We start from the raw sequence: 57,671 nt of genomic DNA, 5'->3' as shown, positions 1-57,671 counted from the left end.
GTCATTTAACGCTGATGATAATAACGGGTTTATTCACAGAAAGTGGTCAGCTTTCCCTACTATCAGGTACAATCCCCGTCAATTTCACTTTATTTAATCGTTATTGCTTCTGTTTCTGTAGCTTAGCCAATCAGATTCAAGCCATCACGATAATTGTTACACCATTTACATGAGGTTTCCCTTTGTCTGAGTTGTCTAACAAGCGCATTGAAAATGCCATTCTTGACTGGAACGAGTCCGGTACCCCGGTATCCAATGACTTTGACGATGTTTATTTCTCCAATACCAACGGCTTAGAAGAAACACGCTATGTTTTTCTCAAGCAAAATGGCTTACCCGAACGTTGGGAAACCTTCAATCGCCGCCGCTTTGTCGTCGCTGAGACCGGATTTGGCACCGGGCTCAACTTCCTGGCTGTCTGGCAGTGGTTTAAAGCCTTTCGCGAGGCTCACCCAAATGCCGCAACCAAAGAGCTTCACTTCATCAGCTTCGAAAAGTTTCCGGTCACCAAAACCGATCTGATCAAAGCCCACCAGACCTGGCCTGAGCTGGCCGAACTGGCAGAGCAGCTTCATACTCATTACCCGCCAGCCGTTGCAGACTGCCAACGTATCGTGCTGGAAGACGGCATGATCACCCTCGACTTGTGGTTTGGCGATATCAAAGAGTGTATGCCTCAAGTATGGACCAATGATGACGGTATCGTGGATGCCTGGTTCCTTGACGGCTTCGCACCGAGCAAAAACCCTGAGATGTGGAATCAAACCCTGTTCGACGGTATGGCCAAGCTGGCGCGACAAGACTGTAGCACAGCAACATTTACAGCCGCAGGTTTTGTTCGCCGAGGTTTAATTGAGGCCGGTTTTGAGATGAGCAAGGTAAAAGGCTTTGGCACCAAGCGTGAGATGCTGGCGGGTACACTCGCTCAACGCCATAGCAAGGCTAACTTCAAGCCATGGTTTACACGAACTGCCGCAGATGATACTCAAAACATTGCGATCATTGGCGGCGGGGTCGGCTCGGCAACAACCGCCTTATCACTGGTACGCCGCGGAATAGATGTCACCTTATACTGCGCCGATCCCCTTCCTGCTGAAGGGGCTTCAGGGAATCGCCAGGGAGCTGTCTACCCCTTACTCAACGGCTCTAACGATGCGCTTTCCCGCTTCTTTGCGCCGGCCTTTGTCTATGCTCGCCAATTTGTCGAGCAAGCTGCAGAGAAGACATCATTTGCTCATGACTGGTGTGGTGTTACCCAGCTAGCCTGGAATGAAAGTGCAGAGAGAAAACTTGGCAAAATGTTAGACGGCGGCTTTCCAGAAACCCTCATCAGAAGTCTGGATACAGAACAAACAGCACAAACTACCGGTGTTGCGTCAGGCCATAGCAGCGTGAACTATCCGCTTGGCGGCTGGTTATGCCCGCAAGAGTTAACCCGTGCGCTAATACAACAGGCACAGGAAAGCGGCCGCCTTACACTCAAAAGCAATGCCGACATTTGCGAGCTTACTGAACTCGATGACAATTCAGGCTGGATGCTCACCGACACAAAGAAAAACCGATGCCAGCATTCAACGGTTATCGTCGCCAACGGCCACCGTTTTGCAGAATTTGAACAGACCCAAGCCATTCCCGCCTACTCGGTGCGTGGGCAGGTCAGCCATATTCCAACCAATACCTCGTTATCCCCGCTAAAAACAGTACTCTGCTATGACGGCTACCTGACACCAGTAAACCCGGCGACACAAAGCCACTGTGTTGGTGCCAGCTACCGCCGCGGCTGTACTGATCTCGCTTTCTCTGATGAAGAGCATACAGATAACAAGCAACGTTTAGTCGACTGTCTTCCAGATGCTGACTGGCCGACAGAGATTGATATGACTGACAAGCAGGCACGTGTTGGCGTTCGCTGCGCCAGCCGAGATCACCTTCCGTTTGTCGGTGATGTCTGCCGCTACGACACATTAATCGAACAATATGCCGATTTGAGAGAGAAGCAAGACAACGCAGACAATGTGCCAACTTATCCGAATCTGTATTCAATGATAGGCTTGGGCTCGCGCGGACTAAGTTCGGCTCCCCTGCTGGGTGAATTACTGGCCTCCCAAATTTGCGGCGATCCACTACCATTGCCAAACGACGTGCTCGATGCCCTCCATCCGGGACGAATGTGGGTACGGCGATTGGTTAAGGGGAAAATGTTGTAAGGGATTGAGTTTCGAGGGGTGAGTTTAGAGTAACGAGAAAAAGCAAAAGGGAGTTCTTTTGCTTTTTCTAGACACTCGTCTCTAGACTCTCGAAACTGATCGTTATTCCGCCTGAACCGTTACCGGTGGTGCCGGATCGTCACCGCCGCCGGTATCTGACACCGCAACACCAATGACTATCGCAGCCACACCAACAGCAAGTACCGTTGCTGTTAAGCCACCAGCAGAAGCCGCCAATGCCGTATCAATCCCAGCCGCTGTTCCCGTCGCTTCAGCCGTTGCTTGTGACGCAGCATTAACCGAAGTAGCCGTCGAGGTATTGGTCGATGCCCGTGTAGCTGACGGGGCCGCTGATTGAGTAACTGAGCCGTCTGCAGCGCATGCAGACATGCTTATCATCCCGGCACAAAAAAGTGCAATTGTTAATTTGTTCATATCATCCCCGAATACATAAGCGAGTTTATTGATATGTGTGTAAGTATAGGAGAGATCCAAGAATTTAGAGGCAAGTTTATCAGGGGATTTTAGAGGTCTCAAAGATGAGAAAAGTGATGAGAGCAGAGCAGAAAGAAGCAAGATGAAAGTATCGAGAGGCGAGGCAATCTGCGACTAAACCGGTAAATTGGCAAAGTCCTGTGGTCAACCTCTCCGAGCCTCAAAATGAAGTCAAGCTTTGGCTTTTTCTCGAAACTCGAACCTAGGGACTCGACACGGCTTCTCCATAGGGCCTTAGGGCCACAGCACCGCTCTTAATCAATCTTCCCCGAACAAATCGCGGGTATAAATTTTATCGGCAACATCTTCGAGCTCTGCAGCCATGCGATTTGAAACAATCACGTCAGACATTAGCTTGAACTGTTCAAGATCGGTGATCACCTGGGAGTTAAAGAACTCTTCTTCTTGCAATACAGGTTCATAGACAACCACTTCAATACCTTTGGCCTTGATGCGTTTCATAATGCCCTGAATGGATGAGGCACGGAAATTATCGGAACCACTCTTCATGATCAGACGAAATATCCCCACCACTTTAGGTCGCTTGCGGATAATGGAATCAGCAATAAAATCCTTGCGGGTTCTATTGGCTTCGACAATCGCACCAATAATGTTGTTCGGCACTTCTTGGTAGTTCGCCAGTAATTGCTTGGTATCCTTAGGCAAGCAATACCCACCATAACCAAATGACGGGTTGTTGTAATAGGTACCGATCCGAGGGTCCAAACCAACACCTTCGATAATTTGTCGACTATCAAGACCGTGTTTTTCAGCGTAAGAGTCTAACTCATTAAAATAAGCCACCCGCATGGCTAGATAAGTATTTGAAAAGAGCTTCACCGCTTCGGCTTCGGTTGAGTCTGTAAACAAAACGGTAATATCGTCCTTAGCCGCAGCCTGAACTAACAACTCGGCAAACAGCTTCGCCCGCTCGGAGCGTTCTCCTACAATAATTCGGGAAGGAAAAAGGTTATCGAAAAGTGCTTTCCCCTCGCGGAGGAATTCAGGAGAAAAGATAAGGTTCTCGCAGCCTAATTCTTCTTTAATTCGCTCGGTATAACCAACAGGAACTGTTGATTTGATGATCATTACCGCATCCGGATTAATAGCCATCACATCTTTGATCACTGCTTCGACCGAAGAGGTATCGAAATGATTAGTAAACTGATCATAATCCGTGGGTGTTGCGATGATCACATACTCTGCATTTTCATAAGCACACTGCTTGTCAATCATTGCAACTAGGTTTAGGTCACGGCTTGTCAGATACTCACTGATTTCTTGATCCTCAATAGGAGAAAGTTGCTGGTTGATCAGGCTAACTTTATCTTCAAGAATATCGAGTGCGATCACATCATTATGCTGTGCCAGTAACACCGCATTTGAAAGACCGACATACCCAGTTCCTACAACAGTAATCTTCATTACTTGACCTCAAATTATTCAATTATCAGCTTTCAGAAAAAAAGCGCACATTGTAACAACACTGAGAAGCACTGTATCAAGTCACTATTGAAGATTAGTCGGTTTAAAGCTTTATGGCATAAATTTATCATTTTCTCATAAAGTCACCTCATAAGATGACCACAAAAATGACCGACTCTTATCGGGTCAATTTTTCTCATTCGCTGCAATAACGATTTCGCAGTCCGGCTTAATGGAAGCTAGCTTTCGCGCCAACGCTTCCTGAGCCTTAACATCGCCATGCACAATCCGAATTTGTTGCGGTCCATGCTTAATGTTGGCAACAAACTTCATCAAGTCATCCTGATCAGCATGAGCCGAATATCCAGACATCGAATGAACCGTTGCATTCACCGCTACCCTGCTATTTCTTATATCAACCTGCCTTGGCTGACCAAGCAGCTGCCGGCCCAATGTTCCTCTCGCCTGATAGCCAACCATAACCACATCCGTTCGCGGATCGGGCAACAAGGCGTCGAGATAATTCAAAATCCGGCCACCGGCACACATACCGCTAGCGGCAACAATAATGGCCGGCTCACCTGTCGCCTTAATTCTATTCACAAGCGCGATGTGGTCGGAATGCTGATTGATGGTAATACACTGCTCAAAGGAAAGAGGATGCCGACCGGTAATTATCCGCTGCTTCGCTTCTTTGGCCCAAAGCCGCTGAAAGCTAACGTACTGTTGAGTGACCCCCATTGCCAGCGGGGAATCCAAAATCACAGGCAACTGGTACCACTTTGCCAATGAACTGTTCTGTTTAGAGAAACCAGACATCGTTCGTGTAATAAGATTCTCGATATCAAACAGCAATTCCTGGGTACGACCGACACTAAATGCAGGGATCAATATTGCTCCGCCGTCATTCAGAGAGCGGTCAATGATCGTAGCCAATTGCTGCTCACGAAGCCTAACAGGCTGGTGCTGTTTATCACCATAGGTACTTTCGATCACCAATGTGTCAACTTGTTCAGGTGATTGAGGGTCAACAAGCAAAGGGGTATCACAGGGGCCGAGATCACCAGAAAAAACCACTTTTTGCTCTCCTGACCTTTCTCCTGGTAGAGACAGTTCAATATAGGCAGAGCCAAGTATGTGGCCAGCAGGCCTGAAGCAAATACTAACCAGCTCACCACTTGGCAAAATCAGCTCTACCCTGCAGTCAAAAGGAATTGGTTTGAGCAACCCCTGAACCAGACCAGTAAATTTTTCGCACTGCGCTTTATTTAAACCCAGGTGAATTTTCAGGCCGTCTTCCAGCATTAAAGGCAATAGAGCAGCCGTGGCTTCTGTGGCATAAATAGGCCCCCGAAAGCCAGCAGCCAATAACCAGGGCAATCGACCAATATGATCGATGTGGCAATGTGTCAGTAATAAAGCCCGGATATGATCAATAGGGAATTCAATATCTAAAGAACGCCCCTTCTCCTCTCCCTGAAAGAGCCCACAATCAACTAGTAATCCATGTGTACCAACCCGTATTTCATGGCACGATCCTGTCACGCCAGTACGAGCACCATGATGAATGATGTTCACGTTTTTGCCCTATGTCCAATGAGACTGACAAGATGATGGCAAATACATAACGAAGGGTAAGAGAACAACAGATATTGCTAGAGACATGTCACGGAAAAAATACTATTGATACGAGTAATATATAGTGAAGTGGAAGATCAAAAGGAGAAGCGAAGCGATATAGTCTCAAAAAGAAGACAACTACCTTTTTGACATACCTATCATTGATACATAATATTTTACTAATAACGGTACAACAAAATAGTGCTGCGCCAAAAAAATAACATTAGCAAAAAATATCCAATAGACATTATAGATGCTTCTAAAACGTTACCTTAGTCGCTTTAATAGACCAAACAGACTGCATGTTGCATATGTAACTTTAATGTCATCCGCAATAGATATAACATATGTCAGTTTTTTGCTTATATCTAAAAGGTCATAGCTATGGACAGTGGACTTGCACTCATTTTTATCTTTTCTTTTACCAGCCTGTTTGCACTGCGAAAGGTCGCGAAGAAAGTTCAGCTAGTCGACATTCCATCCGGCAGAAAACAACACCAAGGAGCGATCCCTCTTATCGGTGGTATAGCCATCTTTTTCACCGTTACACTCGCTCTTCTTGTGACACCTGACCTCGCCCGTAATTCCAACCTATACCTTTTTTGCGCCTCTGTTCTTGTCGTCACAGGTGCCATTGATGACAAGTACGATATTAGCTTCAAAGCACGGCTGATCATTCAGGTTCTGATGTCCATCATCATGATTAAATTCGGTAGCCTGTACCTCGCAAGCCTAGGGGACTTATTTGGTTTTGGTAACTTAACCCTGAATACACCGTTGAGCTACATAATAACGACATTGGCAGTACTAGGCGCCATTAATGCCTTTAACATGGTCGATGGTATAGATGGACTCCTAGGAGGTTTAGCTACCGTAACCTTTTCATCACTTGGCTACCTGTTTTGGTTAGACCATCAGCTAGACCTCTATAACTTCTGCTTTGTGATAGTGATCGCAACTGTCCCCTACGTAATGCTCAACCTCGGCTTTCCGCTTGGTCAACGCTTTAAGGTCTTTATGGGGGATGCTGGCAGTGTTTTTATTGGATTTACCGTCATTTGGCTGCTGGTCAACGGTACTCAAGGTGAAAACACACCGCTTCGTCCCGTTACAGCATTATGGCTAATTGCTCTTCCACTTATGGATATGGCTACAATCATGATCCGCCGTGTACGAAAGGGCCAGTCACCGTTTAAGCCCGACCGTGAACACCTGCACCATATCTGCCAACGCATAGGTCTGTCACAGAGAATGACTCTGCTTGCGATCTGTGGTTTGGCTTCCTTGCTAGCTTATATCGGAATACTGGGTGAACAGGCAGAAATTAGCGAGTCAATTATGTTTGGCGCCTTTCTCATGTTGTTTGTGACTTACTACCTGTCCATCACCTATATTTGGCGGATCACGGCATTTCTTCGCAAGTTCAATAACAGCTTAACGGCACTAAATATCAAAAAAGAGAAAAGTAATAATTCAGCCCCATAAAAGGTGCTAATTAACGCACAGGGAGAAACAATAGACAACACTAGCTCAATATTTCAAAAAGATCAGAGTCAAGCACTTTCATCATACCTTGCAATTTCAGATATACTTTTTAGTCATCGGCCTCTTTAAACATGTTTCATTATGTGTCTCATTAATAATACTTACATACCACCAAGTTATCACTACACTGAAAATATGCTCCGCTTAGGCATATAAGTATTGTTAACCTGATTGATATAGGTTTCTGAACTCTTGAGATTATATAAATAATGGTAACGGTGGACTAATAGAATAGGTGCAACAAGCTAAGCTTGGTTATCTATTGCAAGGAGGGATGTATGCAGGGTGAAAGGATTATCAGATGGAAAGAGGGACTAACGTCGAACGCAATGATCCATCTTGGATTCGTTATATTGTTGAAGTTAACACTATTTTTTGAGCAGCTTGAAAAATACGACAGGATGTCGAAGGCGATGAGACGGGAAGATAGAAGGCAAGAGTATTGAAATAAACAGTATGAGCACTTTAATAAAGCACCCGCTTATAATATAGCCCCGTTGTATTGGAATAATCACAACAGGGCATCAACTCTAACTATTTTCAGCTACCACTTGTAAACCCACTTTCCAGTCAAAGCTTGCTGCAGGCCTTAACCTTGCCTCTGGTCATGACCTTGAGTTTCCATATTAAAGTCAATTGGCTTATTGGTACCAAATACTTTATGGATAAGTGTAATAATGCGCCAAATGTAGCTGATCACGAAAAAGTAAACCGCGAATACACCCAAGAAACTGGCAAACATCACTGATTCACTGATCTTCTCCATATCAGACCAAATACCAATACCCGCCATGATAATTGCCATAGTGCAAATCACGAACAACGACATACCTGAAGAGAGGCCAATTCGCTGGCAGATATGGTGCAAGTGCTCACGGTCAGGCTTAAACGGAGACTGACCTTTACGCACACGACGTACCATAATCGTCGCCATATCCATCAGCGGAACCGCTATAACCCAAAGTGCTGTTACCGGGCGTATATAAGTATTGTTTTCCCCTTGGGTTGCTTCAATTAGCAACCAAATAACAGTAAAGCCAATAAAGATACTCCCAGCGTCTCCCATAAAGACCTTAAATCGACGCCCTAAAGGAAAGCCAAGATTTAACAGGATATAAGGTACAATCGCAGTCACAATTAAGCCGCAAACCATAGCCAGCTCCATATTCCCATCAACGAGAAACATGAAACCCAGCGCACCAAAGGTCACAGATGCCAAACCACCTAGAAGACCATCAATACCATCGACCATATTAAAGGCATTAATCGCCCCAATAACGCCAAGAACAGTGATGAGATAACTGGCGGCTACTGATAACTCAATGGCTTCACTGCCCATCAAGTAACCAAGGTTATGCAAACTCTTGTCACCAATCAACATCATCGCAAACGACACACCAGCCTGAATGATAAGCCGAAGCTTAAAACTGATGTCATAGCGATCGTCAATAACCCCAGTAATGACCAAAATAGTGGCACAAACCAAAAATAAAATGGCATCAGGCGTTGTATCTGTAAACAGTAAGAAAGTGAAAGCTAGTGTAATAAAAATAGACACACCACCAACAAGAGGAATAACACCTTGGTGATGCTTACGGGCGTTCGGCTTATCAACCAAACCGACTCGCTTTGCGACTTTTCGGAATACGAAGAGACTACAAAACGAAGCAATAAAGACAAAAATAAATGCGGTAGGCATAAAGGTTACTTATTAGGTTCGAGGTTCGAGGTTCGAGGTTCGAGTGAATGATAACGGAAAACAGTGCTAACCAACAATACTGCTGGCTAGCCTTATATCTAACTAACTAATTTCAATGCTTTATTCTCATTCATTAAAACCTTCAGATAATCATTGAAACCTGCGCCTAAAGTATCGTGACGCAAGCCATACTCTACAAACGCTTTGAGGTAGCCTAACTTGTCACCACAATCATGGGATTTACCCGTCATGTGGAAGGCTTCAACGGTTTCTTCCGCCATTAGCATATCAATCGCATCGGTAAGCTGAATTTCATCGCCTGCACCAGGTAGGGTTATGGCTAATTTATCCCAAATATTGGCGGATAATACATAACGACCGACTACGGCTAAGTTAGACGGTGCCTCTTCCATCGCAGGCTTTTCTACCATACGAGTCATAGAGCAAGATTTACCACCCGAGAGCTCAGCACCACCACAATCTACTACCCCGTATTTCGATACATCGGCCATAGGCACAGGTTCCACCATAATCTGGCTAGCTCCCGCTAATTCAAAGCGTGACAACATAGCTGCTAGGTTTTCAGTGCGTTGATCTGCCGTGCATTTATCTAAAATGACATCTGGCAGCACAACAGCAAATGGCGCATCACCAATAAGCGGCTTAGCACACAATACCGCATGGCCTAAGCCTTTTGCATGGCCTTGGCGCACATGCATAATGGTGACATCTGACGGACAGATAGATTGCACTTCTTCAAGCAACTGGCGCTTCACGCGCTTTTCAAGCGTCGCTTCTAGCTCGTAAGAGGTATCAAAATGGTTTTCAATAGCATTTTTAGAAGAGTGTGTTACCAACACAATTTCTTTAATGCCCGCCGCTACACATTCATTCACTATGTATTGAATAAGTGGTTTATCAACGATTGGTAACATTTCTTTGGGAATCGCTTTGGTTGCAGGAAGCATCCGCGTACCTAGCCCTGCCACTGGAATGACAGCTTTTGTTATTTTGTTCATAATAAAACCTTAATAAAAGTAACAACCTTGTCGCTCTTATTAGAGAGTCAACGTATCGCAGTAAACATGAGAGTTGTTCATGCAAATACCAGTAAGCACCACCTTACAGGTAAAAGATAGCAAGCGAAGTTGACAATATAGAGACAACTAAATTTCCAATTTTAACGAGAGTGGAAATTTAGTTTCAGAAAAGATGTGTATCGTATTTTAAAGAATGGCCATGGAAGAAATCGACTGACCATTCTTTGATTTTAGCTTAGTCACTACCGAAAAGATCACGGGTGTAAACTTTGCTTGCGACGTCTTCAAGTTCAAGTGCCATACGGTTAGACACAATCACGTCAGACATGGCTTTGAACTCTGCAAAGTCTTCGATAACTGCCGAGTGGAAGAACTCTTTGTCTTTTAATACAGGCTCGTAAATCACGACTTCAATACCTTTGGCTTTCAAGCGCTTCATGATGCCTTGGATACTAGAGGCACGGAAATTATCCGAACCCGATTTCATGATCAAACGATAGATACCGACACGCTTAGGGTTACGTTTTAAAATACTATCAGCAACGAAATCTTTGCGTGTAGTATTGGCATCAACGATTGCACCAATAATGCTGTTTGGAACATCAGCGTAATTAGCACGAAGCTGTTTGGTATCTTTTGGTAAGCAGTAGCCACCGTAACCAAATGAAGGATTGTTGTAATGATTACCAATACGCGGATCTAAGCCAACACCTTCAATAATTTGACGTGCATCTAAACCATGCGCCTCGGCGTAAGAATCTAACTCGTTAAAATAGGCAACACGCATCGCAAGATAAGTGTTCGAGAACAGCTTCACCGCTTCAGCTTCTGTCGAATCAGTAAACAAGACTTCAATGTCTTGCTTAACCGCGCCTTCAACCAATAAATTAGCAAAAATTTCAGCACGTTCACTACGTTCACCAACGATAATACGCGATGGATGCAAGTTGTCGTATAGCGCACGGCCTTCACGTAAAAACTCAGGTGAGAATATTAGGTTTTCACAGCCTAATTCTTGTTTAATACGTGCTGTATAACCAACCGGCACGGTAGACTTAATCACCATTACCGCATTAGGATTAATCGCCATGACATCTTTAATAACCGCTTCAACTGAAGAGGTGTTAAAGTAATTATTCTTGATGTCATAATCTGTTGGTGTGGCAATAATAACGAACTCAGCGTCTTTATATGCTAACTCTTTGTCCAGCGTTGCAATAAAATTCAATGGCTTGTTAGCTAAAAAGTCTTCAATTTCAGCATCAACAATCGGTGATAGCTTGTCGTTTAAAAGCTTCACCTTCTCTTCGATAATATCAACAGCAATAACATCGTGATGCTGTGCCAAAAGCATCGAATTAGACAGACCTACATAGCCTGTACCAGCAATAGCAATTTTCATATATTATCCATGATATAAAATTGATAGGAATTAAGATGTAGGATGAAACGAAAGTAATGAAATCTAATACCCAAAATAGTTAAGATATAAGCCTATTGGGGACAATATCAATGGATAAAATCTGTCTCACTCGAGAGACAGAAAATCATAACTTATTATTTTTACTAGATGATGACAGGAAATTTTCAACTCTCCCAATCTGTGTACCCTATTGGAGTAATTTAAGAACTTAATTATCAAAGACACAATATTCTCTACTGAAGAAATCTGTCAAATACATGGGTGTCCTTTTATTTCCGAAATACGCAGTGTGTGCCATATTTCTTTTTATCCTGTCTTATCATCCTTTAGGTGGCGCTTCCTAGTATTTAGATATTTTCTTTTTAATCATGAGACAATGATGAAGCACCAGACTGACCACTCAATAACAGATGGGACCAAGTGGAAGAGCTCACAGTTTCTATGTCAATAGGGTTTGATGAACACTTACCTAATATTGCATATTGTAATTAGCAATTACTAATATACACTTTCATACTGCTTAGTTATTTTAAACCAAGTATAGTGCTTTTTTGCCAGAACCATCATGTTATTACCATTGTCTGCTTTTTCTGTATCCGTTGTCCTCGTGATAAGTTCAACAAGCGCATTAACATTTGTAAAATAATGAGCCTTATTATCAGTACTGTATCGATTAAAACTACAGTCAAAAGCAAAAATCGGACGCCCAAAATGCATCATCTCGACTAACGAAGGATTAGTACCGCCGGCAGAGTGACCATGCAAGTATAGAGCACAACCTTTACGTAGTTTGTAGAGTTCATCTAAATCATAAATGGGATCTAATAAATCAATATTTTTGAAATGGCCATACTTAACTTTTAGGCTTCTGCCAAACTCACTCCTGTTCCAATTCCCAACAAACTTCAATTGCATCTTTACCTTTGAAAATGATTCCAGAATCATCTCAATGTTATTTTCAGGTTCGATACGACACAGCGCAAAAGCATATTCCATTTGATTAGTAAAAGCTTGTGTTTTTCTCAAAGCATGATCGCCACCGTATGCAATTGTAGTGCTATCAACTCCATACTCTGCATGAACATAGTCAGTAATTGCTTGATTATCAGTAACCACAACGTCCGAAAATCTAACAGCCAGTCGTTCTGATAGCTTAAGAAAACGTTTAGTAAAATATCCCCACTTATCACGCTTCCACTCTAATCCATCAATATTTGTTACAATTTTAGATTGAGAGCATAATTTATATAAAGGTAAGAATAGACAGCCTGACACTCCTAATATAAGCACAACATCAGGCTTACGTTTAATGCAACTAATAAGGGAAAGTACATCATAAGGGATGCTCTGAACACCATTAGCTTTCAATGGTAAGTAAGTGAGCAAAGCACCATTAAAATACTTCTTGTGAGTTTTATAAGCAGGCTTTGAACAAAAAACTTGATACCTAATATTGCCAGATTGATTTAAGACCAAATTTTCGACTAAAGATTCAAAACCACCATAATTACCAGGAAGACCGACAGTACCAATAATACTAATTTTTTTCATAAATGTGATTCATCTTATGTATTATTATTACAAAAGCTAAAGTCTCATTATAACAACTAACACCAAACATTACGCTCTGAAATAATTATCATTCGCTCATAAGTTAATTAAAAGACGCCAAATGATAGTTTAAAGCATAAATATAACAAAGGTGGGCAAAAATTCATTTTTTAAATATTGCGCATTGCTTTTCTTAAATCAGAAAAGTGTAAACTATGCACCTAAACGAGAATTATAAATATACGAAGTTGGAAAACAAACCAAATTAATAAACAACAAACTTAAGTACTACTTTTTAATATCTTTTTCTATACAAAAGTTCATTATCAATATCCAACTTCCAATAACCACCCCATTCAAAATCAATTTTGGTAGGCTTAAAATCTTCCAAACCATTACCATGGGTTTGTGTCAATTCACCAATGTAAATCTTCCCATCAATATTAAAGAAATCAATTCTAATATAATCAAAGTCTTTAGACAATATTTCTGCTAATCTTATCATTTCTGAAAGGTTATCAGGCACGGCGCATTTATCAATTTTCGAATAGGACGAATTCAGTTTATAGTCCATTTCAACCCAATTTCGATCAAATATACTACGTTGGTGATTTTCGTACCTACCACGATCAACCTGAATTAACAACTCATCACCAAAACATTGAAATTTGAAGTCATCCGGCGTAAACATTCCTGATTCGAGGTAAGTTTCAGCTATGATCTTTCTTTGAATTTTCTGATAAAAGGGTTCATTAGTAAGTAGCCCAAAATCATCATTTAAAGCATTTCTAAACTTTTTTATAATCTCACCCGGATTTGCCTTATTTTTGTCTTTAACAATTTCTACATGGTCTGGGCCACTTCCATGGTTTGTTTTTAAGACAAAAGAATTCGGTAATTTATTCCAATCATCATAACTAAATGAATCGTATGTACCAAGTAAAGGTATCAAATAATCACTACCAATTCTTTGTTCTATATATTCCCTAACTCTATACTTATCCGCTATCATAGCCATTGTGTCAAAATTTCCATAACACTTTCTATAATATAACTTGTCATTAAAACTGACAGGTTTTTCAACATTAAGATGATAGCCATGCTTAGTAAAGAAAATACGGTCCCTCATTTTCTCATAATAAGCTTCTAATATAAAATCTGGAAGAATTGATTTAATTAAACGTCTAACTTTTAACATAATAACCTACAGTACCTTTAAAATAAGCCCCTAACTTTTGCTCATAAATTTCTTGGCTAAACTTCGCTTCAAATCTACCTAAGGCCACTAGAGACTGGGAGCTTAGGTAACTAAAATCAAAATATTTTTCAACTTTACTTGCTAAATCAAGAGAATCACCAGGAATAAACAAATCACCGCCTTGATTATTACCGATAATTTCAGTCAAACCACCATGATTACTTGCAACAACAGCACGTGCTGATGCCATTCCTTCAATTGCAACCCTTCCGAAAGGTTCAGGGTGTATGGATGGCACCAAAACCACATCACAATGATTATAAAACGCTTGAGGGTCACTAGAAAAACTATGGATTTTAACAAAATCAGATAAAGCTAATTTACTGATTCTCTTTTGCAACTCAAGCTTATAAAATTGTTGTCCCTTAGCTGTATCACCCACAATATCAAGATGAAGATTGTGCCCTTTATCAATTAAATACTTAACTGCATCAACCGCTGTTGATTGACCTTTCCAACCATTGATTCTTCCAATAACTAAAAGCCTTAATACATCATGCTCTACTATCGGATTGCTAACTGGTGCCTTTACACCATTATGAATGACATTTGTTTTATTTAATAAAAAAGGGAAGCTATTTTTTGTGTAATAAGAATTGAACACCAATAAGCTTCGGTTTAAAGCAAAAATTATTGAAAATACATATCCTTCTAATTTAGAAGAAGGAATTTCTCGCACATGGTTTATAATTTTACGCCCAAAAATAGAACCAATTAAATAGCCAAATATCACCATAGTATTAACATATACAAAATCATATTTATAAGTATTTATCATTGCTCTATAAGATGTCTTCGCTAATTTACCCAAAAACTTTATAGGCCTACGTATCTCCTTTCTAGCAAAGCTGCCCAAATTTTCATATCGAATTGAATTGACATGAGGTTCGAGTAATGAAATAAGAGGCCCATCATTGGGCAAAATAACATCAATAAGAGCCGTTGGGTAAGTCTGTCTCAAAACAACTATTGATTGAGCAAAACTACGGTCGGACCCATATAATTCAGCACTTTGGTGAACACATAAAATCTTCATTTAATATAACTTGATTCCAATATTGAAAATAAAATAAAATAAAACGCAGCTTAGAATTTTAACTTTTCTAATCATAAGAATTGTTGTAAAAATACTTAGTTGTGGAGAAAATAAACATTGAAAACCAAAGTAATGAGGTATTAATACCACTAAGCATAACCATTATAAACCATAATATTATTGTGACAGGTTCATTAAGTATGACCATTTTCTTGAAAGTAAGATAAAGAAAAAGCAAACACAGTGGCCAGCCGTATTCCAAAGCAAATGATAACATTCCTCCGCCAGTAAAATCATCCTTTACACCAGGGAATTCTAAAGACATAAACCCTTTTGTGAAATCGACACCGTTGCCAATAAAACCATTTAAACTGAATAGGCTAAGTTTATCAAAAGCGATTAGAAAAGGGACAACCCTTACTGACGCGCTATGATCCGCAATAATCATTTGCTGTTTATCCATAGTCAATGCCGATTTGAAAAATTCAAAAAACCTTTCAAAAGCTTGACTTTCATGACCAGAAACAGATATAGCACCTATTATTATTAACAATAAAAACACCACACTATTTCTTATACTTAAAAACCTAAAGATAAACAAAGATAATATTAAAAAGGCAGTCCCACTACCATTTGTAAGCAAAATCCACAGTAAGGCCACAGTTAATACTGAATCAGTCCTTAAATAAGTCATTAAAGTGAATTTTTTGCCTCTCATCTTTTCGGTTATAAACAAGTGACTGATCATAAGAATTCCTATGATCCTAGAGGCATGAGATGGTTCTACTGAAAGAGAGTTCAATTTCCATGGCGTATCAACCTGATAATTACTTACGTTTAAAATAGGAAGATCTATCAAAACACAAACTTGCTGAACCAGGAGCACAATAAAATAGGCGATAATTATACTGCGGATAAAAAATATATAGTTTTCAGAAGAAAACTTATTCAAAGCCAAACATTTCATATATGCTATGTAAGATATGACATATAGTGAAGTAAATAGAATTGTACTTACCCTAAAACTATCCTGGTTAGATATCAGAGAGAAACACCATAGTAAGCAAAGAAACAAATAAAATAAAACTTCTGTTTTGAAAAAACAAGACTTATTAAATATTGTACATGCTGAAAAAAATAGTGCACATATTAATAAGTAACTCATACCTGTTTCTTTATTACCCAAGTAGGTTATGTAAATACAGAATGAAAATAAAACAAAATAAATTGTAAAATTTGCCTTAACTGATTGCATCATTTTTTTCCAATGCATTCTTAACAGCTTTTAAGTAACCATACTTATACTTTTCATCGGGCTCAAGATAACCCCCTTCGGCCCATTCATTCCAAGCAAAAAGGAAAATCTTATCCGTGTTGTACTCATCTCTTGCTTTAATTATTAGTTTTGAAAGGTAGTTTTCGAATTTATCAGGAGTAGAACCTACATAACAAGAACCTCTGTGCCCCTTACGTGGAGTGTTATCCCAGTCAACAAAAGCACAAGGCAAATCTCCTTTTTTGCTGGGCTTTAATGACAAAATCTTTTCCCATGCATCATCATAAGATTTTATAGTTACTTTTTGGTTCTTTCGATTTTTTTTGAGGTGTAATCCAAAATTTTTCTGCACAATAGATGTAAGCTTAGGAATCCAGATATTCATTAACTGTCGAAAATGACTTTCGTTAATCATATTAATGTATTGTGGTTGGAATTGTATACCATAATTAAAAAGCGATTTATCCATAGTTTTATCCAAATAACTATTTACATGTTGGTGAATAAACTTCAGTCCATCAAAACCATTATCTATAGCTAAGCTGTTCCATAGTTCTAGCATAGCCTGCAGTTTGCTAATATGATGAGGTACATATATGGTTAAAATAGGTTTGTTATCTTCAATTATATAACGGGGGTCTTTGAAAAACTTAAGAAGATATTCAAAGTGATCTACCCAATCGTTTTCATCGTTGAAATCATGCCCAATCAAAATCTTATTGTCGGCTGATACCCAACCATTATTCCAGTTTTCGTTTGCCCAACAAACAGAATATTTGATATCGATATCAGGATTATTTAGCAATAATTCCATCGGTTTTTCTAACAGTTTATGTCCATTGAACCAATAATGATAAAAACAAAAACCATAGATTCCATGTTCTTTGGCAATTTTGCATTGCCACCTTAAGACTTCAACATCTGATAAATCATAATAATTATTATTCAAAGGAACTCTTGGTTGATAATGAGAATCAAAAAGTTTCGTTGCTTTTTTCATGTTGGTCCACTCTGTGAACCCTTTACCCCACCATTCGTCATTTTCAGGGATTTGGTGAAATTGTGGTAAATAAAAAGGGATTATTTTCATTTTCTTCCAATTAATTTTTGTTAGTTAATTTTTTTATAACCTTTGCTGGATTACCTACAGCTACTGAGTGTTTGGGAATATCTTTTGTTACGACTGAGTTTGAGCCAATTACTGTTCCCTCACCAATTCTAACACCGGGCAAAATAGTAACCTTATCACCTATCCAAACTCGTTCTTCAAGAACTACCTGTCCCACAGAAACAATATCCCTTTCAGATGGAGCTAAAAAGTTATCTGTAGCGTCTGAATAGCCATGACTATTATCTGTAATAGTTACATACTTACCTAATAATACGTCATCATTTATTTTTATAAGATTACTAGCTGTAATGTGAGCCCCTTCACCGATAGATACGTTATCGCCTATATGAATTAGTGGTCCTTTCTTACTATCGTTACTACGCCACGTAGTAAGAGTTACATTTCTACTTATTTCAGATAAGCTACCTATTGAAATATCATTAGGATTACGAAGAACAATATCAGAAGATATATAACAACCATCGCCTATGTGACGGAAGCAATTTTTATTTCTCATTACAAACGCAAATCCTAGAAAACGACGCTTCCAATAATTATATCTTTGAGATAATGAAATATAGTTTACAACGAGGAAAATTATCGTTATCAGTTTAAAAGTTAAAATTTTTATCATTAAATATTAAATTCCAATTATTTTCTCATAGACTGAATATAATTTTTCATGTTGAGTTTCTAATCTATACTTTTTCACAGCTTCACTGAAAGCATAATCTGTCATCGATGATAACTCCTCTTCTGTCATTTCAGAGGCTTCAACAAAGCACGAGGTAAGCTCTTTATTGCTTTCGAACAAAAGGCCATAATTTCCTCCGAAATTATTGGTCAAAATTTCTGAAGTACCTCCTGAGTTACGCCCAATAACTAAGCACCCATTGAACATAGCTTCGGCAGTGATTAATCCAAAACCTTCACATTTAGACCCTACAACGAGTGCCTTAGCACTACGCATCAATTCGTTGATGTCATTACGAAAGCCCAAGAACTTTATTTGGTTTTTAAAAGGGCTTTGTTCAACCTTATGTTTTAGATATTGTAGATAGGATACCTGGCCACTACCAGCAATCAGAAGTTCATAATTTAGGTTTCCCAACTCACAATAATCTATAAAACTATCCAAAACATCTTCAATACCTTTAGTTGGTTCAAGTCTTCCTACAAAAAGAAAGTACAGTTTTTTACTTTTGGAAATTTTAGATTCGTTCGGTTCTAAAACTCCATCATATATAACTTCTGAATTTAACGGTACTGAAAAGTGATTTGAAATTTTATTAGTAATGCAAATTACTTTATCAGTACTCCCAACAAGATCTGTAAAAACTTTTTTATTAGGGAAGAAACTCATACCAAAATCTAAATCCTGATATTCCCTTAGATGCCACACGTGCTTAATCTTAAGTAACTTGGCTACCCAATAACCAAGTGCAGTTGGCCCGATATTGGTGTGAATGATATCAGGCTTAATATGTAGGCAAATTACTATTAACTTTATTAGAGCTAAAAAGTTTACTACTCTAAACGCAAAAAATTTCGGAAGAAATAAAACTTTTTCCTTTGCTGTTTTTGCTCGGGGATATATTGATAACTTATGTCCTAGTGATTTAAATGGAACTTCCTTTTCAGATAGCCAATCGGAAAATTGTCCTTTTGTACTGCCTACAACGAAAGGTTCGTCGCCTTTTTTTATAACAAAGTCAATAATATCAATCAAGCATTTATTTGCTCCATATGGAGCGGGGCTTTCGACAATATATAATATTTTCATCGTAAACTAATTCTTTTGAAGAGAATTCTCTATAAATAAAATTGAATCATCTATCAGAGACTTAAGAATACTCCTAGAATTAGAATAATCAATACTACTAATTTCTGCGTTACCTAAGTCAACTAGACGCTCATTCAGTTCGAGAACTTCAAGTAAGCTAGCAACCCTAGCAACATGATTACCCATACCGCACGCGTAAAAATTCTTTTCGAATAAAATTGAGAAAACCACACCATGAAATGATGTTGAGACAATATATTCTGCGTCATAAATTAACTTCAAAAAGTCAAGAGGGCCTGCCGACTGAATCACTCCGCTCTTAAAATGGCCAGATAAAGTTTCGAAACCATTTATCTCGATTAGTTTCAGTCCTTTTTCTTCGCAAATTTTATTAGCTAATATTCTAGATTCATCTGAATTGATTAAGCTATAAAAAAGCAAATATGGCTTTTCGCAAATTCTTGGAATATCACGTATCATTTCTTCCCAATGAGTTTTAGGCACTAAAAACGTAGGATCTAAAACTTGTTGAACATTTAGAGAATTGATCTTTGAAATAGCTTGCATCAAAGATTTTTCGCGTACACCTAAAGAATCAAATCTCCTCAACAAATTATTGACACTTTCATCTTCTAGGGTTTGATTGTTAACTTGTCCCATACTTGCGGCATAGGCAATACGTTTTGCCGTTTCTGGGGTGTTTTTCCCTAGATATACTAGATCAGGTCTAGGATAGTCTGTCATGTCATAGACTCTCCAGATCTGATCACTTCCATATACATAAATATCAAAATCATTTGGAATGTCTTTTGGGTCAACTATTAATTTTCTATTACAGTTAACAAAATTATTGTTGATGAAATGTTTAAACTTACCATGTCTAGCTAACCGGATAGGAGCTATCAAAAGTCGTTTAATAGACGACTTTAAATATTTTACCCTTTGTAGAAATGAAATATCCTTATTTAGAAACCTCTTGTCTAGTAAGTCATAATCCGCTCCATGATAATCTGGCCAATAATCAATTAACTCAGTTTCACCATGCTTTGAATAGTTGTATTTCATTGCATAAGCTTGCAATACAGCCCCATAATTATGAGCACGATGAAATGTTAATATTCCAATCTTCATTTAATTTCCTATTAATACTTAAGAAGCTTTTTTAAAACACTTTTTGCCTTACGTTTTGCTTTTAACTTAGAATTTTTTTCAATGTTTAACATCATTTCTAAAGCATTACTTTCATCAGTGCTGTCTGTGAAAACTTCAAAAAGTATTGGTTTATTCCCAATTCCATTTGAAACAAACTTTAGATACTTACTATCAAATTCATGCTTGTTAATAGCAGAAATATACTCAAAGCCTAAACTTTCAGAGTAGCCTTTAACTAAAGTATCTGATTTGTTACCGAAATGACCTGCGGCTGCTATGTAATTATCAGCCTCCTCACCAAAATAGGAAGCATGGTGGTTGTATTGCCTAAATTCAGTTCCCTTACCATTATTAATAATTAAAATTCGGATATTTTTACCTAAATGCCTAGAACCTATAGAGTTAAGATCATAGAAAAAAGACAGGTCTCCTAAAACCATATAGTACAATCTATTGGGATCTGCTAATGATGCTCCTAAAAGCGATGATAGACTACCGTCAATACCAAAGCCACCAACATTACAATCAGATCTAACTGAATTTGGCAATTCAAAAAAATTCCAAGATCTTAGACTATTAAGAATACCAAAGTGTATGACTGCATTATCAGGAATTAATTTTGACAGTTTAGATGCAACCCATATGTTAGAAAATGGTACGTTTGGTAAATTATTATTTAGTGTCTTGAGGTACTCTGAACAAGTAGAGAAATATCCAGTTTTATTGGATACCTTTCCGTTTGTGTATTCCATAAAGAATTCAGATTCACTCATTTTAAATATGTTAGTTAACTTACGCCATGTATCCCTCATTTCTCCATCTAAATTAACTCTCCAAACTTCAGTATTTGAAGAAATGGCTAGATTAAAGTAATCTCCGGTAATCTCACCAATATGTATTAAAATATCTGGCCTTGATAAAGAAAAATCATGTACCTCTTGGCCAGAGGCCAAAGAATATAACAACCTATATTTTCCTCGGTAGCCACTTGTATGATCACAGAATACAACAGCATCATTTGATTCACAAAAAGCATCAAGGATTTCTATTTCGCTCTTATTCCATTGTTTATGAGCGCCAATAAAAACAGCTACTTTACCCGTTAAAGGTGGAAAGGAATCACGGTGCTCAATGGTTTTAATATGTCTAACCACTGGTAGCTTCTTTACGTCAAACGGCGTGATAAATTTTGTAGGAAGATTTATGTGAACCGGTCCCCCACCATTCATAGATAAAGCTGTAAGTGCTTTATTGATTTTTATTTCACAATCCCAAATATCATCGGGATCTTTAACTACAGGTAGAGAAACACTTATAGTTGCTACGTCATTTGGTATAACGCTACGATCTATAAACTGTGCTGACAAATGTCCATTTCGAGAAATTGGTTGAGATGATGTAATAGCTATTACTGGAAGCTTTCTATAGTAAGCTTCTGTTAATCCCGGCATATAATTTCTTGATGCTGTCGCACCAGTGCAACTTATTACTACGGGCTCACCCGATTCTGCTGATAGACCGCATGCCATGTAGGCTGCAGACCTTTCATCTACAGCTGAATAAACTGTAAAATATGAATCATTTTGTATGCTTCCCACAAATGCTGTATTAGTATTGCCTGGGGATGCTATAATACGTCTCACGCCATAAGCTTTGAGTAAAGCTATTAAGATTTGGGTGTTCTCTTCTCTTGTGTACATTATAGATCCCGTTTTAGAGTTAATCTATCAAACATATATTTTCCAACCAAAATTTAAACTATTTAAGAATAAATCCGCCATCGCATACAACTGTATGACCAACAATAAAATTTGATGAATCTGACATGAGAAAACCTGCTAGTTCTGCGATCTCTTCAGGTAAAGCATATCGTTTTAATGGATTCTCATTTATAAATGCATTGCTTTGATCAACTAAAGATGAATCTTGCATTTCAGTAGCTATAATACCGGGCGCAATACCATTTACTATGATTCCCTTTGGAGCAAGTTTTAGTGCTAGGCCTTGTGTCATTCCAACAACATCCCACTTTGTCAATCTATATGGATATGTTGCTCCGACAAAACCTCCTTGAGAAGATATATTAATGATTTTTCTATACTTTGATACCTTTCCAGACTGCAACCAACGCTTGACAATTTCTTGACTTAGAAAAAATACTGCTCTTGAGTTTACAGAATATATTTTGTCCCACTGTTTAGGGGCAACATTAGGGAAGTTTGTTCCATCAATAATTCCAGCGTTGTTTACCAATATATCAAATTCCCCCCCTAACAAGTTATTTAGTTCAGAGAGGTTCTTGGTTATGCTGTCGATATTGGAAACATCCCAAACTTTAGTTATCAACCTAGGGCTATTTATTTTAACAGAAGCATCTTTTAATTTTTCATCATTTCGACCTACAATTACAACCGTGGCCCCTTGAGCAATAGCTTTTTTTGCTATGCTTAAACCAATTCCAGAACCGCCGCCTGTAATTAGAACTCTTTTGCCCAACAAAGAAGCGTTATCATTAGTTTGTGTAACATAGATTTTAGATGCACCACCATTTTTTATGACCATTTTAATTGATCTCAATATTTGAGGCATTCTTTTGAATAGGGTGTAAACCTTTAACATCGTACCTTTCATCATTATTACCTAATAAATTTAGCTCTACGAGATATTTCATTGTTTACTCTCAGCCTCATATCTTTACTAAGGCCAATAAAATACATTAAAAGAGCTGTAAACAACATGATTATTAAGGTATTTATAAATACAAGTGTAAATTTACTTTCAATATCTCCTTTTAGATAATAAGCAAACACTGACGATAATATTACAACTATTGATAACGGATAGATTACTTCTTTAGTAAACTTCAAAGCACTTAGCCCAACGAGTTTCTCAACAAGGCGTAAGCGAATGAAAAACATAATAATATTAGCACCTATCGCGACTATAAACACAGATTCTGCACCATAGCCAAAAGAAAGCACAAGCCACGAAATAATGAAAATAAATATCTGGATAATACCCAACTTTAATTCATATTCTTTCATTTTACCTGGGGCTCTTGCAGCAGTTGCTATAGATAAGCTTAATGACATAACAAGCACTTCTACCAAACTAAGTCTACTAAAAAGAACTACACCTTCTGGAGGAGTTAGTAACCATAGCCTTAGTATTTCTTCCATAAAAACTATTAACGGTAGAGCAAAGATCCATATCAAAAAGAATGATAACTTTGAACCTTGGTAAACCACTTGGTGCATCAACTTGTAATTTTCAGCAGCATAGCTTTTGATGATAGTTGGATACAACCCAGTGTTAAAACTATTAGCAAAAACCATTGCCTGTGTAGATACAGTCATTGCAATGCCACGCGCAGCAACAACTACTGGGTTAAACATCTGATTTAATAATAATGTAACTGCTTGAGTTCTTATTACACTGGTAAAGGCACCAAAAAAAGTCCAACCGATGAACCCTATTAGCTCAAAAAATAACGTTTTATCGAAACTATTTGGAAATTTTCTTATTGCTTTGTATTTGATGAAGCTACACACTATATAAGTGGTCATATTTACTATTGACACAACCAATAATAAACAACCATATATTTCCAACTTATCCCAAGTCATTTTACTTAATAAATACACTGAGCCTAGTTTTAAAAAAGCTTCAAAAATTGACGCGTAAGCATATATTCTCATGTCTTCATGAGCAATTATTATTGAGATAAATGGTGATGTTAATAAGCTGAATATGAAAGATAAAACAGAGTAGTGATATAGTTTAATTGCAACTTCATATCTATCAGCAGGTATATTCAAATGCTCCATGACAAACCAAAGCCCAATACTTTCCAAGAGTAAAGCTATTGCCAAGGCCATTAACAGATATACTGTAAGATTTAAGAATAAAATTTTCGAAATACTTTCACTATCATCTTTACCAATAGCAAAAGCAAAAAATCGTTGACTCGCCGAACCTAATGCTCCAGGTATAAAAACACATAACGATACAATTCCTGTTATAACGGTATATATCCCATAATCTTCCACACCAAGTATTTTTAGTACATTTCTTATTACCAGTAGACTTACAATCGTTACTATTATTTGCCTAAAATATAATGCAATTGTATTTTTTATTACTTGCTTAGCCGCCACGACCACTCTCACTATTAATTATTTAAAATTATGCTGTTAAAATAACGTCATTATACAAGTGAATATTGAAAATGCTTAATTTTTAGCAGAAACACGATCATGCTACATAGTCATGAAAGTAACGCGATTTTCGCAAAAGAAACAAGAAGACAAATAGATGTTCGCTCTTAAGCTCAATTCTGCAGCAAAACCCAGTTCATAGGTAAAGTCTCAGTATGTCAACTCATAGGCATTAGTGATCCTTTGCCAAGTGTACTTCCGTTGAGCTACCTCTAGCATATTAGCGGCATTAACAATAAAAGCAGAGGAGTGATCTTTGTCAAGAAGTGAGACTAGTGAATCAGCAGAACTAAAATACATAGCCTTATCCTCTGTACTGTAACGATTAAAGCTACAATTAAAGGCAAGAATAGGCATTCCAAAATGCATAGCTTCAACCAATGAAGGATTGGTACCTCCTGCAGAATGTCCATGAAGATAGCCCTTGCAAGCTTTTCTTAACTTGTAGAGTTCTTCCAAGTCGTAGATGGGGTCAATAATATCTATATTAGAATAGTTACTATACTTAAGCTTTAATTTAGCACCAAAATCACTTGCATCCCAGTTACCCACAAATTTCAAGTTTTTATCCGTTTTAGAGAATGCCTTAAGTATCATTTCAACGTTATTCTCAGGTTCAATCCTACAAACAGAGAAATAGAAGTCTTCCCTATCAACAAATACATTACTCTTTGGAATAACATGGTCACCACCATAAGCAATAATGGTATTGATAGTGTCGTATTCGGAGGTCACATAGTCGCCTATTGCCTGATTATCACAGATAATTACATTTGAATATTTTACGGCAATTTTTTCAGAGAGCTTAAGAAATTTTTTAGCCAATGGATGCCATTTTTCTCTTTTCCACTCTAAACCATCAATATTGGTAATAATTTTCGACTTGGAGAACAGCCTAAAAACTGGGAGAAAAATACAACCTGAGACACCTAAAATTAAAGTGACGTCTGGTTTTAACCCCCAGCATTTAATTAGAGAAAAAATATCATACGGTATACTCTGAATACCATTTGCACTCAATGGCAAATAATCAAGTTTAGCTCCATTATGCTCTGCCTTTCTAATATCATAAGACTTACTAGAACAGAAAACGGAATAAGTTATATCATCTGATACATTACCAGTAAGGTTTTCAACAAGAGTCTCAAAGCCACCGTAGCATGCAGGCAAGCCGACTATTCCAACGACAGCAACTTTTTTCATTATAAACCCATCGTTTTTTCAATTAAATCACCCAACATATCTTTCTCAGAGAGCTGGACCGTTCCTTCTATTGGCCACTCAATTGCCAGATTCTTGTCATTCCATAGAATAGAGAGCTCCGCACCTGGGTTATAATAATCCGTGCACTTATAAACAAATTCAGCTTCTTCAGTGGTCACATAAAAGCCATGGGCAAAGCCTTCTGGAACCCATAACTGACGCTTATTCTCAGCTGAAAGGTATTCACCGACCCATTGACCAAACGTTGGCGACCCTCGTCGAATATCGACAGCAACATCAAACACCTCACCTAACACTACACGCACAAGCTTACCTTGCGTATTTTCTGTTTGGTAATGCAAACCGCGTAAAATCCCTTTCTTAGATTTTGAGTGGTTATCTTGTACAAATTGTGTCGGCTTACCTGTTACTAATTCTTCAAATCGCTTTTGGTTCCAGGTTTCCATAAAAAAACCACGTTCATCACCAAAAACACTGGGTTCAATAATTTTCACATCAGGAATACGTGTCTCAATTACTTTCATTTCTTATCCTACGTAAGCTTTAATATTGTTTAATGCCGCCTTCCAGTCGCAGGCTTCTACAGAGAACGTCTGCTTGATTTTATCCGTACTTAACCGCGAATTACTTGGGCGTTTCGCCGGCGTGGGGTATTGCTCGGTAGTAATACTGGTTAAGCTCGGTTTTTGTGAGATAACGTTTTGCTTAACAGCTGAATCAAAAATGACTTCTGCAAACTCGCACCAACTCACATGGGGTAAGCCTGCATAATGGTAAATACCGTAATCAACGCTATCACTTAGGCTAATGCACTTAGCTATTTGAATTAACGCTTTAGCAATATCGCCTGCGTACGTTGGACCACCAAACTGGTCACCAACAATACTTAATTCATCACGCGTTGCGCCTAGACGTAGCATGGTTTTGACAAAATTATTGCCGTTCTCACCAAACACCCATGCAGTACGAAGGATAATGTGTTTATCGCACGCTTTAGCAACAGCAATCTCACCCGCTAATTTGCTTTCACCATAAACCCCTTGCGGGCTGGTAGTATCTGTTTCTGCATACTCACCCACTTTGTTGCCTTCAAAGACATAATCCGTTGAGATATGCAAAATAGCAGCACCAACACTTTGTGCTGCGAAGGCTAAATGTTCAGGCCCATCACGATTAATCGCATAAGAAAGTTCTACTTCCTCTTCTGCTTTATCGACCGCTGTATGTGCAGCAGCATTGATGATAATATGCGGCTTGAATGCTTGAACAGTTTCAATAACCGCAAGCTCATTAGTAATATCTAGTTCATCCCGATCAATAGCGAGTAATTCAACTTTATCCTTTAACTGTTCAACTAAGCAGCATCCCACTTGACCTTTTGCCCCCGTAACTAATATTCTCATTAGTTCGCTCCCTTTCGTGACTCTGAAGCAATTCGGAGTAAATAGTGTCCGTAATCATTCTTTTTCATGGGTTCTGCTAAGCGAACTAAATCTTCAACGCTTAACCAACTATTGTTAAATGCAATTTCTTCCAAGCAAGAAACTTTCAGGCCTTGTACATTTTGAATAGTTTCGACAAAGGATGATGCTTCATGAAGGCTTTCATGCGTTCCGGTGTCTAACCATGCAAAGCCACGACCAAGTAACTCTACATTTAAAGTTTCGTCATTTAAGTACATCTCATTAAGTGTGGTAATTTCAAGTTCACCACGCTCAGAGGGCTTTACTTGCTTAGCCATGTTTACAACGCGGTTATCATAAAAATAAAGCCCAGTAACAGCATAGTTTGATTTGGGTTTCTCCGGCTTTTCTTCAATAGAGACAGCTTTCATCTCTTTATCAAATTCAACCACACCGAAACGTTCAGGGTCTTTAACTTGGTAACCAAATACTGTTGCTAGGCCTTGCGAAGTTAGTTCACCAGCACGTTTAAGCTGCTCACTAAAAGATTGACCGTAGTAGATGTTGTCACCAAGCACTAAGCATACCGAGTCGTCACCAATGAACTCTTCACCAATAATGAATGCTTGAGCTAATCCATCTGGACTTGGCTGCACTTTATATTCAAAGTTAATGCCGAAGTCTGAACCATCGCCTAACAATCGCTTAAAGCCAGCTTGATCTTCTGGTGTCGTAATAATTAAAATATCTCGAATACCGGCCAACATAAGCGTCGAAATTGGATAGAAAATCATGGGTTTGTCGTAAATAGGTAACATTTGCTTTGATGTGCCACGAGTCAGTGGGTAAAGACGTGTACCTGACCCACCAGCTAAAACAATCCCTTTCATTATTTGCTTCCCTTAATTTCTGTTGATTCGACGCCTAAACGCTCACGTTGATAGCTGCCATCTTGGACATGTTTGCACCATTCACTGTTATCCAAGTACCATTGAACCGTTTTCTTTAGTCCTGTTTCAAAAGTCTCTACTGGTGTCCAATCTAACTCACGTTGCATTTTGCTTGAGTCAATCGCATAGCGTCTGTCATGACCAGGACGGTCTTGCACGTATGTTATTTGCTGCGCATACCCCGTTTCTTTTGGTACTAACGTATCTAAAATTGAGCAAATAGTTTTTACCACTTCAAGGTTTTGCTTCTCATTGTGGCCACCGATATTGTAGGTCTCACCGACTTTACCTTCGGTTACTACTTTGTACAGTGCGCGGGCATGATCTTCGACAAACAACCAATCTCGAATTTGATCGCCTTTACCGTAAATCGGAAGTGCTTTACCTTCTAGCGCGTTCAAAATCACGAGTGGAATGAGCTTTTCAGGAAAGTGATATGGGCCGTAGTTGTTTGAGCAGTTTGTGACCATCGTTGGCAAACCGTACGTGCGTAGCCATGCGCGTACTAAATGGTCACTTGATGCTTTTGACGCAGAATATGGGCTCGATGGCTCATATGAAGTAGTCTCCAAAAACATCGGTAACTCTGTACCTTCAGGTACTTCATCAGGATGTGGCAAGTCACCATACACCTCATCGGTTGAGATATGGTGGAAACGGAACGCTTGTTTGGCAGAATCATCCAACTGATTCCAATAGTCACGCGTGGCTTCAAGTAAGGTGTATGTGCCTACAATATTGGTTTCAATGAACGCAGCTGGCCCCGTGATAGATCGGTCTACATGGCTTTCTGCCGCCAAATGCATGACCGCATCAGGTTGATGCTGAGCAAACACGCGATCAAGCGCCGCTCGGTCACAAATGTTGACTAGCTTAAACGCATAACGATCGCTTGTTTCTACAGAATAAAGTGACTCTAAGTTACCTGCGTATGTCAGGCAATCCACATTCACAACACTGTCTGTTGTGTTCTCAATAATATGACGCACGACTGCAGAGCCGATAAAACCTGCGCCACCGGTAACTAGAATTTTCACTAATTTAAGCCTACTTTGAAATGATAATATCCATGATGCAAAAGCATATTTTGCAATGAAGGGGATTTTTCATTGTATTTATTGAAAGGTTGCTCTCAGTTATTCATTCAATACTGAGACAGATTTATTTCATTTTGAGACAGCCCATTGCGGGCTAGCCCTTGTAAACCTTGGGTTTTGCTACCTTTTGAGAAAGGGTCCCAATAGGTTGCGCTATTAAAGTAATTTAGCATTGAAACCTAAGAGAAAGCGACAAACAAGGCGCTGATATCAGCGCCTTTATATTGCGTCCTCGAGAACGAACAAGGCGTTACCCTATTTTTTCGACTCATAACTATAGTTATAGTAACCATAGTTTCCGCCATAATAGCTACTAGCTTTACGCACAACTGCATTTAAAATAAAGCCTTTAACTTCGATGCCGTTTTGTTCGAAACGCTGCTTGGCTACGTCAATTTCTTTGACAGAGTTTTGTCCAAAACGTCCTACAAGTAACGTTGTTCCGGCATGAGCTCCGACAATTGCCGGATCAGTCACTGCCAAAATAGGTGGAGTATCGACAATCACCATATCATAATTTTCCGCTGCCCAATCCATTAGCGCTTTGAAACGAGGATGCATTAATAGTTCAGAAGGATTAGGTGGTACATTACCGCGGCCGATATAGTCCAACCCTTCAACTCCAGGCTGTTTAAGGAGTAATTCGATCTGAGCTTGGCCACTTAGATATTCAGATAGCCCCGGTTTATGTCCTACTGCCATCTGGCGTTCCATCTGACCTTTTCGCATATCAGCATCTATGACTAGTACCTTGGAGCCTGATTTTGCGATTACCGCCGCCATATTTGCTGATACAAAAGATTTACCAATACCAGGACTCGGACCAGAAATCATCAGAATATTGTTCTTTGCTTCCATCATCGCAAAATGAAGGCTTGTACGTAGGCTTCGCAATGCTTCGATGGACAAATCTGCTGGATTGGATGCTGTTAGCAACGTATCTTCAACCGTTAGTTTCTTCTTACCCTTTTGCTTCTTCTCCAACTCTATCTGCCAGTCCGACATCGGGACACTGGCATAAACAGGTAAACCGATCGCTTCAATTTCATCGGGGTTTTCCACACCGCGGTGGAAAGCCGCACGAAGCAGCGCAAAGGCCACCGCCAACATGCCACCAAGTAACGTTGCCAACACCACAATCAGCGGTTTCTTCGGTTTCACCGCGCGGGTATAGGATTGCGCAGCATCAAGAATTCTCACATTACCCACAGTGCTAGCTTTTACAATATTAAGCTCTTGCACTTTGTTCAGTAACTGTACATAGATTTGTTGATTAACTTCGACATCGCGCCTTAGACGCAGAACCTCTCTCTGGGTTTTCGGCAACTTTTGGATCTGAGCGTTCAAACCTTCACGCTTATCCAATAGCGTCTTTCGCTTGTCTAACAGCGATAAATACGCCGGGTGCTCTTTGGTAAATCGCTGGGAAATTTCACTTTCTTTAAACGTCAGTTCATTGAGCTGGGCTTCTAGTCTAACCATCACATCCAGCGTTGATTTCGCTTCTAATCCTAAATCAACCGACTCATTGGCCTGACGGAATTGATTCAGCTTATCTTCAGAGGCGGTTAACTCTGTTTTAATATCAGGCAAATGATCACGCAAGAACTCAAGGCTATTTTGCGCTTCCGCTGAATTACGTTCAACATTTTGGAGAAAGTAATTCTGGCTGATATCATTGAGGATTTGTTCGATATCGCGACGGTTTTCACCGATATACGACAGCTGCAGGATACCGGTTTGTTTACCGCGTTCACTCACGGCCAGGTTCTGTTGCAGTGCTTGTATAGCATCTAAACGTGATACTTTCGCAACCGTAAACGACGTCCCATCTTCAGATGATATTTGTGTAACAAACAGGCGGAAGTCACCTTGCTGGGCTAACACACCAACTTGACCAGTTAACACGGAACGATCGTTACTATCAAGCAATTCAAACTCCCCCGCAGCACTGTCGGTCACTCGTAAGGTAAAGACAGGAATGTCGATATAATCTGGGACTTCAAAACGGCTGATCTCAACATCGTTCTCCTTACCCTGAATGCGCGCCAAGCCTTTACCAATAACTGGTAAATAATTAGGTGAAATAACCGTGGCCAGGTTCAGCTTATCAACAGTGCTGCCTAGGATCATGCGTGACTTAATGATCTCAATTTCGGTAGTTGCAGATGATTCGGAGGCGAACAACTCCCCCATATCACCCAGCGCCGGCACTCCAGAACTTTTGGTTTCAACCTGAATTAATGCATCGGCTTTATAAATAGGTGTCGCCAACAAGGCATAAGCAACGCCGAATATGGCAAAAATGAAGGTAATAGCAATAATATTCCAGCGATTATCTAACAAAATACCAAACAACTTACCCACATCGATCTCATCGGAGTCGATCTGCTTGACTTGTACGTTTTGCGTAACGCTCATAGTTATTTCCAGTAATGAGTGTTGATTTTCGTGGGACGAGTGGCAAGTGCAATACAGTCACTCGTTACTTAAATCTCGTCCCTAGATTTTTTACAATTTCTTTGCCCATGCGCTTGCGGCTTCATCAATCAAGCTATAAGCGTGATCAAAAGCTTCGCGGCTTTGGCGGTAGGGATCAGGAATATCCTTCTGGCCAATCCATTGTCCGAACAACATCGTCTTTCCTCGGGCTTCAGGAGCAATCTTTGTTACGGCTTCTATATGGCCTTTTTCCATCACAAGGATAAGGTCATAGTCGCGACACAGTTCGCTAGATAGCTGTTGCGCCACGTGATCTTCTAGGCTAACACCATGTTCCAAAGCTACTTCAGCCGCCATTTTATCAGCAGGTTTGCCAACAAGCGCACCAACACCAGCTGATGCGATATGCTTGTTAGGCAATAATTTTTTTAGTAAATATTCGCCTGATGGTGAGCGGCAAATGTTGCCGACACAGACGACAAGGATTTTGTTAAACATAAGTTTTTCCTAAGAGCGGTCCTGTGGTCCTGTGGTCCTGCAGACAGATTTCATAGGCTCTAAAGTCCTATAAAACTTTTCCGCTCAGACCTTTTACCGTTCTTGCCACTACCGAACCGTTCCTTTTCTAAGTTTGATCATTTTGGCTAGCATTACAGAAATATGCTTTGCATCTTTAATAAAGCCCATCCCTTGCTCTTTGGGAATGTAACCCAGCTCTATTCCAATATAAAGCTGAGTTATCACTTCGCCGCATGAGCCTTTTGAGAAATAAAGAAAACGTGCTGATTCCTTAACCGTTTCTCTCTCCTCACCTTCAGAAATATTTGAAGGTATTGACAAAGAGCTTCTTGTTAACTGATCAACAAAGCCATAGTTTCTACAACCCTTTAATGCTTTAACTATCTCAACTGATAGTCTGGAGCTTTTTTTCCAAACATCCAGCTTTTCAAACCCTAGGCTTCTCATCTAATAATCCTTTTAGTGATGACCTTTTCACTTTCATAAGGCCATCGAGCCATAGGGCCTTAGAACCATAGGTCCGCTTTTAAGCGCTCCGTTCCTATGGCCAAGTTCTGATCCGCAATACGCCTTCAGTTAGGTCATTGAAGCCAGAGATTGTCGGAACGATTTGTGAAATAACGCGGTTCCAACGAACAATTGGAGCAGCCGTGACATAAACAATGTCGTAAGGTTCAAGCTCAAACTCGGTACCGATCAATAAGGCAGATGCATCTTGAATATTGAGCTGATAAATATTGGCAACAGTTTGAGTTGCGGTTTCTGTCTCTTTTGAATTCTCTTTACTACCACGAATAACAAAGACGCCCGTCGCATCAGCTGAAAGCTGACTAATCCCACCAACGTTACTGAGCGCTTCTGTCAGGCTCATACCTGCACGATCAATTTTAAGTAACTTAGGCTCGTTCACCTCGCCCATCACAAAAACTTTCTGAGCATCGTTTCGAGGAACGTGAACAATATCACCAGGGCGAAGAAGTCGATTTTGTGTTAGATCGCCACGTTGCATTAGCGCATACAAAGAGAGTTGCTCTTCCACACCATTACGAGTTAACGTGACGTTGCGCCAATCAGCATCTACCTCAAGCCCACCAGCCTTATTTATCGCATCTAATAAAGTGAGAGGTACATTGGTAATAGCTTGTTGACCCGGAGTACTCACTTCACCGGTGATATACGTCTTTTTAGAACGAAAAGCCGCAACGTTGACATCAACCTGTGGGCTCTCAATGAAAGCGGCAAGGCGTTTAGCCATTTCATCGCGAATTTCGGTAACCGTCTTCCCTTCTACCTTCACCAAACCGATATACGGATAGAAAATCGTCCCGTCAGCATGAACCCAATTACCTGATTCGCTTGAACTACGATAAGAACCCGCCGGAATAGTTAATTCAGGGTGATCCCAAATGGTCACATTCAGAATGTCGCCAGGGCCAATTCGGTACCGATAACGAGCAACTTCGGTATCTAAGCTTGGGTTTGTTTTAGAAAAGGCCCGAGGCGTTTTGAATTGATTAACAACACTTGCTGTCAGAGGGTATACATTCACTTGTTCAGCAATGTCACTCTCTTGATTTTGAACCTCGATAACTTTCTTGTCATCAAGAGTTAAGTGGGACCCAGGTACCGTGCAGCCTACCAGCATAGCTGAGCCCAGAGCAGTTATTAGAAGCTTTTTTGTGAAATCCATATTTTGTAGATTCAATATAATGTTTGTGAAGGGCTCATGCAGTAGCATGAATAAATATATGAGGGCTAATTCTAAGATTAGCATTCCGCTTTTATTAATTGTTTAGCTATCAGTTGACCATGCACTTCATTGCGCACACCTTATCATATAGACGAGGAGTGAAACACCCCACCATGAAATTGAGACACGCTACCGCCCTTAGGTTATAGCTCCCAATGTGCTTTAATTCCTAGTGCTAAACTGCGAAACCCAACCTCCTCTTAACTGGAGACGCTGGAACTCGCTGGGTTTTATTCGTTGGAACATGTAGAAGCAACAAACAAAAACGGCCTTATCAACTTTTTCATGCTAAGCAAATGACATCAAACCAGAAGTTATCCGCTTGCGTAAAACGGTCGTTATTTTACACAAAACTCTACTTAAGAGGAACTTCATTTTTAAATGATCCTTTTATAGTCGAGGGAACAAATCACACATAAGCCACTGATATTGACTAAAAACAAGTTTGACATGATTAGTTAGCTAGCGTATTCGCCATCAATTTTCATCGAGTGTCTCCTGTCAAAGCACTCTTTATACTTATAAATTAATTGTTAGACAAAGTTAAAATAGTTCAACGACAATTATGTGAATCCATTGCCATCAAACCAATAAGCTCATATCATTGCCAATGAAGGTGACTTCGCATTTTTATGTATTTTTATAAAAATAAGGGAATAGGATGAAAAAAACCACAATTGCTCTGCTAGCTGCACTATCAATGGCTAGTTCTGCATTTGCTGCAACTGAAACTTCAGCAGGAGCGGCAGGCAGCACCTCGTCAACAGCAACAACAGCTGGAGCAACATCTTCTGCAACTGCTGGTAGTGCAACTACAACAGCAGCAACCGCTGGTGCATCAACAGGCGCGGCTGCTGGTACAGCAGGCGCAACTGTTGCAGCTGCTGGCGGTATTACAGCAACAGCTGTAGCCGCTGTTGCTGCCGTTACAGTAGCGGCTGTCGCAGTAGCTGACTCTAGCAACAACGATAACTCAACAACAACATCTGTTTCTGCTCAAGGTTAATTACGTTTGTAATTATCGAGCACAGAATAAAAGAAACAGCTGTATATGAACATAACCGCACATCTCTGTGCGGTTATCGTTAATCCTTTGTTTTAAGCAAGTTGTTCCTAAACAAGTTGTTTTCAACAAATTCTGTTACTCACAAATGGATAGTTGCAACTCGGATGCGATCACTTCAACGTTCTTTTCTTTATTTCTCTGTACTCCTAATTTCGGCCATTTTATCAGGCTGTAGTCAGAAGTTTAATGATGTCAACGATACAGTTAATCTTGCACTGTTTGGTGAAACAGATACAAAGCTAACTCAAGACGAAATTCAAAATCTACCTTATGCCAGCATTTATGCGCGGGTTGCTGACGGCCCTCAAGCTTTCATGGTCTTAGCACTGGCAGAGCCTAAAATCAGCTTAAACAAGCATCAAACACCACCAGCGCAAGCCATACGGCTAAAATGGATGTCTTCCGACAACGGTATGTTGGTGACAGAAAATGGCCGAATAGTTAAAACGCTTAACCTACCGCAAGGTAATCTTATTGATACATCAAGCTCTGAGCCAGATCCTCTCACTCTCGGGCTTCACTTATCTTCAACTCCTACCAGCTGGCAACGTAGTATTGACTGGCAACCGGATTATCATTATGGCTATACGTTAAGGTCTGAATTCGCGCGTCAGAAAGACGCAGTAATTCTAAGCAATGACACTCCTATTGAAGCATTACATTTTACTGAAACTGTTACGGCTTCTAGCCTCGGTATAGAGTATCAAAATGACTTCTGGCTTCACCCTATAACAGGTAAAGTGCTAAAAAGCAGACAAAAGCTTGCACCTAGCTTGCCATATGTTGAAATTACTTTATTGAAGCCCTATTCATAACATGGAATGAACATGAACCCGCTCTTTTTCAGATCACTTGTTGGCTCAGCCACCTCAACTTTTTCACGGATAATGCGATCCATAAAAAATAGCATTACCATTTTGATTGCCCTTGCTGGCTTACTTACTAGCTCTTGCCTTTTGGCACAAACTCCTTCTAATGAAGAAAACGCACCTTCTTCTAGCAATAGTCAATCTCTCAAAGTTATTGTAACAACGTCATTAAGCAATAAGCATCAACTACAACTTAGCTATCCTACACCCGTTCGAATTAAGCAAGTATTGAGTGACAGTATTGCTAATATCAATCAATTAACGCTTTCTAATGAACAGGCTAAAGGCAGTATTTTCTGGACAAGTGCCGCGCTATTTAAGTATTTCCCTCACTCTCAAAAGCAGCACGTTATTAGTCAGCTTGAGCTATTGGCAGCCCACTGGAAAGGCGATAAGAGACAAGCAGTTCTCAGCCTCGTAGCTCAGTTACAGCAACTACAGATTGGCCAACGGATTTTCACATCTCTTGACTATGACCAAATTCGTGTGAATTCCGCCCAAAACCCTTTAGTTAGTCAGAGTATGACACTTGTTTTACCTCCTCGGCCTAACTCAGTATTAATCACAGGCGCAGTGCTTCAAACAAAGTGGGTTACCTGGCAAGAAAGATTTGATGCCAATAATTATCTAGAGCATGTTGTTTCAATCAGCAGCTCAGATAATAGCGAGGCTTGGGTAATTCAACCTGATGGAAAAGTAGAGCAACACCCTATTGCCTACTGGAACCAAAACCATTTGGATATCGCCCCAGGTGCGGCAATCTATCTTGGCTTTTCTTCACTGCCAGCTGAATTCAGCACTATCAATAAGGACATCGTTAACCTGTTAAGGAATCGGGCACCGTAAATGAAAAATGCATTTAAAACCTCTTTATCAGCTATTACATTAGCGATGTTACCGGTACTACACAGCCAGGCCGATGAATTTAGCTACCCGAGATTCCAACCTTCTCAGTCCGATTTTGGTGGTGTGGGTTTGATCCAAATGCCATCCGGCCGTACGTCTCCTGAGGGTGAGTTCAATGTCGGAACTACTTATAATGATGAATATCATCATTATACCGTTTCACTACAGCTACTTCCTTGGCTGGAATCCACTATTCGCTACACCTTAGTACAGGATCTTCTTTACAGTAAAGATCCAAGCTTCAGTGGTAACACTAAATATACTGACAAGGGAATTGACTTCAAAGTCCGCTTACTAAAAGAGAGCTATTGGATACCAGAAACCTCGATTGGTATACGTGACTTCGGGGGAACCGGATTGTTTGACGGGGAGTTCATTGCTGCCAGCAAGCATGTCGGCCCGTTTGATTTCACTGTTGGTGTTGGCTGGGGCTACATCGGGAATAGTGCAAATTTAACCGGCGATAAAACTGCAAGTGACGACTGTAACCGTAATACCGATTTTAAAGGCAAAGGTGGCAGCGTCGACTTTGACCGTTGGTTTACCGGATGTAGCGCTGTTTTTGGTGGGGTTGAATACCAAAGTCCTTGGCAGCCGCTAAGACTAAAAGTTGAGTATGATGGCAATGACTACCTAAGTGATTTTGCAGCTCTAGCTGATAATGCTGACATGTCGCAAGACAGCAAGTTCAACTATGGCGCCCTCTACCGCCTAGGCAACTGGGGGGATCTCCGTTTAAGCTATGAACGTGGTAATACCTGGACATTCGGGTTTAATCTCAATACAAACTTCAATGACCTGAAAGCAATATGGCAAGATGAGCCGATACCTACTTATCAGGCTAAATCAAATGGCGATACAGCTGAACTTAACAATGAAGAGTGGCTAGAACTAGCCCAAGAGCTTCATCAAATTGCAGGTTATGAGGACCCATCCATCTTCAGTGATTCTGAAACGGTCACGGTGGTTGCTCCACAAACTAAGTATCGTGACAGAGCCGAGGCACATCTACGTGCGGCAACCCTCATTGCCAATCATGTTCCTGACGCGAAGGAATACCGATTCATTGAGACATCAAACCGTCAGGCTATTACCGAAACACGAATTGACGGCGAACAGTTTGCTCAAGTTGCCAATAATGAATACTTTGATGCAAAAGTTGAAGATGCAGCGACAGTCAACACACCTGAAACACCTCAAGGTTCGTTGATTGCCTCGTCAGACAAAGATTGGGATGTTAGTGTCTCCCCGACTCTTCAGCAGTCCTTTGGTGGTTCAGAGAATTTTTACATGTTCAATATCGGCATCAATGCCGGTGCCAACTACTGGTTTGGTGATCATGTTGAGCTTGGCGGTTCCGTTTACTTCAACATCTATGACAACTACGACAAGTTCTTATATGAAGTTCCACCTGATGGCACCGACCTAAAACGCGTCCGTACCTTGGTTCGCCAATACATCAATGACAACCCCGTTAGGATGAACAATCTTCAGTTGACATGGATGGACCGCCTTGGCGATAACTGGTACAGCCAGGCCTATGGCGGATATCTGGAAATGATGTTTGGTGGTGTCGGTGGTGAAGTGCTTTACCGCCCTCAAGGTAGTAACTGGGCGGTTGGTGTTGATGCCAACTACGTAATTCAGCGAGATCCTGATTCTCAGTTCGGTTTCTTCACTGAAGAAGTACAGTTTGACCCGCTGACTAACCGAAACTATAGGGTTCAAACTGGCGCTATCACTGGTCACGCTACGGTTTATTACCAGCCACAATGGGAATGGCTTCCGAACACCCTATTTAAAGTCAGTGCCGGCCAGTACCTGACCGAAGATAAAGGTATCACTGTAGATTTTTCCAAGCAGTTCGACAGTGGCGTAATTGCCGGGGCCTTTGTCGCCAAAACAAACCTGTCTGCAGAAGAGTTCGGCGAAGGAAGCTACAACAAGGGATTCTATATCTCCATTCCGTTTGACATCATGACCGTGAAGCCAAGTACTAACCGTGCAACCATTTCTTGGTTACCACTAAGTCGTGATGGTGGCCAGATGCTAAACCGCAAGTACCAGCTATATAGCGTAACCGATGCACGCTACCCGTGGTATGGGCGGAAGGCAATGAACTAAGCACGAACATAAAAGGGAGAGCATTGCTCTCCCTTTTATTTGAGTTTTTAATTGTCGTGAGGTTAAGGATACTACCCTAAAATTCAACAATACACTTATCACTACTGCTATTGCTTATTCATCAGATAGAATACAACTACTATTATTTAAGCAGCTCTCCCAAAGTGTGAACCTCTACGAAAAAGTTCCTTTATATACTGAATATCCCTATAAGGTATAGTACTATCGCACTAATAACACTTCCATCAACAAGGTGGAGGGGAAAATAATTATTATTTTGACGTACACTGTAGAAAGAGGTTAGAGCATGTTTAGAGCATATGCTCAGTTCACTGTTAAACACCCTTATATTCATGCACTTAACTTATTTACGATGTTAAGTGTATTTGTAATAAGCGGTTATCAACTTTTGGCCAATGAAAATTTAATATATGCAGCAGGTTTATTGCTGGTATCAATCCCTACTTTTATTTTTGCCAAAGCATCTGATTATAAACGTAAGTATCTAAGTACTAACAGTTAATTATAATGCACTAATATGGCGCCATATCCATGGCGCCTTTACTGCTTATAACAACAAGCAAATCAAAAAATCACATTGTACCCTGTTGCAACTGTTCCCACATTGCTTTAACTATCAACTGATCGGCAGGATTTAGCTCAGATTGAGCTTCGGCTAGGCTCATATCTACAGCAGAGTTCATCGCGTCAATCGTACTGACTCCATTCATTTCACAGTTAGCTGCTGACAGTGAGATATGTCCACGCAGATAGCCTCCAGCAAAAAGTTCATCATCTGATGCGGTTTCGACCATCAGATCAATCAGGTTCAGTAGCTTTTCTTCATATTGCTGGATCATAACTATACTCTTTGTTGAAAATTGGTGCCTGTGAATCATAAATTCTTTCACTAACTAGTCCAAGTGCCTTAAAGCTCTGAGAAATCCTCCGGTAGCAAAACAGCTATTTGGTAATGCTCACGTAATGCCTCAGACAATACCTTTGTTCGCTCCGGCATCCCTTGCTCTAGATAAATAAGCACTTGCTCTCTTACCTTGTTAGTGAAACCAACTCTGTCCGGTTCACAGTTGCCGCTCAGGTTATCACAGCTAACCTGAAACCGAAAACCACAGCTTGCTGATAAGATCCATTCTACTGCCTGGGGCTTGATCTCTACCTTTTCAAACTCAGCCTGTACGTCTGCTGTGCGTCCATCCGGTTCATACCAATAACCATAATCTTCAAGCAGCCGTCGCTTGGGTCCAGCTATACACCAATGGGCAATCTCATGTAAGGCCGATGCAAAATAACCTCGAGCGAAGATAATTCGGTGTTTTTTATAACCTTCGCTAGCTGGTAAGTAGACTGGCTCGTCACCACCGAGCAAGAGCTCGGTGTTATATGAATTGAGAAAGGTGCGATTAAAAATTGAAATTAAATCTTCAGTGTTAAACATTTTCTATCAATGGCAATCGCTAATCATAAAAGTAAAACAAATAATGATAAATTCATATCTTTGTCAATTATAGGTACTTAATATCTTCAAAAAAAACGCCTTTAGCGTCTTTGTGAGATAGTAGTGGATCAGCCCCTTTTAACGGCCATGTAATATTCAATACTGGATCATCCCAACGAACCGATACTTCAGCCTGCGGGTTATAATAATCTGTACATTTATAAACAAATTCAGCTTCATTACTAATGACATAAAAACCGTGAGCAAAGCCTTCAGGAATCCACAATTGACGCTTATTGTCTTCTGATAGTTCAACCCCAACCCACTGCCCAAGTGTTGGTGATTCTTTTCTAATATCCACAGCTACATCGAATATTTTACCAGACACTACGCGGACCAACTTACCTTGTGTATTTTCGGTCTGATAATGTAAGCCTCGCAAAACCCCTTTTAGTGATTTAGAGTGGTTTTCTTGAACAAAAGTCCGTTTTACAACAAGCTCATCAAACCTATCTTGACGCCACGTTTCCATAAAGAAACCACGGTCATCACCAAAGACTGTTGGTTCAATAATTTTTACATCCGGAATTTTAGTATCGATAACTTTCATATGATCACTTATATGCTTGAATATTCTTCAGGGTCAGTTGTCAGTCGCTTGCCAGAATGCCAAACTGTGCATTAATTTTTGTGCAGTTCAAACGAGAGTTTGTCGGTCTTTTCGCAGGTGTCGGATAAGCGGCACGGAAAAATCATGAACATTCCCTCAATAAAGGCTTCCCAGAACCTTCAAAAGGTACTCAGAATCCATCGCACACATCGCTCTTTTGTGTTGAATACTCGCTTTCAAGCTTGTTTCACTTTTCAGCATATCTGTCTGATCCTTGCGAAGTTCTCTGCACTTTCCTCTGCTCGTTTTCGGCTAGCATCTTCACCAAAAGCGGTATCTAGCGTCCAATGCATCGATTCAACCAACCAATGTGAACGCGTGACATTTAACAATTATTTAGCGCTTAGGCTTTTCGAGCTGATGTAGTATCTAACCGAAAATTCCGACTCTTTCGCCACGGCTTCTTCTTGTCTAATCGAAACCACGATACCCATTGTTTTCAGCTCTGGCCAATCAAATTCTAAGTCGCCTAAAACACTCAAAATGATCTACAAATTGATCATCGGCGAATTGATTGTTATGTGATGGTACTAACTAATTAATTTAAAAAATTGAGAGCTCACTAGACCATGAACCCTTTAAGCATGGGCATGTACATGAATTTTCCCTGAACCGGCACCACCGGTAACGAGAATTTTCACAATGGCTCCTTTTTACTTTTCATAAAACGTTGATTTATCAACATCAAAGCTCAAGCATTGAGGAAATGCCTGAGCTTTGATGTTTCAATTGATACTCAAAAAAGTTCACGGAAACCGCATGAACATATAAGCCTAACCCTCGCAAAAGCTTCCTTTTATCATTTTAATAACGCATTAAACTCATATCAAAAAATAGAAGGCTCATTATATAGAGCTGTTCAATAAGAGTTAGACATCACAGTTAACGACTCTAGATCCTACTTTCTTCATGCCTTGTTTACTAGTCGTGGTTGCATGCCACACCAAATCACCAATACCATCCGTGGGATTAAAGCCTGTTGGGGTATCCAATAGAATCTGGCGGATCTTTTCATGCTCAAATTTATGACAAGCCTCGTCTAACTTTGTTAGTACCACTTTCAAGTCTTCATACGAAAGAAATATCTCATTCGCAGTCATAATACGTTCATGTTCAGTCTTGCCGACGTTGTCGCCAATCAATAGTTCTTCAAATAACTTCTCACCAGGGCGAAGACCTGTATAGTTAATCTCTATATCACCATTTAACTTATCATCTGACATGACTTCAAGCCCTGATAGCTGAATAAGGTTTTTAGCCAAATCAACAATCTTCACAGGCTCCCCCATATCAAGGACAAAAACATCGCCACCCTTGCCCATAGCTCCAGCTTGAATCACTAACTGGGCAGCCTCTGGGATTGTCATAAAATAACGAATAATATCGGGGTGCGTAACAGTAACCGGACCACCGGCAGCAATTTGTCTCTTAAACAGTGGGATCACAGAACCGGAAGAACCGAGCACATTACCAAAACGTACCATACAGAAACGGGTACCGGTATTCTCTGCCGCTAATGATTGCAAAGCCAACTCTGCAAGGCGTTTTGTTGTCCCCATCACATTGGTAGGCCGCACGGCTTTATCTGTTGATATCAAAACAAAAGATTCAACACCAGCTTCAATTGCAGCTAATGCAGTATAGTATGTACCAAAGACATTATTTCGAACGCCTTCAACTACGTTGTACTCCACCAGCGGAACATGCTTATAGGCTGCTGCATGATAGAGCGTTTGCACCTTAAAGCTTTGCATAGTCATAACTAACCGATTTTGACGCTGTACAGAACCGAGAAGAGGGATAATCTCTACTTCTAGGCCTTCAGTTTGTACGAACTCTGATAACTCTTTATCAATCATGTACAAACCAAATTCGGATAATTCAAACAACACCAGAGCTTTAGGCTTCTGCAGAACTATTTGACGACAAAGCTCAGATCCAATTGAACCACCAGCACCTGTTACCATCACCACTTTGTTTTTAATATTGGCTTCTAGCAATTCAGGTTGAGGTGCAACACAATCTCGGCCGAGCAAATCTTCAATCGGCACGTCACATAATTGATCAATGCTTGCTGAACCATTAACGATATCGGCTAGGTTGGGAATAGATAGCACTTCGACCTGTAGTTGAACTAATGAAGAAATAATCGCTTTACGCTCGGCACGAGTAGCACTCGGCATTGCCAGTAAGATTTTTTCTACATGAGTTTTCTTGAATAGCCTTTTTAAATGCTTTGGGTGATAAACCGTCAAGCCATGTACAACTGTACTCTGAAGTTTTCTATCATCATCGAGAAAGGCAACAGGATGATACTCATCACCTTGACGTAATAAGTTACTCAACTGACGTCCCGACGCACCTGCACCGTAGATAAGTACCCTCGGCTTCCTCTTAGTATTGCTCTGAGATACCAGGATACGAACCAGTAGCCGAGAGCCACCACATAAAGCCACCAAGTATGTACCATAGATAACAGGTATTGAGCGGGGGATAACGGTGTGCGAAAAATATGCAGACAACGCCAAGAAAAGGGAAGATAAGATGACACTGATAACGATGGTGAGCAGCGCATGTACACTTAAATATCGTAGAATCGCCCGATACAACCCTACTTTAATAAAAAGAAACAACGTAGATACAACTAAGATACCAAGCACCTGCCAGTATCTAGAATCAGCAAAATAGCCTAGGTCTCCAAAGCGAGTCCAGAACGCTCCCCAAAATGCCATTGCGATAAAAAGGGTATCAAATGCAGTACTAATCAAACGCTTGGCAGGACGGGGGATTGAGAAAATATAATCAAGGTAAGACATAGAACCTCAGCAAAATTTACCACACAAAGACAAAAATGTCTTACAAACATAAAATAGCATGTAGTATAATCAAGCAACCAAGCAAGATAAAGCACTACATGACAAAGAGCTTACTTCATTTAACGCGGTCACCAGCCCCTTTACCCACCCCTGTTAGAATAATATACTTAAAGTAATTATAAACCGTCATAGTCTTCAGCATCTTCTTATCTGTTTCTGCTAGTAATTTTGGCGTGGACATATCAATTTCGTTAACCTGAGCAAGGCCAGTAATGCCCGGCAGAGCATCATAAATATTTAGCTTATCACGCTCCACAATGAGTTCTTCTTGGTTAAACAAGTTTGGCCTCGGTCCAACAAAGCTCATTTCACCCTTTAACACATTAACTAACTGTGGTAGTTCATCAATTTTTGTTTTTCGAAGAAAACCGCCTAAAGGTGTTATAGATGCCGTACTCGCTAAGTGACTAGCAACTGACTTTGTATCTACTGACATTGTTCGTAACTTAATCAGTGTAAATGGTTTCTTGTTTTTTCCAACTCGAGTTTGGAGAAAGATTGGTGCACCAGTATCAAATAACCCCAGAACAATAACAACAAGTAAAATTGGAAAGGTCACACATAGGCCAACAAATGCAAGAATAAAATCTAAAATACGAATCATAACTTTCTCTATTATTTTAATTTTTCCATGGCTTGTTCCATGGTTTCTAATGGTTCCCAGTCAAGCAGTTTCTGAGCCTTCGATGAGTCTACATCTAAATCGCCCAATAATTGATTAGCTTGAGAGGATTTGCCTATCATTTTTGCAGCCATCAGCATTAGCCAAGTGGGAATAGGCAGTTGAATTATAGACTTACCCAAGCCTCTACCTATTTGGCTGGTAAATTCTTCTATTGACACGGAGATACCGTCTGAAATTACAAATGTTTCACCAGCAGCCTTCGGGTGCTTTGCGCAGGTATATAAGAAACTAGAAAGGTTATCAACTGAGATAAAGCTACGCTTATTACGACATAGACCAAATGGTAGAACAAAAACATTCTTTATAAGTCTTACTAAACTACCAAAATTTCCTGGTGCACCATCGCCATAGACAAGCGTTGGGCGGACAATTACAACTTCTAATCCGGTTTCTTCAGCAATTTGCATCAACCCCTGTTCAGCTAGATGCTTTGACTCAGCATAGCTATTATGAGGTTTAGCATCCGCCATTTCATCAATTGCTGTTCCAGAAGTACCGACAGCATTTACACCAATAGAGCTAACAAAGACAAAACGCTTCACACCAGCTTTTGCCGCCTCACGAGCAAGGTGTAACGTTCCTTCAGTGTTTACTTGAAAAAAATCCTTGTCGGTAAAAGTGTTGCTATGAGCCAATCCTGCTAGATGAATGACCGCTTCGACTTCTGAATTGAACGCCCCCTCCCACTCAGTTGCTGAATGAAGGCTCTCAATCTCGAAAAAGCTGTTGAAACAATGCTTTTCTCCGTGACGGACTACACACGTTGTATCGCCCTTATAAGCCTGGTAAAAAGCGCGGCCAACAAATCCTGTAGCGCCAGTTAGCAAAACACTCATGCTGGCACCTTCACAAACCATCTTGTCATTAACGTAGCAAGTTTATAAGGAAGCTTTAACATCACAAGAAAAATATTAGTTCTAATACCATTTTCCCGACACGCTCTGACTATTTCAAAATTTTGATGTATGCGCCATAATAAGCCACTTGAACTGATTCCTCCCTCTCGCATTTTAACCGTTATCTCAGGTATCCGTTTTGCCGTGACACCACTTGATATAAAACGAGCAATTAATTCAAAATCAGCAGCCACACGATAATTTGTTTTATATAATCCCAAGTTATCATAAGCCTTTTTCTTAACATAAAATGTAGGATGAGGCAGCATGATACCAAGCTTAATCAGGGACTTTTTAAATACCTTCGAACTATATAGACGAGATATCTTATTGAGGTCATTTTCAGCCACATAAACCAAATCAGAATATACTGCATCAATCTCTTTTGAAACAAACCCTGACATTATTTTCTCTACACTTTGAGAGGAAGAGAAAATATCATCTGAATTCAAGATACCAACAACATCGCCTGACGCAAGATTAATACCTTTATTCATTGCATCATACAAACCGTTATCTTTTTCAGAGATATGAACAGATACGACATCAGAATATTGTGCAATGATCTCATTGGTCTTATCAGTTGACAATCCATCAACAACAATATACTCGATATCAGTATAGGTTTGCCCTTGTACCGATTTCAACGTATCTTCAATAGTCTTTTCTGAATTATAACAAACAGTAATTATTGATACTTTCACAACACACCTACAAAACAGGCTGCCTAATTGGCAGCCATCAATTCAATACTCATTAAGAACGAAGAATTTCTAAAATATCTTTAGTTTTCTGCTTCATCAAAGCAATATTACTCTTAGATTCAACGTTTAGCCTCACAACAGGCTCTGTGTTCGACGAACGAAGATTAAATCGCCAATTTTCATACTCAAGCGAGATACCATCTGTCTCATCAACGACTTTCGCTTCAGGCTCATAAGCAGCGCGCACACGAGCTATTGCCTCTGCAGGATTCTCTATCTTAGAGTTAATTTCGCCAGAAGACGGATAAGCTTCAATCCTAGCCTTGACGGTCTCCGATAAAGCTAACCCTTTCACACAAAGAAGCTCTGTCACAAGTAACCATGGGATCATACCACTGTCACAGTATGCAAAATCTCGGAAGTAATGGTGAGCACTCATTTCACCACCGTATACCGCATCCTCCTTGCGCATGCGTTCTTTGATAAAGGCATGCCCAGTCTTAGACATTACTGGCTTACCACCGGTGGCTTCTACTACATCGATTGTATTCCAGCTTAATCGAGGATCATGGATAATTTTTGCGCCAGGATCTTTTTGCAGAAAAGCTTCGGCAAGCAAACCAACGATATAGTATCCTTCAATAAACTCGCCGTTTTCATCAAATAGGAAACAACGGTCAAAGTCACCATCCCAGGCAATACCCATATCCGCTTGATGGGCAATCACCGCATTAGCGGTATCGGCTCGACACTCAGGTAGCAGTGGATTTGGAATACCATTAGGAAAATTACCATCTGCATCATGATGAACTTTGATAAATTCAACGGGTATGTTTAACGCTTTAAAGCGCAGTTCAATTTCATCAATAACATGACCCGCCGCACCGTTACCCGAATTTACTACGAGCTTCATTGGTTTAATGTTATCAGGGGTAATGTAGGTCATCAGGTGATCGACATAAGGCACTAAGTTCGACTGCTTAGTCAGCTTTCCACGCTTAATTACTGCTGGGAAATTATTCTCTTCAGCCAAAGCTTGAATATCGCGCAGACCAGTATCACCACTGATCGGCTTGGCATCTTCACGAACTAACTTCATCCCGTTGTAATCCATAGGATTATGACTCGCCGTGACTTCTACCCCACCATCCACACCTAGATGCTTTGTGGCAAAGTATATTTCTTCAGTGCCTGTCATACCGATATCAATCACATCAACACCGGCGTCCATTAAACCTTCGGCAAGACATTGTTTAAGCTCTTCGGATGTCAGCCTAACATCACCTCCCACGACCACGCTTTCCGCTTGCAGCTGCTGACCAAAAGCACGGCCAATTCGATAGGCAATATCGTTGTTCAGCTCGTTACCTAGCTGACCTCGAATATCATAAGCTTTAAAGCAAGTTAATCTTTTTATGTTCATTTTCTCAATACCCAATACCGTAATTCTCAACCCGTACCACGTCATCCTCTTCCAGATATGAACCTGAACGAACTTCAATAAGCACTAACGGCACCTTACCCGGGTTTTCAATGGCATGTGGCACTCCAATCGGAATATAGGTCGATTCATTTTCACCAACCACGAATGTCTTGTCACCATTCTGTACTCTTGCAGTACCAGATACCACCACCCAATGCTCAGCACGGTGATAATGCATCTGAGTTGCAGTTTTCTCGCCAGGCTTTACCGTTAGGCGTTTCACATGAAAACGTTCGCCATCAGCAATGGCATCGTGAGAACCCCAAGGACGATACACTTCACGGTGTTGTAGGTATTCAGAACGCCCAGCCTGTTTCAGCTGCTCTACAATCCCTTTTACATCTTGTACCTTATCTTTATGCGCAACGAGTACCGCATCTTTGGTTTCCACCACCACTAAATCATCCACCCCAACAGTGGCCACTAGTTTATTCTGAGAATAGATATAGCTATTAGTCGTGTTTTCCATTAATACATCACCACGGGTTGCATTGCCATGAACATCTTTAGGGTTAACCCCCCAAAGAGCAGACCACGAACCAACATCACTCCAGTCAGCATCCATTGGTACAACAACTGCGTCCTGTGTGTGCTCCATCACCGCATAGTCAACTGACTCATCCGGGCAGGCCGAGAAAGCGGCTTCATCCAAACGGATAAAATCCAAATCCCCATGGGCTCCGGACATCGCTTGCTGACATGCGAATAAAATATCTGGGCAATGCGTATCAAGCTCATCCAGAAAGCGGGAGGCTTTAAACAAGAACATACCACTATTCCAGTAATACTCTCCGGTAGCAATGTACTCCTGCGCTGTGACTAAATCAGGTTTTTCAACAAACGTATCAACATGATATGCAGTCTCTGAGATAGCACTACCTTGACGAATATAACCATAACCTGTTTCTGGAGCATTCGGCACAATACCAAAAGTTACTAATTTATCAGCTTCAGCGAGAGGAATTGCGGAATTCACCGCATCAACAAAGGCCTGTTGATTCTGAATCACGTGATCAGCGGCCAAAACTAATAGTAACGGATCGTCCCCATTTGAGGTGGCGTGCAACGCCGCCAAAGCAATAGCCGGTGCCGTATTGCGTCCGACAGGCTCTAGCACTATCCCACTGTGTGCCAATTGTTCCTGACGCAATTGCTCTGCTACGATAAACCGGTGCTCTTCATTACAGATAAAAAAAGGCGCCTGATGAGATATGCCATCAAGACGGGCTACAGTTTCCTGTAGCATAGTAGACGGGCTAGTCAGCGACAGAAATTGCTTTGGGTATAGGGTACGTGATAAGGGCCACAGGCGGCTTCCAGAGCCACCGGCCATGATGACAGGTAGTATCATGTGATTATTGGTGTCCGTTCATAAAATACAACTTAGTGTGATGGTGCACCTCGTCCGAGGCGAGTAACTCTGACACATCAAACCAACGATAGTTATCGTGTTGCTCTTGCGGCAGGTTATCAAGGGCTATATCTGCTGTGATGCTATAACCCAGGACCACGTAATGCGTGGTAAAGTCCGTACCTGCAAAATTGTCTTGATAGAAATGCTCATACGGGCCGAGGCAACGAGCCTCATCCAAGGAATATGCTAGGCCTAACTCTTCATTGGCCAAACGCGAAAATGCTGACGCCATGGTTTCATCTTTGCAAATACGCCCGCCCGGTACAAACCAGTAATCTTGTGCAGGGCGGTTCAGGCGCTGACCTAACAGCACCTGACCTTGCGTATTGCGAACGATTAAATCAATAGAGATCAGCGGCGTATGGGCAACAACGGTTTTGAATAAACCATGCTCTAAACGCTGCGTCATAATGAAAAATCCTTATTAAGCGGCTATCGTTATGCCCTAAAGCTCTCTTGGTTAGCCAAGAACCATTGATAGGTGTGAGTTAAACCTTGCTCAAGATCAACCTGATAACGCCAGCCTAGTTCAGCCAAACGACTAACATCCATCAGTTTTCGCGGTGTGCCATCAGGCTTAGTGCTATCAAATACCACATCCCCCGTGAAGCCCACCACTTTCGCCATGGTTTCCGCCATTTCACGGATGGTGCAATCAACACCTGTTCCCACGTTAATGTGAGATAACATCACTTGGGTGTTACTCTTATACGCTTCAGTATCAAGCTCCATCACATGCACAGATGCCGCAGCCATATCATCCACATATAGGAATTCACGCATTGGTGCTCCGGTTCCCCACACCACCACTTCTTTATCATCACGAAGCTTGGCTTCATGGAAGCGGCGCATCAGAGCAGGAATAACGTGGGAGTTATCTGGATGGAAGTTATCATTCATGCCATACAAGTTCGTTGGCATCACGCTGCGGTAGTCTCGCCCATATTGACGGTTATAAGATTCGCACAATTTGATCCCTGCAATCTTTGCCACTGCATAAGGCTCATTGGTCGCCTCCAAAGTTCCGGTCAACAATGCAGACTCAGTCATCGGTTGGGCGGCCAATTTAGGGTAAATACATGACGAGCCTAAGAACAACAAATGCTGCACATTATTCTGATGTGCTGCATTAATGATGTTGCACTCCATCACTAGATTCTCAAAGATGAACTCCGCAGGGTAAGTATTATTGGCATGAATGCCCCCTACTTTCGCTGCCGCCAAATACACTTCGTCAATTTGTTCGGAGGCAAAAAAGTCATTTACGGCTTGTTGGTTGGTTAGATCCAGCTCTGAACGACAGCAGGTAATCAGCACGACGTCATTCCGTTCAGATAACTGTCGAACAATTGCTGAGCCCACCATACCACGGTGACCGGCTACAAATACTCGCTTTTTATTTGCAGGCATGGTTCTATTTTTCATCAGCTGCATCACCTAGGCCGTGAGCATGCAGCAGCACTTCTTGTTTGGCCTTTCCAAAGCTTGATTTGTTCTCCAAAGAAATAGCCACATCAAAACCATTTGCTTTTAGAAGTGCGTGCTGTTTCGCTTTGTCGATATCTGCTGCGACCATTTCAGAGCACATTTCTTCAACCGTAATTTCCGGAACCCAACCCAGTATTTCTTTAGCTTTACTTGGATCACCAAGTAGTGTTTCTACTTCCGCAGGTCGGAAGAACTTTGGATTTACACGTACGATAACGTCCCCGACTTTAACACCAGGGGCTTTTTTCTCATCAACAGCGGTGACTGTAGCCGTTTCTTCAACGCCTTCACCATTAAACGCAAGCTCGATACCCGCTTCTTTGGCAGACATACGAACAAATTCACGCACTGAAATTTGCTTACCCGTAGCAATAACGAAGTCATCAGCCACGTCTTGCTGAAGCATCATCCACTGCATGCGTACGTAATCCTTGGCATGCCCCCAATCACGAAGCGCATCCATATTGCCCAATTCCAAGCACGATTCTAAGCCTTGAGAGATATTTGCAATAGAACGAGTAATCTTACGAGTTACAAAGGTTTCACCACGACGAGGAGACTCATGGTTAAACAAAATACCGTTACATGCATACATACCATATGACTCACGGTAATTTACCGTGATCCAGTAAGCATACATTTTCGCAACCGCATACGGAGAGCGAGGGTGGAATGGCGTAGTTTCACGCTGTGGAATTTCTTGAACTTCGCCATATAGTTCAGATGTAGAAGCTTGATAAAAACGAGTCGTCTTCTCAAGGCCATTAATACGAATAGCTTCAAGAAGGCGAATTGTACCCATTGCATCTACATCAGCTGCGTATTCAGGTGACTCAAAGGAGACTGCGACATGAGACATTGCCCCAAGGTTATATATCTCATCTGGTTGGATTTCTTTTACCAAACGAATAAGATTGGATGAATCTGTTAAGTCGCCATAATGTAAATGGATATCATCATTACTGTTGCAGATTGTATCAACACGTTCCGTATTGAATGATGATGCTCGGCGTATCAAGCCATGTACTTCGTAACCTTTTTCCAAAAGGAGCTCAGCAAGGTATGATCCGTCTTGACCTGTGATACCTGTTATTAACGCGATTTTTTTGATCATTTTAATATTTAACCGATGCTTATCGTTCAGAGAAAACCCTAATCTTGCCTAAGAAAGCGTCTTCGCTATGATGTCTTAAAAAGTAACTGTTTTGCTTTTGAAACAAGCTATGTCTCTGTTTTTCATCACCTAGCAGCGAATAAACTTCTTTCGCTAGACATTGAAAAGTATTGAATGACGGCACTACAGGTTCAAGTACACCTGACGCCCCATTTTCAATAGCAATCATTGGAAGGTTTAGCTTAAAATAATCTAACGTTTTTAACTTAAACCCTCCGCCAGCATGATCCGGGCAAACGCCTATTGTAGCAATACCAGCAAGCTCACTCAAATCATTAAAGCCATCAATAACTGTCACGAATGGGTATTCGTTCCTTATCGAATTGTAAAACGAACTTGGAGCACTACCTGCTACGATAACAGAGCAGTCTTTCGGGTTCTGTTTGTATACCTCATAAAAGGCATCAAGAAAGACTTGCAAATTATGCTGCTTAAGGCGCCAATGAAAGCTTCCGACAATGATCGCCGTTGGCTTATTTGGACTTCCTACAAATTTAAATGGTTCAGAGGAATAGGGAGGCAGTACTAGTAGTTTGACTCTTGCCCATTCTGGAATATCGTCACCACTGATAGACGACAAGCCGCTAATAATTCTGAAGACAACTAACTCCGTCAAGTACACTTTAGTATATTCAAAAAAGCAAAAAACTCGCTTAAATATTGAAGCTTCACTGCTCTTTGAAAGTGACCTATATACTGATGACTCAAGGTTGTGATTAAAAACAAATATTTTTTTATTCAACAACTTAGCTAAGATCGACACCCATGCACATCTGTAGTGGTCAAGATAAATGACATCATAGTCATCTCGCTCCTTAAGCAACTTCATACATAATGTTAGAGAAAAGTTTCTGACCCACATCATCGGCAAGAAAAAGAACAATAATACTGCTAAATAATTGTTCTTCTGCTCAAATGAAAATAAATCAACTAATTCAGATTTATTCAAAACATTGAAAATCTGAGAACTATAAATATAATCGCCCTGGTTTTCAGCGCCAATTTTAGAAGTAGTTATAAAAATCGATTTCATTTACTCACCGTTAAAAAATCATTATAGAAGTCATCAACAATCTTTCCCCAATCGTAGACGAGCCCTTCTGCTAACTGAAAATCATTCTCGTGACGATCATCAGCATCAAGATGATACAATATTTTTTCCGCAAAATTTTGGGGCGTGAAATCTGATATCTCAATGTTTGAATAGTTACTTGAGAGGTCAACAGCAACCCCCACAGGGGTTGTAATTATATAACAATTCGCTAATGCGGCCTCAACTAAAGCAAAACAATACGATTCTTCAATAGATAAATTAACGAAAAACTCACTTTTACAAAGAAGAGTTAATGTATCATCTTTAGACAAACTTCCTGATAGCTCTACTTCTATGTGTGTATAATTTTTAATCTTATTAAGAATTTTTTGCTGTGTGGTACTAGATAAAGGGCCTACGATTCTTACTAGTAACCGAGACTGATTACTATCTAATGCCTCTTCAAGAGAATTAAGAAGAGGAATAATTCTATCTACACCTTTAAGATCACAATCATCACGGGTTATAATAGCTATTGAAGCTTCGTCTTTCTTAATAGAACCTGAAAAAACGCAGTTACCTAAAACTCCATTTGGCACGTGATATATTTTATCTTTGTTCACTAAACCAGCATGACCTGATGTCAACAAATCAATTGATTGTCTTGTTTCAACACAAAATGCATCAATTGATTTATTAAACGATGACATTAACCAGTACTTAATACGATTATTTTCTCTTATCCTAGAAAAATCTTTTATATTAGATAAACTTAGATCAGTCTTAACAATTATAGTACTTGAAGTATTTATTAACTTGAGAAGCTTAGCTAATAATGCAGTACGAAGTGAGACATGGAACAAAATGAAATATTTCACACTTTTCAAGTAATTGAAGTCAAAACGAAGACAGTCAATAATAAAATGTAGATAGCTCTTACTTTTATAAAGTTTACCATCTATGTTATCTTCAATACCAATGGAATCGAATATAATCTTATCGAGATCTTCATGACTGGATTTTGCAAAAAACTTAGGGAAAAGACCTACATCTTTTTCTAAATAGTTAGCTTTAAAGTTTTCCCAAGAATAGATTAGGCAGACATTCTTTTTCATTAATAATCCGTAAAAATACTTTTATATGGAATAAAACGTTGGTAATGTGAATCAGCACCTATATAGGCATCGCTTTGAATCAAACGATAATACTTAATAAATACAAAAACAAAACACAAGACAGTTATGAATAAATAGCGCCTTAGATCCTTAATAGAGATTAGCACTAGATAAGAAGCAAGAATAACATGCATTAAAAGAAAATAAGACTCAACTCGATCTTGAATGACGCCGAGTCCTGATAACAAAGCATACATAAATATGTGTATAGCTGAGACGAAAAGAGATAATAAAAATACCTTTTTTCCATAATCAGAACTAATTTCAGCTAATATATCTTGTGATTTATAGAGCGCAACTAGGAATACAATTATATATTCCAAATAACGAAATGATAAACCAGTTTTATAAAGATCCAAATAGTTAAAGTAATAACTTATTTTTAACGATGCATGTTGACCTATATCACCCAAAAATCCCAATATGAATGATGATAGTTGGAAAATCATATTCGCGATATCGATAGGTAAAATAACAAGCAATAAGGATAAAATCACTAGAGATAAACCAAACAAAAAGTTTAATCTAAAATCTCGTTCGATTAATAAAATAGACAATAAGTAGAAAATAAATAATAGTAGTGATGATACATGAAACGAAAAAGCTAAAGGTGCTGAGATTAATAAGAACAGCTTCCTATTATAGTTAAGCGTTAAATATATACCCAGTAGTATTATTGCATGAGCAATGATTTGGCGTTGAATATTAAACACACCAAAATATTCATACCATAGATATAAAAGAATGAAGACACCAAATATTCTTGATGGTGCTTTATGCACTATTAAAAATGAAGCACCAACAGATATTAAACATGACAACAGTACTGGCAGATACGGAGATAACACAGCCGATAACGAAAAAAGCCGGAAACCTAGCTCAAAATCCCGATAATCCTCATGGCTAATAATACTCAACGGGTCATTAGAATAGAAGATCGCATCATACAAAGACTGATAAATTTCAAAGTCCCAGCCAGTATAGTAACGCCAGCCCGAAAATAATATAAGTACAAAAGCGACTAGAAAAAACAGTACTGCTCTATCAAATCGATGCTTTAGTGTTGGCAGCAGCAAAGCACACAAAACACAGAAAATAAGTATAATGAAATAATCGATCATCTTTTTATTATCTTCTTGGAAAAATTATGACACGTTTTATCAATAACTATATAGAATAAAAGTGTAATAACACTAATTAATGTGAATAACGTTATTATTCCATAACCATCGAAATGAATTGTGAATAACCTGAAACCAATCATATGTGTTAAATATAAGCTATAACTAATATTGCCTAAAAACATCAGTAGATTATTAGCCGCTATGTTTTGATTAAGTTCGACGTTAACACTAGACAACGTAATAATAACGAAACAAGCTATGCCAACAGTTAATACACGTAAAATAGAATCAATATCTCCTGCTTGCCCCTTAAGAAGGAAACTAAACGATAGAAAACATACAACGGCAGCATATAAATATTTGGTCTTTATATATGATTCACGAATAAATCCATCACGAAACAATTTATATGAATAAATACCAAAAATAAATTCAATAATTATTGGATTAGATAGATAGAGATCAAAACCAAGCAGAGAAGGAATACAAAGAGAAAGCAGAATCAATCCTGAATAGAGAAAGGTCCTACTCGTACTGATGAACAATGTTAGCGTCGTATAAAAAAGAACCTCAAAAACTAAAGACCATTGAGGTTCTAAGTAATAAACAACAAGATCATTGTAATAGCTGTTCTGGCTTGGGATAAGAAAGACCGATTTAACTAAATTATCTAGTCCTGAGTAATCACCAACAACAAGGTATTGAAGAAAAATTGCAGCCCACAATGGTACAATGACTCTTATAAATCTCGAAAATAAAAATCTTACTTTAAATTTATGATCAGGGTACTCTTTCTTCAAATTGTCAATCATTAGACAAACAACGAAACCACTGATCACGAAAAAAAAATCAACACCGTAGGCACCCATCGAAAAAAAGTTGTTCGAAGACGAAGCTAATACATCGATCGTTCGATAGTGGGCAAAGAAAACCATTATCGAGGCAATACCTCTTAAGGCATGAATAGTACTAAGCACAGCTCGATTTCCTTAAAATTTTAACCATTACCAATTTATACATAATTAATAGTGCGGTAGTTAACGCTATAGCAAAACATAGAATTTGAAAAAAGATTCCATCGTCTCTGATTAGTTGTTGTAACGTTAGTAATGAGGAAAAAGACACTAAAAGCAAAATCATCCTTTTGATAATTAAAGTTAGATCTATTTCAAGATGTTTACAGACTAAATATGTATTAAAGGGAAGACAGGTTAATACTTGAGCAGAACACACTGAATATACTAGTCCAAGGTACCCATATAATGGAATAAGATAGTAAGAGAGCACTGTCACCAGAATTGCTGAACAAAGACTTTGATAATGATAATTATACTTACCTGTTGATATACCGAAGAATGTTAGTGTTACCTGTATCGATTCAATCAGAATAAATATTGCAATACAAAACAGAATACTTCTTATCTCTTCAATATCAAAACTAGTTGAAAACAACAGACCAAGAATGTCTTCTCCGACAAGGAAAATGAATATAAATGCTAAAACTGCAAGGCAAACATTACAATCAACGATTTTCAAGACTTCAGATGATACCTTATTCCCTGAAAAAAATGACTTAGACAAATTTGGAGCAAATACGCTTGGAATAATATTATTTACCAAATAATAGACATTGACTAACTGTAGAATAAAACCATAGGTAACTACATCTTCATTACTCGAATAAGCTTTAAGATAGTATATTGACAAATTAAAGATAAAAAGGCCTGGAACTGTTGTAGCCAGTAGAGACAAATTCTCTTTGAATTTAAACTTTAATCCTTTACTACAATACTCAACTGAATCTAGTTCAACATTGCTCTTATTATAAGATAAACCGGCAAATATAAATACAGCAATAGAAGAAAGAAACCAGACTACATATAGCCAGTACAAGTCTAAATTGCCAACAACTGTAAATAGAGCAACAATAGTAACTGGAAGCAACGAAGCATAAGACACTCGATATATCTTTTCATGTACGATGAATCCACGAGAATATGGTACAGAGATAACAATATTTGCAATTGTTCTTAGATAGGCCCCGACAAAAAATAACCAAACACTACTTTCAAATACACCAAGATAAAGTTTGATACTTAATATTGCAATAAATTGCAATAACGTAGACAAACAAATGGCCTTTATAAGATAATCCCGAACAACCCGTCTTGTTTTAGCTTTCTTATTCAGGTTTCTTAGCATTAAAGATGGAAATGACAACTCTAGCGCAGTAAATAAAGGCATAGTTGATATCAAAAGATACCAAACATCCAAGTTACCTTTACCAATTTGATTGATAATTATA

At 39.8% G+C, this 57,671-nt stretch carries 50 protein-coding genes and 1 pseudogene (1 of these 51 only partly in view); 7 read left to right on the top strand and 44 right to left on the bottom strand.

The genetic code is table 11. The annotated features are described in order from the left end of the window. The first annotated feature begins 191 nt into the window (after positions 1–191). Entirely contained in the window at positions 192–2,207 is a 2,016-nt protein-coding gene (gene mnmC, locus EDI28_RS00855) for a bifunctional tRNA (5-methylaminomethyl-2-thiouridine)(34)-methyltransferase MnmC2/FAD-dependent 5-carboxymethylaminomethyl-2-thiouridine(34) oxidoreductase MnmC1 (protein ID WP_128782937.1), read from the top strand. A 102-nt stretch (positions 2,208–2,309) separates the two neighbouring features. Here mnmC and EDI28_RS00850 read toward each other — a convergent pair whose 3' ends face one another. From EDI28_RS00850 to EDI28_RS00840, 3 genes are all read right to left on the bottom strand, one after another. Next, a complete protein-coding gene (locus EDI28_RS00850; protein ID WP_128781953.1) occupies positions 2,310–2,642 on the bottom strand; it encodes a hypothetical protein in 333 nt (110 codons plus the stop codon). A 318-nt stretch (positions 2,643–2,960) separates the two neighbouring features. After that, on the bottom strand, positions 2,961–4,127 hold the full coding sequence (locus tag EDI28_RS00845; protein ID WP_128781952.1) for a nucleotide sugar dehydrogenase: 1,167 nt from the start codon (positions 4,125–4,127) through the stop codon (positions 2,961–2,963). A 186-nt stretch (positions 4,128–4,313) separates the two neighbouring features. Continuing rightward, a complete protein-coding gene (locus EDI28_RS00840; RefSeq protein WP_128781951.1) occupies positions 4,314–5,705 on the bottom strand; it encodes an MBL fold metallo-hydrolase in 1,392 nt (463 codons plus the stop codon). A 426-nt stretch (positions 5,706–6,131) separates the two neighbouring features. Here EDI28_RS00840 and wecA (EDI28_RS00835) point away from each other — a divergent pair, with 426 nt between their 5' ends. Beyond that, positions 6,132–7,232 carry a UDP-N-acetylglucosamine--undecaprenyl-phosphate N-acetylglucosaminephosphotransferase gene (gene wecA, locus EDI28_RS00835; RefSeq protein WP_128781950.1) on the top strand — a complete coding sequence of 367 codons (1,101 nt, stop codon included), beginning with the start codon at positions 6,132–6,134 and terminating at the stop codon, positions 7,230–7,232. 649 nt (positions 7,233–7,881) lie between these two features. On the opposite strand, the gene wecA (EDI28_RS00830) is transcribed toward wecA (EDI28_RS00835), so the two are convergent. From wecA (EDI28_RS00830) to EDI28_RS00720, 23 genes are all read right to left on the bottom strand, one after another. Then, a complete protein-coding gene (wecA, locus tag EDI28_RS00830; protein ID WP_128781949.1) occupies positions 7,882–8,991 on the bottom strand; it encodes a UDP-N-acetylglucosamine--undecaprenyl-phosphate N-acetylglucosaminephosphotransferase in 1,110 nt (369 codons plus the stop codon). Between the two features lie 98 nt (positions 8,992–9,089). Beyond that, entirely contained in the window at positions 9,090–10,010 is a 921-nt protein-coding gene (gene galU, locus EDI28_RS00825) for a UTP--glucose-1-phosphate uridylyltransferase GalU (RefSeq protein ID WP_128781948.1), read from the bottom strand. A gap of 256 nt (positions 10,011–10,266) precedes the next feature. Beyond that, complete coding sequence (locus EDI28_RS00820) at positions 10,267–11,433, bottom strand: nucleotide sugar dehydrogenase (RefSeq protein WP_128781947.1); 1,167 nt, start codon at positions 11,431–11,433, stop codon at positions 10,267–10,269. 519 nt (positions 11,434–11,952) lie between these two features. After that, positions 11,953–13,005 carry a DUF1972 domain-containing protein gene (locus EDI28_RS00815; protein WP_128781946.1) on the bottom strand — a complete coding sequence of 351 codons (1,053 nt, stop codon included), beginning with the start codon at positions 13,003–13,005 and terminating at the stop codon, positions 11,953–11,955. 295 nt (positions 13,006–13,300) lie between these two features. Beyond that, complete coding sequence (locus EDI28_RS00810; RefSeq protein WP_128781945.1) at positions 13,301–14,203, bottom strand: ATP-grasp fold amidoligase family protein; 903 nt, start codon at positions 14,201–14,203, stop codon at positions 13,301–13,303. Then, positions 14,190–15,299, bottom strand: a complete 1,110-nt coding sequence (locus tag EDI28_RS00805; RefSeq protein WP_128781944.1) for a glycosyltransferase family 4 protein — start codon at positions 15,297–15,299, stop codon at positions 14,190–14,192. Before EDI28_RS00805 ends, EDI28_RS00810 begins: the two co-directional genes overlap by 14 nt. 67 nt (positions 15,300–15,366) lie before the next feature. Continuing rightward, entirely contained in the window at positions 15,367–16,251 is an 885-nt protein-coding gene (locus EDI28_RS00800) for a hypothetical protein (RefSeq protein ID WP_128781943.1), read from the bottom strand. Positions 16,252–16,540: 289 nt separating this feature from the next. Then, positions 16,541–17,665, bottom strand: a complete 1,125-nt coding sequence (locus EDI28_RS00795; RefSeq protein WP_128781942.1) for a glycosyltransferase WbsX family protein — start codon at positions 17,663–17,665, stop codon at positions 16,541–16,543. A 10-nt stretch (positions 17,666–17,675) separates the two neighbouring features. Then, entirely contained in the window at positions 17,676–18,320 is a 645-nt protein-coding gene (locus EDI28_RS00790; protein ID WP_128781941.1) for an acyltransferase, read from the bottom strand. A gap of 6 nt (positions 18,321–18,326) precedes the next feature. Continuing rightward, entirely contained in the window at positions 18,327–19,469 is a 1,143-nt protein-coding gene (locus EDI28_RS00785) for a glycosyltransferase family 4 protein (protein ID WP_128781940.1), read from the bottom strand. A gap of 6 nt (positions 19,470–19,475) precedes the next feature. After that, a complete protein-coding gene (locus EDI28_RS00780; protein WP_128781939.1) occupies positions 19,476–20,600 on the bottom strand; it encodes a polysaccharide pyruvyl transferase family protein in 1,125 nt (374 codons plus the stop codon). A gap of 11 nt (positions 20,601–20,611) precedes the next feature. Beyond that, a complete protein-coding gene (locus tag EDI28_RS00775) occupies positions 20,612–22,321 on the bottom strand; it encodes a thiamine pyrophosphate-binding protein (protein ID WP_128781938.1) in 1,710 nt (569 codons plus the stop codon). 58 nt (positions 22,322–22,379) lie between these two features. Further along, a complete protein-coding gene (locus EDI28_RS00770) occupies positions 22,380–23,255 on the bottom strand; it encodes an SDR family NAD(P)-dependent oxidoreductase (protein ID WP_199287355.1) in 876 nt (291 codons plus the stop codon). Positions 23,256–23,257: 2 nt separating this feature from the next. After that, a complete protein-coding gene (locus tag EDI28_RS00765) occupies positions 23,258–24,778 on the bottom strand; it encodes an MATE family efflux transporter (RefSeq protein ID WP_199287354.1) in 1,521 nt (506 codons plus the stop codon). 210 nt (positions 24,779–24,988) lie between these two features. Next, entirely contained in the window at positions 24,989–26,041 is a 1,053-nt protein-coding gene (locus EDI28_RS00760) for a DUF1972 domain-containing protein (RefSeq protein WP_128781937.1), read from the bottom strand. After that, a complete protein-coding gene (gene rfbC / locus EDI28_RS00755; RefSeq protein ID WP_128781936.1) occupies positions 26,041–26,586 on the bottom strand; it encodes a dTDP-4-dehydrorhamnose 3,5-epimerase in 546 nt (181 codons plus the stop codon). Before rfbC (EDI28_RS00755) ends, EDI28_RS00760 begins: the two co-directional genes overlap by 1 nt. A 3-nt stretch (positions 26,587–26,589) precedes the next feature. Continuing rightward, on the bottom strand, positions 26,590–27,465 hold the full coding sequence (gene rfbD, locus EDI28_RS00750) for a dTDP-4-dehydrorhamnose reductase (protein WP_128781935.1): 876 nt from the start codon (positions 27,463–27,465) through the stop codon (positions 26,590–26,592). Next, positions 27,465–28,355, bottom strand: coding sequence for a glucose-1-phosphate thymidylyltransferase RfbA (rfbA, locus tag EDI28_RS00745; RefSeq protein WP_128781934.1), 891 nt, complete (start codon positions 28,353–28,355; stop codon positions 27,465–27,467). Before rfbA ends, rfbD begins: the two co-directional genes overlap by 1 nt. Next, the gene (gene rfbB / locus EDI28_RS00740) at positions 28,355–29,452 is read right to left on the bottom strand and encodes a dTDP-glucose 4,6-dehydratase (protein ID WP_128781933.1); all 1,098 of its coding nucleotides are present in this window, start codon (positions 29,450–29,452) and stop codon (positions 28,355–28,357) included. The genes rfbA and rfbB overlap by 1 nt, the downstream gene beginning before the upstream one ends. Positions 29,453–29,767: 315 nt before the next feature. Then, on the bottom strand, positions 29,768–31,933 hold the full coding sequence (locus EDI28_RS00735) for a polysaccharide biosynthesis tyrosine autokinase (RefSeq protein ID WP_128781932.1): 2,166 nt from the start codon (positions 31,931–31,933) through the stop codon (positions 29,768–29,770). Between the two features lie 90 nt (positions 31,934–32,023). Then, positions 32,024–32,452: an arsenate reductase/protein-tyrosine-phosphatase family protein gene (locus tag EDI28_RS00730; protein ID WP_128781931.1), complete on the bottom strand. Its 429-nt coding sequence runs from the start codon at positions 32,450–32,452 to the stop codon at positions 32,024–32,026. Between the two features lie 108 nt (positions 32,453–32,560). After that, positions 32,561–32,920, bottom strand: coding sequence for a four helix bundle protein (locus tag EDI28_RS00725; RefSeq protein WP_128781930.1), 360 nt, complete (start codon positions 32,918–32,920; stop codon positions 32,561–32,563). A 94-nt stretch (positions 32,921–33,014) separates the two neighbouring features. Beyond that, positions 33,015–34,163, bottom strand: coding sequence for a polysaccharide export protein (locus EDI28_RS00720; RefSeq protein ID WP_128781929.1), 1,149 nt, complete (start codon positions 34,161–34,163; stop codon positions 33,015–33,017). 721 nt (positions 34,164–34,884) lie between these two features. On the opposite strand from EDI28_RS00720, the gene EDI28_RS00715 reads away from it, so the two are divergent. The 5 genes from EDI28_RS00715 to EDI28_RS00695 all read left to right on the top strand — a co-directional run bounded on the left by EDI28_RS00715 (position 34,885) and on the right by EDI28_RS00695 (position 39,711). Continuing rightward, positions 34,885–35,229: a hypothetical protein gene (locus tag EDI28_RS00715; protein WP_128781928.1), complete on the top strand. Its 345-nt coding sequence runs from the start codon at positions 34,885–34,887 to the stop codon at positions 35,227–35,229. Between the two features lie 116 nt (positions 35,230–35,345). Continuing rightward, positions 35,346–36,104, top strand: coding sequence for a YjbF family lipoprotein (locus tag EDI28_RS00710; RefSeq protein ID WP_325062636.1), 759 nt, complete (start codon positions 35,346–35,348; stop codon positions 36,102–36,104). A 12-nt stretch (positions 36,105–36,116) separates the two neighbouring features. Continuing rightward, on the top strand, positions 36,117–37,004 hold the full coding sequence (locus EDI28_RS00705; RefSeq protein WP_233353241.1) for a capsule biosynthesis GfcC family protein: 888 nt from the start codon (positions 36,117–36,119) through the stop codon (positions 37,002–37,004). Beyond that, positions 37,005–39,188, top strand: coding sequence for a YjbH domain-containing protein (locus EDI28_RS00700; RefSeq protein WP_128781927.1), 2,184 nt, complete (start codon positions 37,005–37,007; stop codon positions 39,186–39,188). Between the two features lie 307 nt (positions 39,189–39,495). Continuing rightward, positions 39,496–39,711: a hypothetical protein gene (locus tag EDI28_RS00695; RefSeq protein WP_128781926.1), complete on the top strand. Its 216-nt coding sequence runs from the start codon at positions 39,496–39,498 to the stop codon at positions 39,709–39,711. Between the two features lie 70 nt (positions 39,712–39,781). Here EDI28_RS00695 and EDI28_RS00690 read toward each other — a convergent pair whose 3' ends face one another. From EDI28_RS00690 to EDI28_RS00600, 18 genes and pseudogenes are all read right to left on the bottom strand, one after another. Continuing rightward, positions 39,782–40,048, bottom strand: coding sequence for a YfcL family protein (locus EDI28_RS00690; protein WP_128781925.1), 267 nt, complete (start codon positions 40,046–40,048; stop codon positions 39,782–39,784). 68 nt (positions 40,049–40,116) lie between these two features. After that, on the bottom strand, positions 40,117–40,644 hold the full coding sequence (locus EDI28_RS00685; RefSeq protein ID WP_128781924.1) for an elongation factor P hydroxylase: 528 nt from the start codon (positions 40,642–40,644) through the stop codon (positions 40,117–40,119). Between the two features lie 67 nt (positions 40,645–40,711). Next, positions 40,712–41,254, bottom strand: a complete 543-nt coding sequence (gene rfbC / locus EDI28_RS00680) for a dTDP-4-dehydrorhamnose 3,5-epimerase (RefSeq protein ID WP_128781923.1) — start codon at positions 41,252–41,254, stop codon at positions 40,712–40,714. 156 nt (positions 41,255–41,410) lie between these two features. Next, positions 41,411–41,796 (bottom strand): annotated as a pseudogene (locus EDI28_RS27250) (ISAs1 family transposase); the annotation flags it as partial. Positions 41,797–42,183: 387 nt separating this feature from the next. Beyond that, positions 42,184–44,130 carry a polysaccharide biosynthesis protein gene (locus tag EDI28_RS00665; protein ID WP_128781922.1) on the bottom strand — a complete coding sequence of 649 codons (1,947 nt, stop codon included), beginning with the start codon at positions 44,128–44,130 and terminating at the stop codon, positions 42,184–42,186. A gap of 115 nt (positions 44,131–44,245) precedes the next feature. Continuing rightward, positions 44,246–44,794: a sugar transferase gene (locus tag EDI28_RS00660; protein WP_128781921.1), complete on the bottom strand. Its 549-nt coding sequence runs from the start codon at positions 44,792–44,794 to the stop codon at positions 44,246–44,248. A gap of 11 nt (positions 44,795–44,805) precedes the next feature. Beyond that, positions 44,806–45,711, bottom strand: coding sequence for an NAD-dependent epimerase/dehydratase family protein (locus EDI28_RS00655; RefSeq protein ID WP_128781920.1), 906 nt, complete (start codon positions 45,709–45,711; stop codon positions 44,806–44,808). Next, positions 45,708–46,475: a glycosyltransferase family 2 protein gene (locus EDI28_RS00650; RefSeq protein ID WP_128781919.1), complete on the bottom strand. Its 768-nt coding sequence runs from the start codon at positions 46,473–46,475 to the stop codon at positions 45,708–45,710. Before EDI28_RS00650 ends, EDI28_RS00655 begins: the two co-directional genes overlap by 4 nt. A 52-nt stretch (positions 46,476–46,527) precedes the next feature. Next, a complete protein-coding gene (cpsG, locus tag EDI28_RS00645; RefSeq protein WP_128782932.1) occupies positions 46,528–47,892 on the bottom strand; it encodes a phosphomannomutase CpsG in 1,365 nt (454 codons plus the stop codon). Positions 47,893–47,902: 10 nt separating this feature from the next. Continuing rightward, complete coding sequence (locus tag EDI28_RS00640; protein WP_128781918.1) at positions 47,903–49,309, bottom strand: mannose-1-phosphate guanylyltransferase/mannose-6-phosphate isomerase; 1,407 nt, start codon at positions 49,307–49,309, stop codon at positions 47,903–47,905. A gap of 4 nt (positions 49,310–49,313) precedes the next feature. Beyond that, positions 49,314–49,781, bottom strand: a complete 468-nt coding sequence (locus EDI28_RS00635; protein WP_128781917.1) for a GDP-mannose mannosyl hydrolase — start codon at positions 49,779–49,781, stop codon at positions 49,314–49,316. A 29-nt stretch (positions 49,782–49,810) separates the two neighbouring features. Then, on the bottom strand, positions 49,811–50,797 hold the full coding sequence (gene fcl / locus EDI28_RS00630; protein ID WP_325062635.1) for a GDP-L-fucose synthase: 987 nt from the start codon (positions 50,795–50,797) through the stop codon (positions 49,811–49,813). Next, positions 50,787–51,974, bottom strand: coding sequence for a GDP-mannose 4,6-dehydratase (gene gmd, locus EDI28_RS00625; RefSeq protein WP_128781916.1), 1,188 nt, complete (start codon positions 51,972–51,974; stop codon positions 50,787–50,789). The genes fcl and gmd overlap by 11 nt, the downstream gene beginning before the upstream one ends. 19 nt (positions 51,975–51,993) lie before the next feature. Continuing rightward, positions 51,994–53,067, bottom strand: coding sequence for a glycosyltransferase (locus tag EDI28_RS00620; protein WP_128781915.1), 1,074 nt, complete (start codon positions 53,065–53,067; stop codon positions 51,994–51,996). Then, positions 53,064–54,182, bottom strand: coding sequence for a glycosyltransferase (locus EDI28_RS00615; protein WP_128781914.1), 1,119 nt, complete (start codon positions 54,180–54,182; stop codon positions 53,064–53,066). Before EDI28_RS00615 ends, EDI28_RS00620 begins: the two co-directional genes overlap by 4 nt. Next, positions 54,182–55,363: an EpsG family protein gene (locus EDI28_RS00610; protein WP_128781913.1), complete on the bottom strand. Its 1,182-nt coding sequence runs from the start codon at positions 55,361–55,363 to the stop codon at positions 54,182–54,184. The genes EDI28_RS00615 and EDI28_RS00610 overlap by 1 nt, the downstream gene beginning before the upstream one ends. Next, positions 55,360–56,343 carry an acyltransferase family protein gene (locus EDI28_RS00605; protein ID WP_128781912.1) on the bottom strand — a complete coding sequence of 328 codons (984 nt, stop codon included), beginning with the start codon at positions 56,341–56,343 and terminating at the stop codon, positions 55,360–55,362. The genes EDI28_RS00610 and EDI28_RS00605 overlap by 4 nt, the downstream gene beginning before the upstream one ends. After that, positions 56,336–57,671, bottom strand: partial view of a lipopolysaccharide biosynthesis protein gene (locus tag EDI28_RS00600; protein WP_128781911.1) — the 3' portion only. Its footprint extends 77 nt past the window's final position; 1,336 of the gene's 1,413 nt are visible here — the last part of the coding sequence; its start codon lies beyond the right edge, outside the window; it ends in the stop codon at positions 56,336–56,338. Before EDI28_RS00600 ends, EDI28_RS00605 begins: the two co-directional genes overlap by 8 nt.

Origin of the sequence: Photobacterium chitinilyticum (assembly GCF_004104355.1) — a bacterium.
GTDB classification, from domain to species: Bacteria; Pseudomonadota; Gammaproteobacteria; order Enterobacterales; family Vibrionaceae; genus Photobacterium; species Photobacterium chitinilyticum.
Note: the sequence above shows the minus strand (reverse complement) of the source record. Positions and strands in the feature narration are given on the sequence as shown.

Bases quoted from the DNA above. Each gene is read 5' to 3' on its own strand.
- EDI28_RS00850 (WP_128781953.1), bottom strand. From the start codon at position 2,642: ATGAACAAATTAACAATTGCACTTTTTTGTGCCGGGATGATAAGCATG.
- EDI28_RS00845 (WP_128781952.1), bottom strand. From the start codon at position 4,127: ATGAAGATTACTGTTGTAGGAACTGGGTATGTCGGTCTTTCAAATGCG.
- wecA (WP_128781950.1), top strand. From the start codon at position 6,132: ATGGACAGTGGACTTGCACTCATTTTTATCTTTTCTTTTACCAGCCTG.
- wecA (WP_128781949.1), bottom strand. From the start codon at position 8,991: ATGCCTACCGCATTTATTTTTGTCTTTATTGCTTCGTTTTGTAGTCTC.
- galU (WP_128781948.1), bottom strand. From the start codon at position 10,010: ATGAACAAAATAACAAAAGCTGTCATTCCAGTGGCAGGGCTAGGTACG.
- EDI28_RS00820 (WP_128781947.1), bottom strand. From the start codon at position 11,433: ATGAAAATTGCTATTGCTGGTACAGGCTATGTAGGTCTGTCTAATTCG.
- EDI28_RS00815 (WP_128781946.1), bottom strand. From the start codon at position 13,005: ATGAAAAAAATTAGTATTATTGGTACTGTCGGTCTTCCTGGTAATTAT.
- EDI28_RS00810 (WP_128781945.1), bottom strand. From the start codon at position 14,203: ATGTTAAAAGTTAGACGTTTAATTAAATCAATTCTTCCAGATTTTATA.
- EDI28_RS00805 (WP_128781944.1), bottom strand. From the start codon at position 15,299: ATGAAGATTTTATGTGTTCACCAAAGTGCTGAATTATATGGGTCCGAC.
- EDI28_RS00795 (WP_128781942.1), bottom strand. From the start codon at position 17,665: ATGAAAATAATCCCTTTTTATTTACCACAATTTCACCAAATCCCTGAA.
- EDI28_RS00790 (WP_128781941.1), bottom strand. From the start codon at position 18,320: ATGATAAAAATTTTAACTTTTAAACTGATAACGATAATTTTCCTCGTT.
- EDI28_RS00785 (WP_128781940.1), bottom strand. From the start codon at position 19,469: ATGAAAATATTATATATTGTCGAAAGCCCCGCTCCATATGGAGCAAAT.
- EDI28_RS00780 (WP_128781939.1), bottom strand. From the start codon at position 20,600: ATGAAGATTGGAATATTAACATTTCATCGTGCTCATAATTATGGGGCT.
- EDI28_RS00775 (WP_128781938.1), bottom strand. From the start codon at position 22,321: ATGTACACAAGAGAAGAGAACACCCAAATCTTAATAGCTTTACTCAAA.
- EDI28_RS00770 (WP_199287355.1), bottom strand. From the start codon at position 23,255: ATGATGAAAGGTACGATGTTAAAGGTTTACACCCTATTCAAAAGAATG.
- EDI28_RS00760 (WP_128781937.1), bottom strand. From the start codon at position 26,041: ATGAAAAAAGTTGCTGTCGTTGGAATAGTCGGCTTGCCTGCATGCTAC.
- rfbC (WP_128781936.1), bottom strand. From the start codon at position 26,586: ATGAAAGTAATTGAGACACGTATTCCTGATGTGAAAATTATTGAACCC.
- rfbD (WP_128781935.1), bottom strand. From the start codon at position 27,465: ATGAGAATATTAGTTACGGGGGCAAAAGGTCAAGTGGGATGCTGCTTA.
- rfbA (WP_128781934.1), bottom strand. From the start codon at position 28,355: ATGAAAGGGATTGTTTTAGCTGGTGGGTCAGGTACACGTCTTTACCCA.
- EDI28_RS00735 (WP_128781932.1), bottom strand. From the start codon at position 31,933: ATGAGCGTTACGCAAAACGTACAAGTCAAGCAGATCGACTCCGATGAG.
- EDI28_RS00730 (WP_128781931.1), bottom strand. From the start codon at position 32,452: ATGTTTAACAAAATCCTTGTCGTCTGTGTCGGCAACATTTGCCGCTCA.
- EDI28_RS00725 (WP_128781930.1), bottom strand. From the start codon at position 32,920: ATGAGAAGCCTAGGGTTTGAAAAGCTGGATGTTTGGAAAAAAAGCTCC.
- EDI28_RS00720 (WP_128781929.1), bottom strand. From the start codon at position 34,163: ATGGATTTCACAAAAAAGCTTCTAATAACTGCTCTGGGCTCAGCTATG.
- EDI28_RS00715 (WP_128781928.1), top strand. From the start codon at position 34,885: ATGAAAAAAACCACAATTGCTCTGCTAGCTGCACTATCAATGGCTAGT.
- EDI28_RS00705 (WP_233353241.1), top strand. From the start codon at position 36,117: ATGAACCCGCTCTTTTTCAGATCACTTGTTGGCTCAGCCACCTCAACT.
- EDI28_RS00700 (WP_128781927.1), top strand. From the start codon at position 37,005: ATGAAAAATGCATTTAAAACCTCTTTATCAGCTATTACATTAGCGATG.
- EDI28_RS00695 (WP_128781926.1), top strand. From the start codon at position 39,496: ATGTTTAGAGCATATGCTCAGTTCACTGTTAAACACCCTTATATTCAT.
- EDI28_RS00690 (WP_128781925.1), bottom strand. From the start codon at position 40,048: ATGATCCAGCAATATGAAGAAAAGCTACTGAACCTGATTGATCTGATG.
- EDI28_RS00685 (WP_128781924.1), bottom strand. From the start codon at position 40,644: ATGTTTAACACTGAAGATTTAATTTCAATTTTTAATCGCACCTTTCTC.
- rfbC (WP_128781923.1), bottom strand. From the start codon at position 41,254: ATGAAAGTTATCGATACTAAAATTCCGGATGTAAAAATTATTGAACCA.
- EDI28_RS00665 (WP_128781922.1), bottom strand. From the start codon at position 44,130: ATGTCTTACCTTGATTATATTTTCTCAATCCCCCGTCCTGCCAAGCGT.
- EDI28_RS00660 (WP_128781921.1), bottom strand. From the start codon at position 44,794: ATGATTCGTATTTTAGATTTTATTCTTGCATTTGTTGGCCTATGTGTG.
- EDI28_RS00655 (WP_128781920.1), bottom strand. From the start codon at position 45,711: ATGAGTGTTTTGCTAACTGGCGCTACAGGATTTGTTGGCCGCGCTTTT.
- EDI28_RS00640 (WP_128781918.1), bottom strand. From the start codon at position 49,309: ATGATACTACCTGTCATCATGGCCGGTGGCTCTGGAAGCCGCCTGTGG.
- EDI28_RS00635 (WP_128781917.1), bottom strand. From the start codon at position 49,781: ATGACGCAGCGTTTAGAGCATGGTTTATTCAAAACCGTTGTTGCCCAT.
- fcl (WP_325062635.1), bottom strand. From the start codon at position 50,797: ATGAAAAATAGAACCATGCCTGCAAATAAAAAGCGAGTATTTGTAGCC.
- gmd (WP_128781916.1), bottom strand. From the start codon at position 51,974: ATGATCAAAAAAATCGCGTTAATAACAGGTATCACAGGTCAAGACGGA.
- EDI28_RS00620 (WP_128781915.1), bottom strand. From the start codon at position 53,067: ATGAAATCGATTTTTATAACTACTTCTAAAATTGGCGCTGAAAACCAG.
- EDI28_RS00615 (WP_128781914.1), bottom strand. From the start codon at position 54,182: ATGAAAAAGAATGTCTGCCTAATCTATTCTTGGGAAAACTTTAAAGCT.
- EDI28_RS00610 (WP_128781913.1), bottom strand. From the start codon at position 55,363: ATGATCGATTATTTCATTATACTTATTTTCTGTGTTTTGTGTGCTTTG.